Source organism: Microtetraspora sp. AC03309 (genome assembly GCF_020826795.1).
In the GTDB taxonomy this organism is placed as follows: Bacteria; Actinomycetota; Actinomycetes; order Streptosporangiales; family Streptosporangiaceae; genus Microtetraspora; species Microtetraspora glauca.
The window spans coordinates 113,496-171,166 of sequence record NZ_JADDIL010000002.1; the positions used below are offsets into that span (position 1 = coordinate 113,496).

At 70.6% G+C, this 57,671-nt stretch carries 45 protein-coding genes and 2 pseudogenes (2 of these 47 cut by a window edge); 27 read left to right on the forward strand and 20 right to left on the reverse strand.

Annotation, left to right across the window (positions count from 1 at the left end; genetic code table 11):
* Both IMZ11_RS01495 and IMZ11_RS01500 read right to left on the reverse strand, forming a co-directional pair.
* Window positions 1-1,229 carry the 5' portion of a fumarate hydratase gene (locus tag IMZ11_RS01495; protein ID WP_228636930.1) on the reverse strand. Its footprint begins 427 nt before the window's first position, so the window shows 1,229 of its 1,656 coding nt (coding positions 1-1,229); it begins with the start codon at window positions 1,227-1,229; its stop codon lies off the left edge, out of view.
* Window positions 1,114-2,208 (reverse strand): DMT family transporter, encoded by a 1,095-nt coding sequence (locus tag IMZ11_RS01500; protein WP_228636933.1) that lies wholly within the window; start codon window positions 2,206-2,208, stop codon window positions 1,114-1,116. Before IMZ11_RS01500 ends, IMZ11_RS01495 begins: the two co-directional genes overlap by 116 nt.
* Before the next feature lie 68 nt (window positions 2,209-2,276).
* On the opposite strand from IMZ11_RS01500, the gene IMZ11_RS01505 reads away from it, so the two are divergent.
* Both IMZ11_RS01505 and iolB read left to right on the forward strand, forming a co-directional pair.
* The gene (locus IMZ11_RS01505; protein ID WP_228636936.1) at window positions 2,277-3,635 is read left to right on the forward strand and encodes a PLP-dependent aminotransferase family protein; all 1,359 of its coding nucleotides are present in this window, start codon (window positions 2,277-2,279) and stop codon (window positions 3,633-3,635) included.
* A gap of 108 nt (window positions 3,636-3,743) precedes the next feature.
* The gene (gene iolB, locus IMZ11_RS01510) at window positions 3,744-4,538 is read left to right on the forward strand and encodes a 5-deoxy-glucuronate isomerase (RefSeq protein ID WP_228636938.1); all 795 of its coding nucleotides are present in this window, start codon (window positions 3,744-3,746) and stop codon (window positions 4,536-4,538) included.
* A 67-nt stretch (window positions 4,539-4,605) separates the two neighbouring features.
* On the opposite strand, the gene IMZ11_RS01515 is transcribed toward iolB, so the two are convergent.
* Window positions 4,606-5,808, reverse strand: coding sequence for an MFS transporter (locus IMZ11_RS01515; protein WP_228636941.1), 1,203 nt, complete (start codon window positions 5,806-5,808; stop codon window positions 4,606-4,608).
* A gap of 271 nt (window positions 5,809-6,079) precedes the next feature.
* Between IMZ11_RS01515 and IMZ11_RS01520 the strand changes: the two genes are divergently transcribed.
* A complete protein-coding gene (locus IMZ11_RS01520) occupies window positions 6,080-6,742 on the forward strand; it encodes a DUF1707 domain-containing protein (protein WP_228636944.1) in 663 nt (220 codons plus the stop codon).
* A gap of 43 nt (window positions 6,743-6,785) precedes the next feature.
* Here the strand turns inward: IMZ11_RS01520 and glpX are convergent, their stop codons facing one another.
* A complete protein-coding gene (gene glpX, locus IMZ11_RS01525) occupies window positions 6,786-7,814 on the reverse strand; it encodes a class II fructose-bisphosphatase (RefSeq protein WP_228636947.1) in 1,029 nt (342 codons plus the stop codon).
* 146 nt (window positions 7,815-7,960) lie between these two features.
* Between glpX and IMZ11_RS01530 the strand changes: the two genes are divergently transcribed.
* The 7 genes from IMZ11_RS01530 (at window position 7,961) to fxsT (ending at window position 17,907) form a co-directional block, all read left to right on the forward strand.
* Window positions 7,961-8,548, forward strand: a complete 588-nt coding sequence (locus tag IMZ11_RS01530) for a TetR/AcrR family transcriptional regulator (protein ID WP_228636950.1) — start codon at window positions 7,961-7,963, stop codon at window positions 8,546-8,548.
* Between the two features lie 2 nt (window positions 8,549-8,550).
* On the forward strand, window positions 8,551-9,015 hold the full coding sequence (locus IMZ11_RS01535; RefSeq protein ID WP_228636952.1) for a hypothetical protein: 465 nt from the start codon (window positions 8,551-8,553) through the stop codon (window positions 9,013-9,015).
* Window positions 9,016-9,036: 21 nt separating this feature from the next.
* Window positions 9,037-9,915 carry a DUF4231 domain-containing protein gene (locus IMZ11_RS01540; RefSeq protein ID WP_228636955.1) on the forward strand — a complete coding sequence of 293 codons (879 nt, stop codon included), beginning with the start codon at window positions 9,037-9,039 and terminating at the stop codon, window positions 9,913-9,915.
* A 228-nt stretch (window positions 9,916-10,143) separates the two neighbouring features.
* Window positions 10,144-10,356, forward strand: a complete 213-nt coding sequence (locus tag IMZ11_RS01545; RefSeq protein WP_228636958.1) for a hypothetical protein — start codon at window positions 10,144-10,146, stop codon at window positions 10,354-10,356.
* A 16-nt stretch (window positions 10,357-10,372) separates the two neighbouring features.
* Window positions 10,373-12,676, forward strand: a complete 2,304-nt coding sequence (locus IMZ11_RS01550; RefSeq protein WP_228636961.1) for an FxsB family cyclophane-forming radical SAM/SPASM peptide maturase — start codon at window positions 10,373-10,375, stop codon at window positions 12,674-12,676.
* A 106-nt stretch (window positions 12,677-12,782) separates the two neighbouring features.
* Window positions 12,783-14,012 carry a TIR-like protein FxsC gene (locus IMZ11_RS01555; RefSeq protein WP_228636964.1) on the forward strand — a complete coding sequence of 410 codons (1,230 nt, stop codon included), beginning with the start codon at window positions 12,783-12,785 and terminating at the stop codon, window positions 14,010-14,012.
* Window positions 14,013-14,016: 4 nt separating this feature from the next.
* Complete coding sequence (gene fxsT / locus IMZ11_RS01560; RefSeq protein WP_228636967.1) at window positions 14,017-17,907, forward strand: FxSxx-COOH system tetratricopeptide repeat protein; 3,891 nt, start codon at window positions 14,017-14,019, stop codon at window positions 17,905-17,907.
* On the opposite strand, the gene IMZ11_RS01565 is transcribed toward fxsT, so the two are convergent.
* The gene (locus IMZ11_RS01565; RefSeq protein ID WP_228636969.1) at window positions 17,876-18,790 is read right to left on the reverse strand and encodes an alpha/beta fold hydrolase; all 915 of its coding nucleotides are present in this window, start codon (window positions 18,788-18,790) and stop codon (window positions 17,876-17,878) included. The genes fxsT and IMZ11_RS01565 overlap by 32 nt on opposite strands.
* A 130-nt stretch (window positions 18,791-18,920) precedes the next feature.
* Between IMZ11_RS01565 and IMZ11_RS01570 the strand changes: the two genes are divergently transcribed.
* On the forward strand, window positions 18,921-19,454 hold the full coding sequence (locus IMZ11_RS01570) for a DUF4245 domain-containing protein (protein ID WP_228636972.1): 534 nt from the start codon (window positions 18,921-18,923) through the stop codon (window positions 19,452-19,454).
* A 161-nt stretch (window positions 19,455-19,615) separates the two neighbouring features.
* On the opposite strand, the gene IMZ11_RS01575 is transcribed toward IMZ11_RS01570, so the two are convergent.
* The 3 genes from IMZ11_RS01575 to IMZ11_RS01585 all read right to left on the reverse strand — a co-directional run bounded on the left by IMZ11_RS01575 (window position 19,616) and on the right by IMZ11_RS01585 (window position 22,369).
* Complete coding sequence (locus IMZ11_RS01575) at window positions 19,616-19,873, reverse strand: exodeoxyribonuclease VII small subunit (protein WP_061258320.1); 258 nt, start codon at window positions 19,871-19,873, stop codon at window positions 19,616-19,618.
* Window positions 19,874-20,208: 335 nt separating this feature from the next.
* Window positions 20,209-21,414: an exodeoxyribonuclease VII large subunit gene (xseA, locus tag IMZ11_RS01580; protein WP_228636975.1), complete on the reverse strand. Its 1,206-nt coding sequence runs from the start codon at window positions 21,412-21,414 to the stop codon at window positions 20,209-20,211.
* A 1-nt stretch (window position 21,415) separates the two neighbouring features.
* On the reverse strand, window positions 21,416-22,369 hold the full coding sequence (locus IMZ11_RS01585) for a hypothetical protein (RefSeq protein WP_228636978.1): 954 nt from the start codon (window positions 22,367-22,369) through the stop codon (window positions 21,416-21,418).
* A 77-nt stretch (window positions 22,370-22,446) separates the two neighbouring features.
* On the opposite strand from IMZ11_RS01585, the gene IMZ11_RS01590 reads away from it, so the two are divergent.
* On the forward strand, window positions 22,447-23,415 hold the full coding sequence (locus IMZ11_RS01590) for a 4-hydroxy-3-methylbut-2-enyl diphosphate reductase (RefSeq protein ID WP_228636981.1): 969 nt from the start codon (window positions 22,447-22,449) through the stop codon (window positions 23,413-23,415).
* A gap of 452 nt (window positions 23,416-23,867) precedes the next feature.
* On the opposite strand, the gene tatA is transcribed toward IMZ11_RS01590, so the two are convergent.
* Window positions 23,868-24,293, reverse strand: a complete 426-nt coding sequence (tatA, locus tag IMZ11_RS01595; RefSeq protein ID WP_228636984.1) for a Sec-independent protein translocase subunit TatA — start codon at window positions 24,291-24,293, stop codon at window positions 23,868-23,870.
* Window positions 24,294-24,427: 134 nt separating this feature from the next.
* Between tatA and IMZ11_RS01600 the strand changes: the two genes are divergently transcribed.
* Window positions 24,428-25,933, forward strand: coding sequence for an LCP family protein (locus IMZ11_RS01600; protein ID WP_228636987.1), 1,506 nt, complete (start codon window positions 24,428-24,430; stop codon window positions 25,931-25,933).
* Window positions 25,934-25,990: 57 nt separating this feature from the next.
* Here IMZ11_RS01600 and mgtA read toward each other — a convergent pair whose 3' ends face one another.
* From mgtA to IMZ11_RS01620, 4 genes are all read right to left on the reverse strand, one after another.
* Window positions 25,991-28,654, reverse strand: coding sequence for a magnesium-translocating P-type ATPase (gene mgtA, locus IMZ11_RS01605; protein WP_228636990.1), 2,664 nt, complete (start codon window positions 28,652-28,654; stop codon window positions 25,991-25,993).
* A complete protein-coding gene (locus tag IMZ11_RS01610; RefSeq protein ID WP_061258332.1) occupies window positions 28,638-28,988 on the reverse strand; it encodes a metalloregulator ArsR/SmtB family transcription factor in 351 nt (116 codons plus the stop codon). Before IMZ11_RS01610 ends, mgtA begins: the two co-directional genes overlap by 17 nt.
* Before the next feature lie 192 nt (window positions 28,989-29,180).
* Window positions 29,181-29,666: a DUF6542 domain-containing protein gene (locus IMZ11_RS01615; RefSeq protein WP_228636993.1), complete on the reverse strand. Its 486-nt coding sequence runs from the start codon at window positions 29,664-29,666 to the stop codon at window positions 29,181-29,183.
* Between the two features lie 11 nt (window positions 29,667-29,677).
* A complete protein-coding gene (locus IMZ11_RS01620) occupies window positions 29,678-30,958 on the reverse strand; it encodes a DNA recombination protein RmuC (protein WP_228636995.1) in 1,281 nt (426 codons plus the stop codon).
* 172 nt (window positions 30,959-31,130) lie between these two features.
* Between IMZ11_RS01620 and IMZ11_RS01625 the strand changes: the two genes are divergently transcribed.
* From IMZ11_RS01625 to IMZ11_RS01675, 11 genes are all read left to right on the forward strand, one after another.
* Window positions 31,131-31,871 (forward strand): hypothetical protein, encoded by a 741-nt coding sequence (locus IMZ11_RS01625; RefSeq protein ID WP_228636998.1) that lies wholly within the window; start codon window positions 31,131-31,133, stop codon window positions 31,869-31,871.
* Between the two features lie 11 nt (window positions 31,872-31,882).
* Window positions 31,883-32,971: a redox-regulated ATPase YchF gene (gene ychF, locus IMZ11_RS01630; protein ID WP_061258336.1), complete on the forward strand. Its 1,089-nt coding sequence runs from the start codon at window positions 31,883-31,885 to the stop codon at window positions 32,969-32,971.
* Window positions 32,972-33,438: 467 nt separating this feature from the next.
* Window positions 33,439-34,269 (forward strand): conjugal transfer protein, encoded by an 831-nt coding sequence (locus tag IMZ11_RS01635; RefSeq protein WP_228637001.1) that lies wholly within the window; start codon window positions 33,439-33,441, stop codon window positions 34,267-34,269.
* A 55-nt stretch (window positions 34,270-34,324) separates the two neighbouring features.
* Window positions 34,325-34,597 (forward strand): hypothetical protein, encoded by a 273-nt coding sequence (locus tag IMZ11_RS01640; protein WP_228637104.1) that lies wholly within the window; start codon window positions 34,325-34,327, stop codon window positions 34,595-34,597.
* Window positions 34,598-34,618: 21 nt separating this feature from the next.
* Window positions 34,619-37,360 carry a TcpE family conjugal transfer membrane protein gene (locus tag IMZ11_RS01645; RefSeq protein ID WP_228637004.1) on the forward strand — a complete coding sequence of 914 codons (2,742 nt, stop codon included), beginning with the start codon at window positions 34,619-34,621 and terminating at the stop codon, window positions 37,358-37,360.
* A gap of 169 nt (window positions 37,361-37,529) precedes the next feature.
* Entirely contained in the window at window positions 37,530-40,007 is a 2,478-nt protein-coding gene (locus IMZ11_RS01650; protein ID WP_228637007.1) for an ATP-binding protein, read from the forward strand.
* A gap of 2 nt (window positions 40,008-40,009) precedes the next feature.
* Complete coding sequence (locus IMZ11_RS01655; protein WP_228637106.1) at window positions 40,010-42,289, forward strand: type IV secretion system protein; 2,280 nt, start codon at window positions 40,010-40,012, stop codon at window positions 42,287-42,289.
* A 2-nt stretch (window positions 42,290-42,291) separates the two neighbouring features.
* Complete coding sequence (locus tag IMZ11_RS01660; RefSeq protein ID WP_228637009.1) at window positions 42,292-42,948, forward strand: hypothetical protein; 657 nt, start codon at window positions 42,292-42,294, stop codon at window positions 42,946-42,948.
* Window positions 42,948-44,033, forward strand: a complete 1,086-nt coding sequence (locus tag IMZ11_RS01665; protein ID WP_228637108.1) for a bifunctional lytic transglycosylase/C40 family peptidase — start codon at window positions 42,948-42,950, stop codon at window positions 44,031-44,033. The genes IMZ11_RS01660 and IMZ11_RS01665 overlap by 1 nt, the downstream gene beginning before the upstream one ends.
* A gap of 5 nt (window positions 44,034-44,038) precedes the next feature.
* Complete coding sequence (locus IMZ11_RS01670) at window positions 44,039-44,431, forward strand: (deoxy)nucleoside triphosphate pyrophosphohydrolase (RefSeq protein WP_228637012.1); 393 nt, start codon at window positions 44,039-44,041, stop codon at window positions 44,429-44,431.
* A gap of 71 nt (window positions 44,432-44,502) precedes the next feature.
* Window positions 44,503-45,666, forward strand: coding sequence for a hypothetical protein (locus IMZ11_RS01675; protein ID WP_228637015.1), 1,164 nt, complete (start codon window positions 44,503-44,505; stop codon window positions 45,664-45,666).
* A 103-nt stretch (window positions 45,667-45,769) separates the two neighbouring features.
* On the opposite strand, the gene IMZ11_RS01680 is transcribed toward IMZ11_RS01675, so the two are convergent.
* From IMZ11_RS01680 to IMZ11_RS01695, 4 genes are all read right to left on the reverse strand, one after another.
* Window positions 45,770-46,384 carry a TetR/AcrR family transcriptional regulator gene (locus IMZ11_RS01680; protein ID WP_061259389.1) on the reverse strand — a complete coding sequence of 205 codons (615 nt, stop codon included), beginning with the start codon at window positions 46,382-46,384 and terminating at the stop codon, window positions 45,770-45,772.
* Window positions 46,385-46,647: 263 nt separating this feature from the next.
* On the reverse strand, window positions 46,648-47,400 hold the full coding sequence (locus IMZ11_RS01685; protein ID WP_228637018.1) for a succinate dehydrogenase/fumarate reductase iron-sulfur subunit: 753 nt from the start codon (window positions 47,398-47,400) through the stop codon (window positions 46,648-46,650).
* Window positions 47,400-49,295, reverse strand: coding sequence for a fumarate reductase/succinate dehydrogenase flavoprotein subunit (locus IMZ11_RS01690; RefSeq protein ID WP_228637021.1), 1,896 nt, complete (start codon window positions 49,293-49,295; stop codon window positions 47,400-47,402). Before IMZ11_RS01690 ends, IMZ11_RS01685 begins: the two co-directional genes overlap by 1 nt.
* Window positions 49,296-49,307: 12 nt before the next feature.
* On the reverse strand, window positions 49,308-50,108 hold the full coding sequence (locus IMZ11_RS01695) for a hypothetical protein (RefSeq protein ID WP_228637024.1): 801 nt from the start codon (window positions 50,106-50,108) through the stop codon (window positions 49,308-49,310).
* Window positions 50,109-51,884: 1,776 nt separating this feature from the next.
* Between IMZ11_RS01695 and IMZ11_RS01700 the strand changes: the two are divergent.
* A pseudogene (locus IMZ11_RS01700) lies at window positions 51,885-52,199 on the forward strand (histidine kinase); the annotation flags it as partial.
* 387 nt (window positions 52,200-52,586) lie between these two features.
* Here IMZ11_RS01700 and IMZ11_RS01705 read toward each other — a convergent pair.
* Window positions 52,587-53,192, reverse strand: coding sequence for a DNA-binding response regulator (locus tag IMZ11_RS01705; RefSeq protein WP_228637027.1), 606 nt, complete (start codon window positions 53,190-53,192; stop codon window positions 52,587-52,589).
* Between the two features lie 98 nt (window positions 53,193-53,290).
* Here IMZ11_RS01705 and IMZ11_RS01710 point away from each other — a divergent pair, with 98 nt between their 5' ends.
* Window positions 53,291-54,022, forward strand: coding sequence for an ABC transporter ATP-binding protein (locus IMZ11_RS01710; RefSeq protein ID WP_228637030.1), 732 nt, complete (start codon window positions 53,291-53,293; stop codon window positions 54,020-54,022).
* Window positions 54,022-56,499, forward strand: coding sequence for an FtsX-like permease family protein (locus IMZ11_RS01715; RefSeq protein ID WP_228637033.1), 2,478 nt, complete (start codon window positions 54,022-54,024; stop codon window positions 56,497-56,499). The genes IMZ11_RS01710 and IMZ11_RS01715 overlap by 1 nt, the downstream gene beginning before the upstream one ends.
* 100 nt (window positions 56,500-56,599) lie before the next feature.
* Here IMZ11_RS01715 and IMZ11_RS01720 read toward each other — a convergent pair.
* Together IMZ11_RS01720 and IMZ11_RS01725 are read right to left on the reverse strand one after the other, a co-directional pair.
* Window positions 56,600-56,713 (reverse strand): annotated as a pseudogene (locus tag IMZ11_RS01720) (response regulator); the annotation flags it as partial.
* A 48-nt stretch (window positions 56,714-56,761) separates the two neighbouring features.
* A protein-coding gene (locus tag IMZ11_RS01725; protein WP_061259382.1) for a LysR family transcriptional regulator crosses the window boundary here: on the reverse strand, window positions 56,762-57,671 show its 3' portion. Its footprint extends 17 nt past the window's final position; only the last 910 of its 927 coding nucleotides appear in the window; its start codon lies off the right edge, out of view; it ends in the stop codon at window positions 56,762-56,764.

A 57,671-nucleotide genomic window follows, 5' to 3' on the forward strand; every position in this document is an offset into this window, starting at 1 on the left:
TCGCCCGCGTCCAGCCGTTCGGCGATCTTCGCGTGCGCGATGTCGCGGGCGACGACGAGGGGGCCGGTGAGGGAGAGCCGCGTCTTGACCGGATACTTCGTGAGCTCGGCGAGGATCTCGGTCATGGGGCGGTTGAGATCCACGCTGACGACGTCGTCCGAGAGGTGTTCGTCGGTGGTCTCGGGGAGGAACCGCGCCGGATCGGTCTCCAGCCGCTCCAGGAAGACGCCCTCGGGCGTGATCTTCGCCAGTGCCTGCCGGTCGGCGCTGCAGCTCACCGCGATGGCCACCGGGCAGGACGCGCCGTGGCGCGGAAGCCGGATCACCCGTACGTCGTGGCAGAAGTACTTGCCGCCGAACTGGGCGCCGATGCCGAGCTTCTGGGTGAGCTCGAAGACCTTCTTCTCGAGTTCGAGATCGCGGAAGCCGTGCCCGCTGGTCGACCCCTCGGTGGGGATGCCGTCCAGGTAGCGGGCCGAGGCGTACTTGGCGGTCTTGAGCGCGAACTCGGCGCTGGTGCCGCCCACGACGACCGCCAGGTGGTACGGCGGGCAGGCCGCGGTGCCGAGCGAGCGGATCTTCTCCTCCAGGAACTGGAGCATCCGCTTCTCGTTCAGGACGGCCTTGGTCTCCTGGTAGAGGAACGACTTGTTCGCCGAGCCGCCGCCCTTGGCCATGAACAGCAGCTTGTACTCGTCGGCGTGGCCGTAGGGGTCCTCGGCGTACAGCTCGATCTGGGCGGGCAGGTTGTTGCCGGTGTTCTTCTCGTCCCACATGGTGAGCGGGGCCATCTGCGAGTAGCGCAGGTTCAGCTTGGTGTAGGCGTCGTACACGCCCCGGCTGATGTGCTCGGCGTCCCGGCCGTCGGTGAGGACGTGCCGGCCCCGCTTGCCCATGACGATCGCGGTGCCGGTGTCCTGACACATCGGCAGCACGCCGCCCGCGGAGATGCTCGCGTTCTTCAGCAGGTCGAGTGCGACGAACCGGTCGTTGCCGCTGGACTCGGGGTCCTCGATGATCTTCCGGAGCTGGGCGAGGTGGGACGCCCGGAGATAGTGCGAAATATCGTGGATTGCGGCTTCGGTGAGCAGGCGCAGCGCCTCCGGCTCGACCTCAAGGAACCTGCGGCCTGCCGCTTCGGTGATCCGTACCCCCTCTGTGGTGATCAGACGGTAATCCGTCTCGTCCGTGCCAAGCGGTAGCAGGTCGGTGTAGTCGAACTCGGGCATCGTCTTCGATCCTCTGGTGTCTCGCCTGTTCCTCCGAGCGGAGGATATGCCCGCCCGCGCGTGGGCGGCGCCGAGGGGGCCGCCCGCCGGTACGCGGTGCGAGCCCGAGAAGGATGCCTACCACGACGACCGCGGCGCCGCCCACGTCCGCGAACGAGGGGACGCCCAGGCCGAGGACCACGGAGGTGACGAGGGCACCGACCGGGATCATCCCGGCGAACAGCCCCGCCCGGTCCGGGCCGAGATGGGGGAGCGCGCTGTACCAGAGGAAGAACGCCACCGCCGTCACGACCACGGCCTGGTAGCCGAGCCCGAGCACCTCGGTCGCCGTCGGCGTCCGCAACATCGCCGTCCCGTCCACGGCCAGCCCGATGACCAGCAGGAACGGCACCGCGAGCGCCGCTGAGTAGGCGGAGACCCGGATCGCCCCCAGCTTCGGCAACAGGGGCAGGGCGAGCAGGGAGAAGCACACCTCGCAGGCGAGCGCTCCCAGCGACCAGAGCAGGCCGGGAACGTTCCCGCTGCCCAGCCCGGTGGCCAGCGTCGCGCCCGCCACGACGACGAACGCCGACGCGAGGATCCTCGGCGAGGGCGCCGAGCGGGCCGCTCCCGCGAACAGCGGGCCGAGCAGGGCCATGGCCACGGGCGCCGCGCCCAGGACGGTGCCGGCGAGGGTCGGGCCCGCCGCGGTCGCGGCCTCGATCAGGCACACGTTGAACATCACCAGCCCCGTCAGGGACAGCGTGGAGAGCAGGACGAGCTCCCGCGGCGTGAGCCGTACGAACCCGAGGCCGCGAAGACGGGCGGCGGCGAGCAGGACGGCGGCTCCGAGGGCGTAGCGCAGCGCCTGCCCGCCGTACACGGGGTAGGTCGCGATGAGGCCGGACACCGCGGTCAGGGTGCCCACCACGAACATCCCGGCCGCCGCGCTCGCCGCCGCCCGCCCGGTCGCGGTGGTGGTACTGGTTTCTGTGGTCACGGTTGGCGATGCTAGGAAGACAATGGCTCTCTCAACGGGTCCAATCGGACATAGAAATCGAGGACCAATTGGCTGACCTGCATCTCGCGGTCGACCGGAGCGCGGGTGGGCTGGCCGGCCAGATCGCCAGGGAGCTCAGGGAATCGATCCGTTCCGGCCGGCTCGTCAGGGGCGCCAGGCTGCCCGCCAGCCGTGATCTCGCCAGGGATCTCGGCCTGTCCCGGGGCGTCGTGGTCGAGGCGTACGAGCAGCTCGTCGCGGAGGGCTTCCTGGAGGCCAGGGTGGGCGCGGGCACCCGTGTCGCCGCCGGGCCCGTCGGCCGCCCGAAGGAGGGACGTTCCGGGGACCCTGGGGCGACGTACTACGGCTACCGCCCGACTTCGCCGGATCTGACGGCGTTTCCGAGGCAGGCGTGGCTGGCGGCGATCCGGCACGTGCTGGCGACCCTGCCGGGCGACTTCCTGGATTACGGCGATCCCGGGGGTGTGCCCGAGTTGCGCGAGGAGCTGGCCGGTTACCTGCGCCGGGTGCGTGCGGCCGACGCGGACGCCGGCCAGGTGGTGATCGTCACCGGCGTCGCCCAGGGGCTGAGCCTGGTCGTGCGGGCGCTGGCGGAGGCGGGCGGCCGGGTCGCGCTCGCGGTGGAGGAGCCGACGAGCCCGCGACAGCTCCCGCTGCTCAGGCGGGCCGGTGCCGACCTGGCCGGGGTGCCGGTCGACGCCGAGGGGATCGACGTCGCCGCGCTCGCCCGGACGGGGGCGCGGGCGGTGCTGCTCACGCCCGCCCACCACTATCCGACCGGGGTGGTGTTGTCCCCGCGCCGCCGCGCGGATCTGATCGCGTGGGCCGCGGAGACGGGCGCGATCCTGCTGGAGGACGACTACGACGCCGAGTTCAGGTTCGACCGGGATCCCGTCGGCTGCCTGCAGGGGCTTGCCCCCGACCGTGTCGTGCTCGCCGGGAGTGTGAGCAAGTCCCTCGCTCCCGGTCTGCGCCTCGGCTGGCTCGTGGCGCCCCCGGACATCGCCCAGTCCGTACGGCGGGCCAGGGGGGAGCTCGATCTCGGCTCTCCGGTGATCGACCAGTACGCCCTGGTCCGGTTCATCCGGACCGGCGGATATGACCGGCACCTGCGGCGGATGCGCAGGGAGTACCGGCGCAGGAGGGACGCGCTGGTCCGGGCGCTCGCCGAGCACCTGCCCGCGCTGAAAGTGCATGGCATCTCGGCCGGTCTGCACCTGTACGCGGAGCTGCCCGGAGGGTGGGACGAGCCGCGGGTCGCCGAGGCGGCGCGTGCGTGCGGCCTGGCCGTCGATCCGGTGCCCTCCGCCCTCGTGATCGGCTTCGCCCGCCTTCCCGAGCACCGGATCGCCGAGGCCGTACGGGATCTCGGGGTGATGATAGATCGTCAGAATGTCTGGACATAGCCTTGACCCGAGGGCGCGCAGTCCGGAATGTTGGACGGGCGACGCGTGCGGCCTCTCAACGAGGCGTGTGGGCCTCTCGACGAGGTGTTCTCTCAACGAGGAGACGAGATGACGTACATACCCGCGGGTTCCGCGCCCTCCGGCCAGTGGAACCTGGAGATCACCCCCGACCTGGCGGGATGGGTGTACTGCGGCCTGAGGGTCGTCGATCTCGCGGGTGAGCCGGTTCAGTTCGAGACCGGCTCGGAGGAGATGCTGGTCGTGCCCCTGTCCGGATCCTGCGAGGTCGTCGCGGACGGCGTACGGCTGGAGCTCCAGGGGCGGCGGTCGGTCTTCGACGGGGTCACCGACTTCGCGTACCTGCCGATCGGGGCGTCGGTGCGCGTCGCCGGCGAGGGCCGGATCGCGTTGCCGTCGGCCCAGGCGACCCGGCGGCTGCCCGTGCGGTACGGCCCGGCGGACGCGGTGCCGGTCGAGGCCAGGGGCGGCGGGGTGGCCACCCGGCGGATCAACAACTTCTGCGCGCCGGAGGTGTTCGAGTGCGACCGGCTCATGGCCGTGGAGGTGATCACCCCGGGCGGCAACTGGTCGTCGTACCCACCGCACAAGCACGACGCGCCGGGCGAGCACGAGGCCGTGCTGGAGGAGATCTACTACTACGAGGGCGGTCCCGGCTACCAGCGGGTGTACAGCTCGCCGGGCAACCCCATCGACGTGCTGGCCGAGGTGAACTCCGGTGACGTCGTCCTCGTGCCGTACGGCTACCACGGGCCCTCGATGGCGTCCCCGGGGTACGACCTGTACTACCTCAACGTCCTCGCGGGGCCGGGCGAGCAGCGGTCCATGGCCTTCTCCGACGACCCCAGGCACGCGTGGATCCGCGAGACGTGGGCGACGTCATGAGGATGCCGTGAGGACGTCATGAGACAGGCGGCGGCGTTCTGGAGACGCCCGGGAGAACGCCGGGGCGTCATGAGGCCGTCAGCGACGACGCGCGCGGCTGGAAGCCGCGGGCGAGGACGATGATCACCGCGGCCAGCGCGAGCGGCGCGGCGAACGCGACCCGATAGTCGGCGGCCTCGGCGATGCCGCCGACCAGGGCCGCCCCCACGATGAAGCCGACGTAGTTGAACATGTTGACCCGGGCGATGGCCACGCCGGTCCCGGCCGGGTCGAGGCGCCCGGCCGCCGAGAACGACTGCGGGGCGACCACCGACAACCCGACCCCGGTGAGGGCGAAGCCCGCGATGGCGAGTGGCTCGGTGGGCGCGGCGACGATCGCCACGAAGCCGAGCGTGGCGACCGCGCCGCCGATCCTGACGATCACCGCCGGGCCGTACCTCCGGACGGCGAGGTCTCCGCCCACCCTGACCAGGAACGTCGTGGCCTGGTAGGCGCCCAGCGCCAGGGGCACCACGGACGCTGACGCGTGCATGATCTTGTCCATGAAGACCGAGCCGAAGTTGGAGATCGACGCGTCGCCCACGTAGAGGAAGGCCATGGCCAGGCACAGCGGGATGATCGGCTTCCAGGGGAACCGCGCCTTGGTCAGGGCGACCTCCTGGGCCACGTGCTCCTCCTCGGGAAGGCAGAGCCAGTGCGCGGCGACGACCGCGACCGCGGCGCCCGGCGCCATGACGATCGCGAAGGTGACCGCGAGGTCCAGGTCGAGTTCGGCGGCCGCCGACGCCCACAACGCCCCGACGACCGCCGCCGCGCTCCACAGCGCGTGGAACCCGGTCAGTACGGCACGGCCGTACCGGCGCTCGACCGCGACGCCCTGCATGTTCATGCCCGCGTCCACGCCGCCGAGGCCGACGCCGAACAGCACGAGGGCCACCACGAAGAGGGGGACCGTGGGGGCGAGACCGGCCAGCACCACGGCGGCGCACGTCAGCGGCTGGAAGGCGCGCAGGATCCGCCGGCTGCCGAAACGCGCGGCGAGCGTGCCGGCCAGCACGCTGCCCGCGCCCGCGATCACCGGGACGATGAGCAGCAGGATCGTCAGCTCGCCGTCGCTCAGGCCGTGCTTGCGCTGGAGCGCGGCGACCTGCGTGAGCAGCGTCGCGAACGTGAGGCCCTGGACGAAGAAGACGGCGAACGTGGCGAGCCGCGCCTGCCGGTCACGCTCGGTGGGCCGCGATGGAAACGATGGCGGCGTGGGCGTCGGCAACGCGGCCTCCGAGAGGGGGGAAACGTGAGGGGCGTTCAGGTTATGCCGCGCTGATCACGTGGTCAATGGTCCCGGCACGTGCCGATGGCCCCCGCCTCCGGGCCCTCTGCCCCGACGGCCGTCACGTGTGTCCCACGGCCGTCGTACGGTCGCCCGTACGCCGGTGGGCGACGGCGGCCGGCCGAACCTCGTGGATACGGCGGCATGGCCCGGGCACAATCGTGCCGCCGACCGGGGTTCCTTCGCCCGCGACACCACTTAGGCTCGACATGTGAGCTTCGAGTCCCGCGCGAACAACTGGATCTCCGCTTTCCTGAGCTCCGGATTGCCCGGAGCCAAAGACCCGGCCGGGCCCTCCCCGGCCGAGCTGCGCGCGTCCGACGCCGACAGGGAGCAGGTGATCGGCCTGCTCAGGGACGCTGTCACCGACGGGCGGCTCACCATGGCCGAGCACGAGGAGCGGGTCGAGCGGGCGTACGCCGCCCGCACGCTCGGCGACCTCGTCGGCCTCACCGCCGATCTCGTCCCGCCGGAGAGCCAGCCGTTCCTCATGGACGGCCGCCCGGTGGTCGCCCTCTTCCGTACTGAGAACCGGGCGGGCCGCTGGGTGGTGCCGTCGGAGGTGCCCGTCACCTCGCTCGGCGGGCGGGTCACGATGGACCTGTGCGAGGCGTTGCTGCAGACCCGCCGGGTGGTGGTGCGACTCGCCGTGATGGCCGGGACCGTGACCCTGATCGTGCCGGAGGGCGTCCGCGTCGTGAGCGCCCCGGACGCTCGGATCAAGGCGTTCCACGACGAGGTACGGCTCCCGCCGGGCGCGACCGGACACGCGCCGGACGCGCCCGTCATCGAGCTGGCGGGTTTCGTCTACGGAGGCAAGGTCATCGCCAAGTCGCCGAAACGCCCCAAGAAGGGCTTGTTCCGCCGGTCCTGATCGGGCTGATGCCTCAGACGGTGATGTCTCAGACGGTGATGTCTCAGACGGCGGTGTCGAAGTTGATCGCGCTGTAGGCGCTCAGCTTCCAGAGCTGGTGCTCGCTCTCGATCTTGCGGATCGTGCCGGAACGGCCCCGCATGACCAGCGAGTTCGTCACGGCTGCGCCGCCCTGGTAGCGCACGCCGGGCATCAGCTCGCCGTCCGTGATGCCGGTCGCCGCGAAGAAGACGTCGTCGGAGCGGACCAGGTCGTCGGTGGTCAGGACCTGGTCGAGGTCCAGCCCGGCGTCGAGCGCCTTCGTGCGCTCCTCGTCGTCGCGCGGCCAGAGTTTGCCCTGGATGACGCCGCCCATGCACTTCAGCGCGCAGGCCGCGACGATGCCCTCCGGCGTGCCGCCGATGCCGAGCATCAGGTCGACGCCGGTGCCGGTGCGGGCCGCCATGATGGCGCCCGCCACGTCGCCGTCGGTGATGAACCTGATCCGCGCGCCCGTCTCCCGGATCTCCTTGACGATCCGCTCGTGCCGGGGCCGGTCCAGGATCACGACCGTCACGTCGGACGGCTTCGCGCCCTTGGCCCTGGCCACCGCGCTGATGTTGTCCGCGACCGGCGCGTTGATGTCCACGGCCGACGCCGCGGCCGGGCCCGTCACGAGCTTCTCCATGTAGAAGACGGCGGACGGGTCGTACATCGAGCCGCGCTCGCTCACCGCGATGACCGAGATCGCGTTGTTCATGCCGAGCGCGCACAGTCGGGTGCCGTCGATCGGGTCCACCGCGACGTCACATCCGGGGCCGGTGCCGTCCCCCACCTCCTCGCCGTTGTAGAGCATGGGGGCGTTGTCCTTCTCGCCTTCGCCGATCACGACGACGCCCTTCATGGACACCGTGTTGATCAGCTGTCGCATGCCGTTGACCGCGGCTCCGTCCGCACCGTTCTTGTCGCCGCGGCCCACCCACCGTGCCGCCGCCATCGCGGCCGCCTCAGTGACGCGAACCAACTCCAGGGCGAGGTTGCGGTCGGGAGCACGCTCCCCAGTGGCCAGCGCTGCCGGTACGTGATCAGCCATCGTTCCCCTTAAGTCAGGCGTCGTAAGAGCTGATGGTAGTTGCGTATGTCGTTCTTGTCCGATTGGTCTGGACCGGTCGCCGCAGGCCGGAGGCCATTTCCCCTGCCGCTGCCCCGTGACGGGCAGGCCGGGATATCGTCGCGGTCATGAGCAGCGACACCGGGCCAACCGTCACAGTCCGCACGTCGGAGCGTGGTGCCGCGACGAGGATCGCGCTCCTCGAAGCGGCCAGAGAGATCTTCATCACGTGCGGTTACGCGGAGACCGGCGTGACCGACGTGGTGGCGCGGGCCGGGGCCAGTGTGGGCAGCCTTTACCACCATTTTTCGGGAAAGGCCGATCTTTACCTGACGCTGTTCGACGACTTCCAGATCCGGCAGACCCAGCGGACGAGGCAGGCCATCCAGGAGGCCAGATCGCGGGGTGAGTCCGAGCCGATGACGCTGCTCCTCGCCGGCGCCCGGGCGTACCTCGACGGATGCCTCGCCGAGCGCGAGCTCGCGGCGCTGTTCCTGCGCGGCGACGGGCCGACCGGGTTCGAGGTCGTCATGCGGGAACGGCTGCGCCAGTGGACCAGGCGCAGCGCCGCTCTCTTCGAGCGTGAGGACGCCCTCGTCCTGGTCGTCACCGGCGCGCTCGCGGCCGTCGTCCAGGAGGTGACCCTCTCCGAGGACGACGAGCGCGCCCGCAGGATCGCGGAGGAGGCGCTCGCCTACATCGGCCGGATCCACTGACCTTGACCCGGATCGCCGTCACCGGGCACCGAAACCTCTCTCCCCGCACCACCGTGCTGATCGACATCGCGGTCCGCGAGGCGCTCCGGCCGTACGCCCCGGACATCGTCGGCATCTCCTGCCTGGCCTCCGGCGCCGACCAGATCTTCGCCTCCGCCGTCATCGACCTCGGCGGAGTGCTGGAGGCCGTCGTCCCCGCCCGCCAGTACGGCGAGGCATCCTTCCGCGAACTCCTCGCCAGGGCCGTGACCGTCCGGCGCCTTCCTTACGACCTCCCGTCACCGGCGGCATACGCCGCCGCCAACGAGGTGATGCTCGCGTCCGCCGACGTGCTCGTCGCGATCTGGGACGGCCTCCCGGCGCAGGGGATCGGTGGCACGGCTGAGGCGGTGGCCGACGCGGTGCGCCGGGAGATGCCCGTGCACATCGTCTGGCCACCGGGAGCGGCCAGGCTTGACACGACTTGACTCGCCGGTTCCCCTCAAAACGTGGATGTGCTCCCCGAAACGGAATTCCCCGCGCTCTACAAGGCGGCCGATCGGGCGGCGATGGCCGGCCAGCGCCGCCTGCTCGCCGCCACGGCGGTCCGGCTGATCTCCCTGGTCATCGCCGCCATCTTCGGCTCGCTGAGCGTCATCGTGGGCAGCCTGGACGCCGCGGGAACGGTCGCAGCGAGCGCGATGGGGGCGGCGCTCGTGACCGAGGTCTACCTGCTCACGACCCGGCCGGAGCGCCAGTGGTACGAAGCGCGAGCGGCCGCGGAATCGGCCAAGACTCTGGCCTGGAGATACCTGGTCGGAGGCCAGCCCTTCGACGTCGACGGGGACGACCACGGCGCCGACCAGCTCCTGCTGCGCAGGTACAGCAGGATCACGGCCGCTCTGCACGGCTTCGCGCCGGTCCCCGTGTCCGACGCGGACGCACAGGTGACCGAGAGGATGCGCCAGGTCCGCGCGCTCTCGCTCGACGAGCGGAAGCGGCACTACATGGTCGGGCGGCTCGACGACCAGCGGGCCTGGTACGCCGCGAAGGCGGCCAGGCACGAACAGCAGGCGGGCAGGTGGCTCATCATGCTCGCCCTGCTGGAGGGTTTCGGCCTGGTCGCGGCGGCGTTGAAGTCGGCCCAGGCGCTCGACCTCGACCTGCCGGGCATTCTCGGCGCGGTCGCCGCCGCCGGAGTGGCGTGGTTGCAGACGCGCCAGCACCAGCAGCTCGGGAACGCGTACTCCATCGCGGCGCTGGAGGTGGGCGACATCGTGTCACGGGCCGACTGGCCCACCACGGAGAGTGAGTGGGCGCACTTCGTCGACGAGGCCGAGGAGGCGATCTCCCGGGAGCACATGCTGTGGAGCGCCTCCCATAGTTGACGATAAACATCGGCAATAGGCGCTTAAATACTACCTTGCGCCTTATGTCGGGAAATATTAGACCATTTCGTGACCGGTTGCGTAGGCCGGTTCGGCGAGTCGAGTGGACAGGCGCGGACCCGTTAAAGTAACGCCATAGAGTTGTAGTTTCGGCTGGACCCGATGCCCTGGTCGGCGATAGCGTGACCGCGTTAGCGCCCGTGGTGACGAGACCGGTTATGGAACGTCGTGTCCGCCACGGGCTACCTGCGTATTGAACGGTACGAGCCGATGAAAATCACCGATCAGCAGACGGACATTGCCTCGGACGTCAGGGACCTCAGGGATGTTCCGTTGTCCCTCGTCCATGAGGCCGAAATCGACCGTGTCATGCGCAGGATAGTCCCCGACTCCCCGGATATTCAGCGCGTTTCCGTCGCCGCCTTCAACTCCTCCATCTGACCTGAGGAGGGCCGCCGTGAGCGGGCCCTTCGTGCCGTTCCGGCAGTTTGTGCTCAAAGTCCACAGTCGTTGTGACCTGGCCTGCGATCACTGCTATGTCTACGAGCACGCGGATCAGAGCTGGCGTGGCCGTCCGCGCGCGATGTCGCCCGAGACCGTCTCGTGGTCGGCGCTGCGCATCGCCGAACACGTCAAGGAGCACGGCCTCGAGCGGGTGCACGTCGTGTTGCACGGCGGCGAGCCCCTGCTCGTGGGCGCCAAGCGGCTCGGGGAGATCGCCGCGGAACTACGGCACCACCTCGACGGCGTCTGCGACCTCGATCTGCGGATCCACACCAACGGAGTACGGCTCGACGAGCGGTTCTGCGACGTGTTCGCGGAGCACCGCGTCAAGGTCGGGATCTCCCTCGACGGCGACAGGGCGGCCAACGATCGGCACCGTCGCTATGCCGACGGGCGGAGCAGCTACGACCAGGTCGTCAGAGCCGTCGGCCTGCTCCGGCAACGCCCCGCGCTGTACGCCGGACTGCTGTGCACGATCGACGTCGCCAACGATCCGATCGCCGTCTACCGCGGCCTGGCCGAGCTGGAGCCGCCGCGCGTCGACTTCCTGCTCCCGCACGCGACCTGGGACAGCCCGCCGCCGCGCCCCTCGGCCACGGCGTACGCCGACTGGCTGATCGCGATCTTCGATCTCTGGTACGAGGAAGGCCGGAAGATCGATGTCAGGATCTTCGAGTCGATCATCAGAACGTCGCGGGGCGAACCGAGCCTGACCGAGTCGCTCGGCCTCCAGCCCTCCGATCTGGTCGTCATCGAGACCGACGGCGCCTACGAGCAGGCGGACTCGCTCAAGACGGCGTTCGCGGGAGCGCCCGAGACCGGGCTGCACGTCCTGTCCGACACCCTCGACGACGTGGCCCGCCACACCGGGATCCTCGCCCGCCAGCTCGGGCTGGACGGGTTGTGCGACACCTGCCGGGCCTGCCCGGTGGTGGAGAGCTGCGGAGGCGGCCTGTACGCCCACCGTTATCGCACAGGGTCGGGGTACGCCAACCCGAGCGTGTTCACCGCCGACCTCCTCAAGCTGATCACTCATGTTCGGGGCAGGACCACCATGCCGACGCACGCACTGCCGTACTCGACCATCGACGCGCTCGCCGCGGGATACGGCGGCGAGGCCGACGTGACCCGGCTGGCGGAGTCGCAGCGCAGCGTGCGCCGCGCGCTGCTCGCCGCGGTGAACGCGGCGGGCAGGAGCGTGCCCGAGGCATGGGACGTCCTCGTCGGGCTCGACAACGACCATCCGGAGGCGGTCGAGGCCGTGCTGGCCCACCCGTACGTCCGGGTCTGGGCGGCGGAGTGCCTGCGCGACGGCGGTGACGCCGAGTACCTGCGCAACATCGCCGCGGCCGCCGCCGTCCGGGCGGGCGTCGACGTCTCGCTCGACATCGCTATCACCGACAGATCGGCGTACCTCCCCTCGCTCGGCACGCTCGACGCCCTTCCCGGCGCTGCGGCACGGCTCAGGATCGAGGGGGGCTCGTTCGCCGTCGAGGGGCGCGCGCGGGGCGAGTGGCGTCCCACGCGGCGGATCATGGCAGGGGACCTCTCCGTCGCGCTGGAGGACGCCGACCCGTTCCGCGACCGCCACCAGTGGCCCGCCGCGCCGCGTCTCGGCGAGCGGGACGCGGCGGCCTGGCAGGAGATGGTCGAGCGGGCCTGGCGGATGATCGAGATCGATCACGCCCGGTACGCGCCGGGGTTGCGGGCGGGGCTCACCACGCTGACGCCGCTCGCGCCGGGACCGGCGGGACGCGACGTGAGCTCCACCGCGCGGCACGCCTTCGGCGCGGTCGCCGCCGCGCTCCCGGCTGATCCCGCGACGCTCGCGCTCCTTGTGATCCACGAGTTCCAGCACGTCAAGCTGGGCGCCGTGCTGGACATCCTCGATCTCTACGACGAGACCGACAGGCGGCTCTACTACGCGCCCTGGCGGGACGATCCCCGGCCCCTGGAGGGACTGCTCCAGGGCACCTACGCGCACGTCGCGGTCACCGACTTCTGGCGGGTGCGGCGCCTGGACGCCCCGGACCAGGGGGAGACGCACTTCGCCCGCTGGCGGGCGCACACCGCGGAAGCGATCGAAACGCTCGCGGCCTGTGGTGCGATGACGCAGGTGGGAGATCTGTTCGTGGCCGGAATGCGGCGGTCGGTCACGCCCTGGCTGAGCGAGCCCGTCCCACCGGACGCGGAAGAGGCCGCAGCCAGGTCGGCGCGGGATCACCAGGCGAAATGGATTGTTCGCGCCGAGAACTGACGCCCGGCCGGCGCGCGTAATGTAACGTCCTTGCAGCTTTCCTTTCGAGACTTTTCTCACGTAGGTCGAGGTTCCTATAGTGAGGATCTCGGAAGGAAGGAGGCGAATGACCGCGTCACGACCCGACGGGGACCCCCAGGAGCCGTATTTCTTCCTGAGTTACGCGCACGTCCCGCCGTATGACGTCACCGACGGCAGTGATTCCAACCGGTGGGTGGAAAAGCTCTTCAGAGAGCTCTGCCAGCACATCATGCACCTGACGGAGGTTCCGTCGGGGGCGGCCGGATACATGGATCGCGAATTACGGACAGGCGACAACTGGAAAGAGAAGATCTCGGAGCGCCTTTCCACCTGCCGGGTCTTCGTGCCGCTCTATTCCCCACGCTACTTCGAGAGCGATCAGTGCGGCAGAGAATGGGCGGCCTTTCTGGAACGCGGCCGCGGCCGCTCCGATCTGGGACTGCCGATTCCGGACGCCATCGTCCCCGCGATATGGACTCCCATACGGCCGACCAGGATGCCCGCGGCGGCGCAGACGATCCAGTTCAACCACGCCGACCTCGGCGCGCGGTACGTCGAGGAGGGCTTCTACGGGATCATGAAGCTGAACAGGTACCGGACCCATTACCAGGCCGCCACCATGGAGCTGGCGAAACGGATCGTCGAGGTCGCACGGAACTCGCCCATGCCCCGGGGCCACATCCGTGACTACACCACGGTGCCGAGCGCGTTCGAGGACAACACCGCGGAGCGGCCGATCACGGTCACGGTCCTGGCGCCCGACGAGGATCACCTGCCCCCGGGGCGGAGGGCGTACCACTACGGGCGGAAACCGCAGGAGTGGGATCCCTTCCGCACATCCAACGGGGCCCGCCCGCTGGCCGACCACGCGATGGAGCTGGCTCGCGCGCGTGGATACCTGCCGGAGGTGGGAGCGCTCGACCAGCACGCCGAGGCGCTCTCCGCGGACGAGCCGCGCTCGCCCGCGGTGATGCTCGTCGATCCGTGGGCCACCACCATGGACGACTGCCGCGACTCCCTCCGGGGCATCGACCGTCCCGGGCGTCGGTGGATCACCGTGATGGTGCCCTGGAACAGGGAAGACGCGCAGACCATGGCGAACGAGGCGCGACTGAAGGTGTGCCTGCGAGAGACGCTCGGCAACAAGCTCACCGAGCCGGACGCGGTGTCCGACGTGCCCACGCTCGACTCCTTCAGAAACACGCTGCCGGAGGTCCTGAACAGGGCGTCGCAGCACTACCTGAAACGGGCTCCCGCCTATCCGCCGGCGGGTCCGTCGACCGACAGACCGAGGCTGATCGGGCCGGAGGAGTGATCACATGAGCGAGGGCCGGATCGTCACCTTCTACTCCTACAAGGGCGGTACCGGGCGGACGATGGCGCTGGCCAACACGGCCTGGATCCTGGCGAGCAGCGGACTGCGCGTACTGATCGTCGACTGGGACCTCGAGTCGCCAGGACTGCACAAATTCTTCCGGCCTTTTCTCGAGCCCGGGATCATGGGCGCGACCACCGGTGTGATCGACCTCATCACCAACTACCAGTGGGCCGCCATCAGGAACGAGGAACGCCCGGGCGACTGGCACAAGGCGTACGCGCGGGTGGAGCCGCACGCGGTCTCCCTGGACTGGGCGCATTTTCCCGAGGGGGGCACCCTCGACCTCATTTCCGCCGGGCGGCAGAACCGTGACTATTCCTCCCTGGTGTCCAATTTCGACTGGGACAACTTCTACGACAGGCAGGGCGGGGGTCAGTTCTTCGACGCGCTGCGCGCCGACATGAAGGCGTGTTACGACTACACCCTCATCGACAGCCGTACCGGCCTGAGCGACATCGCGGAGATCTGCACCGTGCAGATGCCGGACGTGCTCGTCACCTGCTTCACCCTGTCCGACCAGGGCATAGACGGAGCCTCGGCGGTCGCCAGGCACATCGACGAGCGCTATCGCGACCGGGCCATCCGGATCCTGCCCGTACCGATGCGGGTGGACATCGGCGAGAAGGAGAAATGCGACGCGGGGCGCAGCCTCGCCCGCCGGAAGTTCGACCGGTTCCCCAACGGGATGGCCGTCGAGGACCGCAACCACTACTGGGGCGCGGTCGAGGTGCCGTACATGCCCTTCTACGCCTTCGAGGAGACGCTCGCCACGTTCGGTGACGAGCCGAACCGGCCGGGGTCGATGCTCGCAGCCTTCGAACGGCTCACCTCCGCGATCACCGAGGGAGCGGTCGCGTCCTTCCCGTCGATGGACGAATCCATCCGGATGCGGCATCTCGACCTGTTCGTACGGCGGCACGCCGGGCTGCACTCCGACGTGCACGTCTACTACGCGTCCGAGGACCGGATGTGGGCCGACTGGATCGCCGCGGTGCTGGAACGCCATGGCTATCGGGCCGTGCTCACCGGCATCGACATGGAGGGGCCGGCCGAGACGACCACGGAGGCGGCGCGGGTGGTCACCGTGTTGTCGGGCGCCTTCCTGCGGGTGCCCGGCGCGGCGACGATCTGGTCCCGGCTGACGGCCGCCGAGTCGGCGGGCCGGGGTGAGCTGGTCCCGATCCGCGTCTCGGAGGCACGCTTTCCTTCGCCGTTCGGCGACCGGGCGCTGGCCGATCTCACCCGCATCGGGGAGCGGTCGGCGGCGAGCACGCTGCTGAAAGCGCTCAACGGTTCCGAGGAGTCCGTGGCGGTCGACGTGGCGGCCATCGGCGCGCGATTCCCGGGGAGCGAGCCGCAGGTGTGGAACGTCTCCGCGCGGAACGCCGCCTTCACCGGGCGCGGCGCCGTACTGGAGACCCTGCGCGACCAGCTCGTCGGCGGCAAGGCCGCGGTGGTGCTGCCCCAGGCCCTGTACGGCCTCGGAGGCGTGGGCAAGACACAGGTCGCCCTGGAGTACGCGCACCGGTTCAAAGCGGACTACGACGTCGTGTGGTGGGTGTCGACCGAGCAGACCGACTCGATCAACTCCGCGTTCGAGGAGCTGGCCCGGCAACTCGGCATTCCGGTGGGGGAGAACGTCGCCGAGGTCGTCACCGGGGTCCGTGAGGCGCTGCGGCGTGGCACCCCGTACGCCCGCTGGTTGTTGATCTTCGACAACGCGGGTGATCCCGAGGAGCTGACCGGATATTTCCCCGGCGGGACCGGCCACGTCCTGGTCACCTCGCGTAACCAGTCCTGGTCGAGGGTCGCCGCGCCTCTCGAAGTGGACGTGTTCAGCCAGGAAGAGAGCCTTGAGCACCTGAGCCGGCGGGTGCCGGGGCTGGCCGAGTCCGACGCTCTCGACGTGGCGGACGCGCTGGGTTACCTGCCGCTCGCGGTCGAGCAGGCGGCGGCCTGGCTGGCCGAGACGGGCATGCCGGCCGCGACGTTCCTCGAACAGCTCAGGACGGAGAGCGCGCGGGTGCTGTCGCTCGGACAGCCCGCCGACTATCCACATCCGGTGGCGGCGACCTGGAACCTCTCGCTGGCGAAGCTGCGTGAGACCTCGCCCGCGTCGGTCCGGCTGCTCGAACTCTGCGCGTTCTTCGCCGCCGAGCCGATCTCGATGCAGCTGCTCTACAGCGACGAGATGATGCGCTCGCTCCTGCCGTACGACGACGCGCTGCAGGAGAAGCTCGTGCTCGGGCGGGTCATCCGGGAGATCGGCAGGTTCGCGCTGGCGAAGGTGGACCAGGCCAACAACACCATCCAGGTGCACCGGCTGGTCCAGGCCGTGATCCGCGGCCAGATGACCCAGGATGAGCAGGACGAGGCGTGCCACGTGGTCCACCGCGTCCTGGAGAAGGCGCGGCCGAATCAGGGCGAGGTGGACGACCCGGAGAACTGGATCCGGTTCGACCTCATCTGGCAGCACCTGCAGCCGTCGCGGGCCACCGAGTGCCAGGAGGAGCCGGTCCGGCGGCTGCTCACCGACCGGGTGCGCTACCTGTGGAAGCGCGGCGATCTGGATGCCGCGCTGACCCTCGGCGACTACCTGGCCAACTACTGGGAGGTGACGTTCGGCAGGGACGAGCGGCAGCGGCTCCACCTGCTGTTCAACATCGCCAACGTCAAGCGTTCCCAGGGTCTCTATGAGGAGGCCAGAGAGCTGGACGAGTGGACGCTCGAACGCCAGCGCGAGGTGGTGGGGGAGCAACATCCGCACACGCTGATGACCGCGGGCGGGCTCGCGGCCGACCTGCGCGCGCTCGGCGAGTACGAACGCTCGTTGGAGATGGACCTGGCGACCTACGAGATGTGGAAGCGGCTGTACGGCGAGGAGTACCACAAGACCCTTTCCGCGGCCCACAATCTCGCGCTGTCCTACCGGCTCGTCGGCGACGGCGTCAACGCGCGCGAGCGCGACGAGAAGACCCTGCAGCTGCGTAGGGAGGTGCTCGGCCCGACCCATCCGTACACGCTGTTCTCCGCCACCCACCTCGCCCGTGACCTGCGCGAGATCGGCCGCTACCGGGAGTCGATCGAGTTGCTGCGCACGACGCTGCAGCACTATCGCGAGTCGCTGGGCGAGGGCTTCATGGACACGCTGCGTGCCGCCAAGAGCCTCGCGGTGTCGCTGCGCCGGAGCGGCGCGCATCAGGAGGCGTGGCAGGTGGCGCTGGAGACGGAGGAGAGGTACCGGGAGCGTTACCCGGGAACGCCCGACGCGCTGGCGGCGACCCTGGAGCTCGCCTGCTGCCTGTCGGCACTCGGCGACAAGGCCGGGGCGCTGGAGATGGCGGGCGGCATCATGACCATCTACCGCGAGGACCTCGGCGACTCGCACCCCGGCACTCTGATCGCGCTCAACAACGTGGCGATCTACCAGCGTGGCACGGGTGAGGTGCCTCGGGCGACCGAGGGGGCCACGCGGGCGTACGAGGGTCTGCGCGGGCAACTCGGTGACAGCCACCCGTTCACGCTCGCCGCCGCCATCAACCTGGCCAACTGCCTGGGAGCCGGTGGCCGTGCCGACGAGGCGGAGGCGCTGGAGCTGGCCACGCTTGACAGGCTGCGCCGGAAGCTGGGGGAGGAACACCCGGACACGCTGGTCTGCGCGGCGAACCTGTCGATCACCATGCGGTCGGCCGGCCGCATGGAGGAGGCGGACCTCGCCCAGCGGCGGATATCGGCGATCATGGCCAGGGTTCTGGGGGAGAACCATCCGGCGCTGGCGGACCTCAGGCAGGGACGGCGTATCAACCGAGACCTGGAACCCCAGCCGTTCTGACGCCGCCTTCCGGCAGCCGGGACGTGGTCAGCCACGTCAGGATGTCCGGCAGGACGTGCAGCGCGGCGAAATGGGCGGCGCCGGCCTCGATGATCACGTTCGCGCCGGGGATGCGCTCGCCGAGCCAGCGCGCGTGCCCGGCCGGGGAGAACACGTCCTCGTCTCCGTGCCACAACATGGTGGGCACGGTGATGTTCGCCGGGTCGAAGCCCCACGGGGCGTTGAAGGCGAGGTCGTCGTCCACCCAGCCCGCGTCGGAGTGTTTGAGCGCCTCGGCGAAGTTCCTGGCCAGCATCCGCCGGATCCCGTAGTCGGCGACGACGTGGCGGTCCGGCTCCGGCAGGTCGGCGGTGAGCGCGGGGACCAGGCGGGTCGGGTCCTCCCGTACCTGGGCGACGGCCGCCGACAGGAGTTCGGCGACCGCCTGGTGCCCGTTCGCGGCCGCGGTGAACTCGATGATGTTCGACCGGGCCATGCCCTCGAACCAGTCGAGCCCTTCCGCCGCGCGCGGCGCCAGCGGGACCAGGGCCGCCACCCGGGTCGTGCGCTCGGGCAGGAGCGCGGCGCAGGCCAGCGCGTGCGGTGCGCCGCCCGAGCGCCCGGCGACCGCGAACCGGTCGATGCCGAGGGCGTCGGCGATCGTGGACACGTCCTTGGCCACGTCGGCCACGGACCGGCCGAACTTCCGGTCCGACCCGCCGTATCCCGGCCGGTCGTAGCTGATCAGCCGGATCCCCAGGCGGTAGAGGACGGACGCCCGTGGAACCGGCCCGAGCCTGCTGCCGGGGGTGCCGTGCAGCAGGAAGACCGGGTTGCCGCCCGGCCGGCCCTTCTCGTCGACCGCGAGATTCCTTCCGTCCGGCGTCCGTACCGTAGCCGTCAACGCGTGCCTCCCCGTGAGCGTTCGCCTCGGAAAGTGATTCCCCGTTAGGTAGCGTTCTTCTCATAACGGGATGTTGCGGAAGTATCGCGCTTGTCCGCATGGTGGTCCGATGCCGGTAGGCTCCCCTGACGTGCGCCGATTCACTGAGGGTTTCTACGGCTACGCGTTCGCGCTGATCGTCTGCCTGGCCGCCGGCTCGTTGATCCTCTTTTTCATGCCGAACGGCAAGAGCGAGCACATTCCCCGCATCGACTTCTCGATCGACAAGGTCAACGCCGCGCGCGCCGCGTCGTACACGATCGAGGTGCCGGGTCAGGTGCTTCCGAACTGGGTCCCGACCAGCTCCCAGCTCACCGACAAGGCCGGTGTCGTCACGTGGCGGCTGGGCTTCGCCACCGACAAGCGGATGCACGCCATGGTGGCGCAGAGCAACGAGACGCCGCTCGCCGACTTCGCCAACCGGATGGCCAACTCCGACAAGGCCACGGGCACCCGCCAGATCAACGGCACGGCCTGGGAGGAACGCTTCCGCCAGGACAAGAACCAGCGCTCGCTGATCCGGATCCTCCCGGATCGCACGATCGTGGTGACCGGGTCCGCCGACTGGGACGAACTGACCGCGCTCGCCGCCTCTCTGGTGGTCCAGCCCAAGCCCGCCACCTGATCCGCGCCGCCTGACACGGCGTCGCCAGCCGCAGTGCCGCCGGACGCCTGATCCGGAGCTGCCGGGATTCCAAGCTGCCGGGATTTCGAACTGCCGGATCGAGTGCCGTCCGACTCAGAGCGGCTGATCCTGAGCCGCGTGAGAGCACGGCCGCTCCCGGCTCAGAACGGCGTCTCCTCCTGGGGCTCCTGGCGCTCCGCCATGGCCGCCGCGAGCTTGACCCGAGCGCCCTGAAGCCACTCCTCGCAGATCGCGGCCAGCTTCTCGCCCCGCTCCCACAGCTCGATGGACTGCTCAAGGGTGAGCCCGCCGGTCTCCAGCCGCCGAACCACCTCGGTCAGCTCCTCGCGGGCCCGCTCGTAGGAGGGGGGCTTCTCCTCGGGGGACGCCTTCTCTGGGGATGTCTTCTCGTCGGCCACGCACCAACCTTAGAGTCCGAGTACGACAGGTGGAGATAATCCGCGCCATGACCGTTCGCGCCGCCGTCGCCGGGGGAGCGCTCGACGCCGGCATCACCCGCGTGGACCCGTACGCCGCCTCGGACGGCGTTCGGTGCGGTGAGCCGGTCAGGTACCGCCGGGTGGGCGGGAACGGAGCCCGTGGGCTCAGAAGCCTGTGGAGACCCGGTAAGACCACCGCTTGCGGGTGGCACAGGCCGGTGAAGCGAAGCCGCAGAGATGCCGCATGACACGGCACGGGCTGAATCCCCAGCCTTCAGGCAGTCCTTCAGGCTGGGGAGCGCGTCAACCCTGTCTCACGTGGACGTCGCCGTCACCGTGACCCGGTCGTCGGGGAAACGGACGGTCAGTTCGTCGCCCGGCTTGACCTCGCCCGCGAGCCGTACGACCTCGCCTGTGGGGCGCTGGACGATCGCGTAGCCGCGCTCCAGCGTCGCCGCCGGGGACAGCGCGACGAGGCGGGCGCGCAGGTGTTCCAGCGAGTCCGCGGAGCGATCCAGCGAGGAACCCAGGCAGCGACGGGCCCGCTCGCGCAGCGCGTCCACCTGCTCGGCACGGCGGTCGAGCTCGCGTACCGGATCGGCGAGTGAGGGCCGCGACTGGACCGACCTGAGCCAGGAGAGCTCCCGATCGAGCCAGCCGCCCAGCACGCGGCGACCGCGATCCCTGAGCTGGCGCACCAGCGTGAGCTGCTCGCCGACGTCGGGCACGACCTTCTTGGCCGCGTCCGTCGGGGTCGAGGCGCGCACGTCCGCCACGAGGTCGATCAGCGGGCTGTCCTGCTCGTGCCCGATCGCGCTGACCACGGGCGTACGGCACGCCGCCACCGCGCGCACCAGTGACTCGTCCGAGAACGGCAGCAGGTCCTCCAGCGAGCCCCCGCCCCGCGTGACGATGATCACATCGACCTCGCGGTCCGCGTCCAGCCTGCGCAGCGCCTCGGTGACCTCGCCCACGGCGTACGGCCCCTGCACGGCGACCGCCTCCACCTTGAACCTCACGGCGGGCCAGCGGCGGCGAGCGTTCTCGATCACGTCACGCTCGGCGGCCGAGTCCCTGCCGCAGACGAGGCCGATAGTGGAGGGGAGGAAGGGCAGCCTCCGCTTGCGGTCGGCGTTCGTCAGGCCCTCGGAGATGATGAGCCGACGCAGCCGTTCCAGCCGGGCCAGCAGCTCTCCGACGCCGACCGGCCGGATCTCGGTCGCGGTGAAGGCGAAGGACCCCTTGTTCACCCAGAAGTCGGGCTTGACGTGCATGACGACCCGGGCACCGTCGACCGGCCTGGGCAGGCTCGCCTCGTACACGCCCCGGGAGCAGGTGACCCGGGCCGAGACGTTGGCCACCGGGTCGCGCAGGGTAAGGAAGATCGTTCCGCCCCGGGCGGTCAGCTCGGTGATCTGCCCCTCGACCCAGACGGTGCCCAGCCTCCCGATCCACTGGGCGACCATCTGGAGCACCGAACGGATCGGAAGTGGCGCCTCAGGAGAGGTCTTCGCGCTCAAATCAGGACTCGGCTTCGATCTTGGCCAGGCGGGTCTCGTACATGCGGACCACGTCTTCCCGGTCCTCCGTCGCCTTCTCGTAGGCGATCAGGTCGCGAATCTGGTCGGCCGACTTGCCGCGCATGCGGGCACGCAGCGAAGCCAGAGTCAGCCCCGCGTAGCCGGGGTACGGCTCGGCGAGGGCGGCCTCCTCGACCTCGGGCGCCGCCTTCTTCTTGGCGCGCGCCTTCGGGGCCACGGTGGGCTCGGCCTCCGCCGCGGCCTCGGCGGCCTTCTTCGTGCGCGGCTTCGCGGTCTTGGGCTTCTCCGCGGCCGGCTTCTCCGCGGCCGGCTTCTTGGGAGCGGGCTTCTGCGCGGCCGGCTTCGCAGGGGCGGGCTTCTCGGCTTCGGGCTTGGCGGCGGGCTGCTCCACGGCGGCCTTCTCGGCCTCCGGCTTGACCTCCTCCTGCGCGGCGGGCTTCTTGGGAGCGGGCTTCTCCGCGGCCGGCTTCTCCGCGGCCGGCTTCTCCGGGGCGGCGACCTGGGGCTCCGGCTGTTCCGCGGCGGAGGGCGCGGGCTTCTCGACGGGCTTCTCGACCGCGGGGGCCTCCCACTCGGCCTTCTTGTCCGGGGAGAGGATCACCGGCTCCTCGGCGGCCTTGGAACCGTTGGGCTCGTGCTCCTCCTTGGCCGACGGGCGCGGGGCGAAGATGACGGGCTGGCGACGGGCCGGCCGCTCCTCCTCCGCCGCCGGTTCCGCCACGGTCGGCGCCGGCGCGGGGGCCTCCTCGCTCTCCGGCGTGGTGATGCGCTTGATCGTGGAACGGACCTGGTCGCCGATCAGCAGAGCCTGTCCCACCCCGCTGAGGGTGGTCTGCAGCGCGTTCACCGGCAGGTCCTTGGCCTTGTCCTTCAGCTCGTCGCCTCTCTTGAAGAGGCTACGGAGAGGCTTGGTGAGTGCTCGGAAGAGGGACATCGCTGCTCCAGAGGAGTCGTGTTCGGATGTTGCGAGAGAGGTCAAGAGGCGGCTGACGCTCCACATAGCATAGGAACATGGAGCCATATACCCCCGCGACCCGTCGTGTCCTGGTTGCCAAGCCGCGCGGCTATTGCGCGGGAGTGGACCGAGCTGTCGAGGCCGTGGAGAAGGCGCTCGACCAGTACGGCGCACCCATCTACGTCCGCAAACAGATCGTCCACAACACCCACGTGGTCCGGACGCTGGAGGCGCGTGGCGCGATCTTCGTCGACGAGACGGAGGAGGTGCCCGAGGGGGCGATCGTAGTGTTCTCCGCCCACGGCGTGGCGCCCAGCGTGCACGACGAGGCCGCCGAGCGGAGGCTCCGTACCATCGACGCCACCTGCCCGCTGGTCACCAAGGTGCACAACGAGGCCAAGCGCTTCGCGGCGAAGGACTACGACATCCTGCTCATCGGCCATGAGGGCCACGAGGAGGTCGAGGGCACGGCGGGCGAGGCTCCCGAGCACATCCAGCTGGTCGACGGCCTCGACGGCGTCGGCGGGGTCGCGGTGCGTGATCCCGACCGTGTCGTCTGGCTCTCCCAGACGACGCTCTCGGTCGACGAGACCAACGAGACCGTCGCCCGGCTGCGCGAGCGCTTCCCGAACCTGATCGACCCGCCGAGCGACGACATCTGCTACGCCACGTCGAACCGGCAGACGGCGGTCAAGCAGATCGCGGCCGAGTCCCAGCTCGTCATCGTGGTGGGCTCCGAGAACTCCTCCAACTCCAAGCGCCTGGTCGAGGTGGCAAAGGACTACGGCGCCGCCGCGTCCTACCTCGTGGACGACGCCTCCTTCATCCAGGACGAATGGCTCGACGGCGTGACCACGGTCGGCGTCACGAGCGGCGCGTCTGTCCCCGAGGAACTGGTCGACGGTGTCCTGCGAAGGCTCGCCGAGCATGGCTTCACCGATGTCGAGGAGGTCGAGTCCGTGAAGGAGAGCATGCGGTTCGCCCTTCCCCACGAGCTCCGCCGGGACCTGCGCGCCTCGTCCTAGGTCCGTTCCAGGTACCCGGGCACGTCCCGGGTACGTCCGCGCTCACCGCGCGAGTGATCCACCGGCGGCCTCCCGGTTCCCGTCAGGCCGCCGGGAGGAAGAGCCGCGCCGGCGTGTTCCGCAGCTCCGCACGCCGGTGACCGGCCTGGACGCCACGACGCCAAGCCCGCAAACGGCCGAGCCACACGTCGGCCGAGCTCATGACGTCGAGCTCATGACGTCGAGCTCATGACGTCGAGCTCATGACGTCGAGCTCATGACGGCCGAGCGGAGGGCAGGGTTCTGGTCAGCCGGTCACCAGGAGACCGTAAACCTCGAGAAGCCACACCAGCGCCCACAGGAGAACGGCGGCTGAGCGGTGCGCTCCTCGACACGTTCCCTCGGTCTGAAAGTCCGTCAGCACCACGTCGTCCTCCCGGAAGACGGCCCGGAAGCCATCGTCCCTCCCGGCACTAGCGAACGTCATCGGCCCGCGACGACCCACCCTCGGTACGCGTACGGCCCGGCTCACCGGCCGCGGGTGCCGTCGGGGTTCCGGGAGGCGCCTGCCGCTGTGCGGAGGGCATCGGCGCCGCGCCGACCGGAGCATCGGCCACCGTGCCGACCGGAGAATCGGCCACCGCGGCGGCCGTCACAGCCATCGGAGCATCGGTCGGAACGCCGGTCGTCGCGTCAGGCGCCTCGGAGGGCGTCTCGGAGGGCGTCTCGGAGGGCGCCGTGGCGTCGTTCCGCATCGCCGCGGTCTCGTTCTTGAAGATCCGCAGTGACTTGCCCAGCGCGCGGGCGGTGTCCGGCAATTTCTTGGAACCGAACAGCAGGATCACCACGAGCCCCAGGATCAGCAGATGCCCGGGCTCCAGGCCATTGCGCAGAAACATCGCGCCCCCATCCGTTCTGTCTTCGCCGGGACACGAGATCCGGTGATCCGTACCCGCGCGCCAAGTTTGCTAGATTGCGCAACTATACAATCGACGACTGCTCTGTGGTCGTTCTCCCCGCAGGAGCGATAGGTATGAGGGCACCCACCACGGACAGTCGGCGATCACCGGCCGAACGGCGGCGTGGGGGTGCCCGGAAGCCGTCGCGCGGCCGGCGCATCCTGCTGATCACCCTCGTCACGGTGGCGTCGCTCCTCGCCGTGCTCGTCGTGGGAGCCGGATGGATCTACTCGCGGCTCGACGCGGGCATCAACACCTTCGACGAGAAGGGGATCGACCGTCAGCGGCCCGCCGCGACCTTCGCCGGCCAGAACATCCTGGTCATCGGGTCGGACTCGCGGTCAGGAAAGAACAGCAGGCTGGGCGGCGGCAAAGGTGACGTGGGCCGTTCCGACACCGCGTTCCTGCTGCACGTCTACGCCGACAGGAAGCACGCGGTCGCCGTGTCGATCCCACGCGACACCCTGGTGGACATTCCGCGGTGCCGCCTGCCCGACGGCACGTGGACCAGGCCGCAGAGCAACGTCATGTTCAACACGGCGTTCACCCTCGGGCTCACCGCGAAGGGCAATCCGGCCTGTACGCAGAACACGGTGGAGAAACTGACCGGCCTGCGCGTCGATCACACCGTCGTGGTCGACTTCCAGGGCTTCTCCGCGATGACCAGGGCGGTCGGGGGCGTGCGGGTCTGCCTGCCCAAGGACGTCTACGAGGGAGACCTCGACCCCAACCTGGGCTCGCGCGGCAGGCTGCTGTTCACCAAGGGACGCCAGACCGTGGCCGGCGTCAAGGCACTGAACTACGTGCGCATCCGGCACGGCATCGGCGACGGCTCCGACATCGGCCGCATCCAGAGGCAGCAGGCGTTCCTCTCCAGTCTGATCAGGAAGGTGAAGGCGCAGGGGCTCAACCCGGCCACCCTGCTTCCGCTCGTCGAGGCGGCCGCCGGGTCGATGACCTTCGACCCCGGTCTCGGGTCGGCCGACAAGCTGTTGTCGTTCGCGATGTCGATGAAGGACATCGACCTGCGCGACACCAAGTTCGTCACCCTGCCCTGGCGCTATCAGGGGGCACGGGTCGCGATCGTCCAATCCGAGGCCCACGCCCTGTGGGCGGCGCTCAGGGCGGACCGCACGATCGACGGTGTGGACGCCAGCGGCAAGGCGCGCCCCTCCGGCCTCCCGTCCCCCACACCCGCGGCGGCGGTCTCCGGCACGGGGATCAGCGTCACCGTCTACAACGGCACCACGGTCACCGGTCTCGCCGCCCGTGCGGCCGACAGGTTGACGACCGCCGGGTTCACGGTCACCCGCGTCGCGACCGCCGACTCCCAGAACCACGCCGCCACCCTGATCGAGTACGGCCCCGGCCAGGCGGAGCGCGCCAGGACCGTCGCGCGCATGTTCGCCGGCGCGACGTTCCGGCGGGTGACCGATCCCGGGGTCGCCGTCATCCTGGGCCGGTCGTACGTGAGGACGCCCGACCCCGGTGCCGCCACGCCCGTCGCGCTGCCGACGAGCGTCGCGGGCAGGGCCCGCTCCGCCGCGGACGATGCCTGCTCCAACCTCTCGTACGGCTGAGCGAACGCGGGGCCACCCGATTACGGCGGGAATCGTGGCGAGACGTGGGCCGGAGCACTACGGCCGATCCGCGTGGCGACGCTCGAAGAACGCCGTGGCGGCACGGAGTACGACGCCGTAGAGCAGCACGACGATCGCGACCAGCAGGTAGTACGCGAACGGGAGGGTCGTCATGCCCAGAAGCGGCGCGAGCGGCGAGAGCGGCAGCAGTACGCCCACGATCGCGAGGAAGCAGACGGCGATCCCGAGCGGGAGGGGAACGTGGCGCCGCCCGCGCAGCACCAGTATCGCCACCCCCTGCGTGAGCAGGTTCTCGACGAACCACCCGGAGTGGAAGGCACTCTGGCCGGTCACCTGGGCGGACCAGGGCACGGCCGACGCCAGCACCGCGAAGGTGGCCAGGTCGGCGAGCGCGTTGAGCGGGCCGAAGGCGGCGATGAAACGCGTGAGGTCGCGTGGCCGCAGCCGTGAGGGACGCCGCAGCACGGCGGGATCCGGCCGATCGAAGGCGAACGCGAGCTGGGCGGCGTCGAAGCACAGGTTCTGCACCAGGACCTGGGCCGGCAGCATCGGCAGGAACGGCAGGAGCAGTCCGGCCCCGAGCATCGCGATGACGTTGCCGAGGTTGGAGGAGAGCACGATCCGCAGATAGGTGACGATGTTGCCGGTGCTGCGGCGACCGGCCATGATCGCGTGATCGATGGCGGTGAGGTCCTTCGACGCCAGAACCACGTCGGCCGTCTGCCGCGTCACGTCCACGGCGTCACTCGGGCAGATCCCGACATCGGCGGCCCGCAGCGCGGGAAGGTCGTTGACGCCGTCGCCGAGAAATCCGGTCGTGTGCCCGGCCGCGCGCAGCGCCCGGACGATGCGCGCCTTGTGCTCGGAGGTGCATCGTGCGACGACCGTGCTCCGCATGGCGAGCTCGGCCACGGCCGCGTCGGTGAGGCCGTCGATCTGGTCGGCGACGACGACCGTGCCCGGATCGAGGCCGAGATCGCGGCAGGCGCGGGCGGCGGTGCCCGGATGATCGCCGGTGAGGACCTTCACCGCGACACCGCGGCCGGCGAGGACGGCCAGCGCGTCCTCGGCATGCGGTGTGAGCGTGTCGCGGAGCCCGACGAAGCCGAGAAAGGTGAGATCGTGCTCGTCGCCGGGGCCGTACGAACCGGGGCGCGCGGGGCGATCCGCGAGCCCGACGGCGAGCAGCCGAAGGCCCTCCGCGGCCTTCTCCTCGGCGAAACGGCGCATGCGGCCCCGGGCGGCGGCGTCGAGTTCCACCTCCGTGGCGCCGGCCCGCACCAGGGTGCAGCGATCCAGCACGTCCTCGGCGGCGCCCTTGACCACCAGAGTGTGCACCGCCGTGCGGTCCGGGCTCTGGACGACCGCGCAGGAACTGCGGCGCACGGGGTCGAAGGGCAGCGCGGCAACGCCGTCGGACGCGGGCAGGGTGCCCCCGAGCCGCTCGGCGGCGTCGAGGATGGCCTCGTCGAGGGCGTCCGGGTTGGGGAGATCGGCGAGCTGGAGCGTCCACAGGCTGTTGACGGCCGCCCAGCGGAGGACATCCGGATCGTGCCGGCCGTCCGGGCCGAGGGAGCAGTCGAGGACGGGCAGATCCTGGGTGAGAGTGCCGGTCTTGTCGGTGAAGAGCACGTCCACCGCGCCGAGATCGTGCAGTGCGGGCAGCCGCTTCACGATCACCCCGTGGCTTCGCGCGAGGACGGCCGAGCCCCGGGCCAGCGCCGTGGTGACGATCACGGGCAGCATCTCGGGTGTCAGCCCGACGGCCACCGCGATGGCGAACGGCAGCGCCTCCAGCCCGCGCCCCCGCAACGCGGCGTTCGTCAGGAGCACGACCGGCGGGATCAGCAGCATGAACCGGATGAGCAACCAGGAGATCCCGTTCACCGAGCGGTCGAACGAGGACGGCCCGCGATCTCGCATGCCTCCCCGATGCGCACCGGCGAACCGGGTACCCGTGCCGGTCGCCACGACGACCGCGAAGCCGCTGCCGGACGCCACGCTGCTGCCGTGGAAGCACAGATAGGGCCGGTCGAACAGGTCCGTCTCCGCGTCGGCGGGCACGTCGACCGCGTGCTTGGCGACGGGATGGGACTCACCGGTGAGCGCCGCCTGATGAACGGTGAGACCGCTCGATCGCAGCAGCCGCACGTCCGCGGGGACCAGATCACCCGGACCCAGACCGATCACGTCGCCGGGTACGAGATGGTCGACGGGGATCTCCCGCGACACCGGCGCCGCGGTCTCGTCCGCCCGGCGCCGCACCGTCGCGGTGGTGGCGACCAGCTCACGGAGCGCGGCCATGGACCGGTCGGCGCGGTACTCCCCGCCGGAGCGCAGCACGCAGCTGACGACCACGAGTACCAGCACCACGCAGGCGGTACCCCACGACGCGATGGCCGCGGACACCAGCCCGAGGCACAGCAGCACCATGGCGAACGGATCGCGCAGGCTGCGCGCGAGACGCCGCAGCCAGGAGGCCGGGCTCCGCGGCGCCACCGCGTTCTCGCCGTACCGCAGCAGGCGGTCCTCGGCGTGCGCCTCCAGCAGACCGCGCGGTCCGCTTCGCATCAGCCGCAGCACCTCCAGCGAGGTGAGCCCGGCCACGTCGGCGATGGAGACGTGGTCCGGCGGCCCGCCGTCAGCCTCGGGACCGCCGCGCCGGCCGGCGTCGGGCAGGGACTCAGGCGCCCAGACCACGGACGTGCCTCGACGCCTCCCCGCGGTCGGCCAGCCGCCCGACCAGCCACCGGACCATGGTCACAACGTCCTGATCGTGGATCAGGTAGACGACCCGGCGCCCCTCGCGCCGCGACCGCACCAGCCCCGCCAGCTTCAACTTGGTCAGATGCTGGCTCACCGCGGGCAGCGCGCCGCCCACACGCTCGGCGAGCCCGCTCACATCGCTTTCGCCCTGGGACAAGGCCCAGACGATCTGCAGGCGCGCGGGCGAGGCCAGCAGCCCGAAGGCCGCGGCGGCCTCGGTCAGCAGGTCAACGGACGGGCCTTCGAAGTCGCCGCCGCTCGTCGCCACTGTCGCTCTCCCGTTCACCGAGCACCGCCTGGAACCTGTGCGGAATGGGGCCCTTCCGTATCCGCTGAGGCTCTCACGCTCCGGCGTCGCGGTGCCGTCGGAAAGGCGCATTCCGCGTGCTCACCGTAGCCTCGCGCCCGACCACTGACGACCACGTACGACAGCTGACGGCCCGCGTGCGGCCTCTGAGGGTCAGTCGCGGGCCTCGCCGTACACGCGGGGCTCGAAATAGCCCTCGGGCTCAGGATCGAAAGTGGTGTCGCCGCGCCGGGGGCGGGGCACCTCCGCGCGGGTGGCCAGGTTCTCCCGCAGGTCGCGCATGTTCTGCGGGAGGCCGCGCCACCAGGCGATCCCGAGCACGACCGCCGATCCGCCGAACAGCCACGGCGCGGCGGACGACAGCGAGGTGAACAGCCCCAGCCCCAGCGCCTGGAGCATCGAGGCGGCCTTCAGCGACCGGACGAACTCGACGAACACCGCCGTCGCGAAGAAGACCAGCGGCGGCGTGACGACGAGGGGGAGCAGGTCACGCGGCTGGACCAGCAGGACGGCCGCGACACAGCCCACGACGAACGCCGGTCCGGGCTTGACGATCTGGCCGAGCAACGTGACGACGAGGAGCAGGGTGATGGCTCCCCGGGCCGTCAACCTGAGCTTTGTCTGATCGGTGCCTCTCATCGTGTCCCCCTTTACGACGAGTCTCGCGCCAACTTACCGTTCTGGCCAGGAACAGGAGAGGCGCTTACGCGCTCTTCGTCCCCCAATTCCGGAACGGCGGGCAGGCGGGGCGGTTCCTCGACCATGGCCGGGCTCTCCAGCGCGGTGTCCGTGAGGCCGAGGTCGCTCATCTTCCTTGCGCTCACCAGCACGCGGCTCTCCAGCGAGCCGACCGTCCTGTTGTACGCGGTGACGGTCCGGGACAGCGCCCGTCCGAGGCCGTCGATGTGCCGGCTCAGCCCGCCGAGCCGGTCGTGGAGCTCCTTGCCCAGGTCGAAGACGGCCCGCGCGTTCTCGCTGAGCGCCGCCTGCTGCCAGGCGTACTGGGCGGTGCGCAACATCGTGATCAGCGTGGTCGGCGTGGCGATGTGCACCCGCCTGTTCATGGCGTACTCCAGCAGGCCGGGGTCCCGTTCGAGTGCCGGGGCGAGGAACGCCTCCCCGGGGATGAACAGGACCATGAACTCCGGCGCGGGGCTGAACGCCTGCCAGTAGGCCTTGGCGGCCAGCCGGTCCACGTGGTCGCGCAGGTGACGCGCGTGCGCGTCGAGCCGCGCCGAGGCCAGATCCGGGTCGCCCGCCTCCGCCGCCTCCAGGTACGCGGCCAGCGACACCTTCGAGTCCACGATGATGTTCTTGCCTCCGCTGAGCCGTACGACCATGTCGGGGCGGACGAGACCGTCGGGGGTGGCCGCGCTGACCTGCTCGTCGAAGTCGCAGAAGCGTGCCATGCCGGCGATCTCGGCGACCCTGCGGAGCTGCAGCTCGCCCCAGCGGCCCCGTGCCTCGGGCCGCTGGAGTGCCCGGACCAGTGCGGTCGTCTGGCTCCTGAGCTGCTCGGAGCTCTGCCGTACGAACTCCATCTGCTTGCCCAGCTCGGCGCGGGCGGCGCGGGCGCCGAGCTCGCTCTCGCGCAGCTGGTTCTCGACCTTCGCGAGCGTGTCCCTGAGCGGCCCGACCAGGTTCTCGACGGCCTGTCTGCGCTGGTCGAGGTCGCCCGTGGCCTCGGCCCTGGTGGTGTTCAGCCGGTTCTCCGCGAGTTCGAGGAAGCGCAGGTTGTTGAGATCGAGGGCGCGGGCGCTGATGGCCTGGAACCGTTCCGCGAGCTGCCCCTCGACGTAGGCGATCTTGTCCTCGGCCGCCCTTCTTCTCGCCTCCGCTTCGGAGATTCTGGCCCGTGCCAGCAGGAACCCGATCAGGAGCCCTACGGCGATACCTACGGCAAGCTGCAGGAGGAGAGCCACGACATCCACGGTTCGGGATGATCCCAGGCAATCCGGCTCGGGAGGGGGAGGCGCGCGGGTGTCCTCCCGCCTGCCATGCCGGTCCGGCGGTGCGGGATCCCCGTGACCCGGCCCTCGGCGTAGGGAGCCCCGGCATCGCGTTCGGCTTGTGCGAACAGCGCTCATCACCCAGAGTCGTGTTGTGACTACGTACGGCTTGCGCCCCCAGATAGCCGGGATAACGGCCGGGGTTGTGATCGCGCTCGTCGTGGGGCTGGGCGCCGTCGTCGCTTCCGGCCGGGAGGCCGCATCGCCCGCCCCGGCGCCGCTGGCCTGGGCCGACGGCGCGTGCGTGCGGCGGACCGGCACCGCGGTCGGGCTCGTGCTCTGCGACCAGGCCACAGGCCGGGTGAGCCGGATCACCGCACGTCCGCCTCACTGCCCGTCCGACACCGACGAGTTCGTCTCCCTCGGCTCCGGCCGTACCGCCTGCGTCCGCAATGTGGGAGGCCGTCACCCCGGGGACGCGGGGAACGGCGGCGGCGTGCTGCGCGCGGGTGACTGCGTCGCGATGCGCGGCGGGGAGCGGCCGTGCGCCGAAGGCGACTGGTACGGCCGGGTCACAGGAGTCACCGAGACGGCCAGGCAGTGCCCGCTGGGGACGATCGAGGCCCTTCCTCTCAAGGGAGGGCAGATGGCCTGCCTCGGCAAGGACGGCCGGGTCGTCGCGGCGGGGGACTGCGTCGAGCGTCCGGCCCTCCCGACCTCGGTCCGACTGCTGGTGAAGGTCGCGTGCGGGTCCGATCGGGCGTGGGCGAGGGTCACCGGCCGGGTCGAGTCCCCGACCCGGTGCGCGGAGGGCTCCGACCACTACCTCCGGTCCCTGCGCGGAACCGAGGTGATCTGCCTGTCTGGTGTCGGAGCAACCCGTGGCGGCCCGTAAACTCGGCCTACGTGAGCCTGAGCATCGGCATCGTCGGCCTGCCCAACGTCGGCAAGTCCACCCTCTTCAACGCGCTGACCAAGAGCGGCAACGCACTGGCGGCGAACTACCCCTTCGCCACGATCGAGCCCAACGTGGGCATCGTCGGCGTGCCCGACCCGCGTCTCGCCAAGCTGGCCGAGATCTACGGCTCGGCGCGCATCCTGCCGGCGAAGGTCGAGTTCGTCGACATCGCCGGACTCGTCAAGGGGGCGTCCGAGGGTCAGGGCCGGGGTAACCAGTTCCTCGCCAACATCCGCGAGACCGACGCGATCTGCCAGGTGATCCGGGTGTTCTCCGACCCCGACGTCACGCACGTCGACGGCGACGTCGCGCCCGAGCGCGACATCGAGACGATCAACACCGAGCTGATCCTCGCCGACCTGCAGACCATCGAGAAGGCGCTGCCCCGCCTCCAGAAGGAGGCCAGGACCAACAAGGACCGCAAGGCCCAGCTGGACGCCGCCGAGGCCGCGGCCAAGCTGCTCGACTCAGGGACCACCCTGTACGCCGGGGCCAAGGCGGCGGGCATCGACCCCGCCGACCTGCGTGAGCTGCACCTCCTCACCGCCAAGCCGTTCCTTTACGTCTTCAACCTCGACGCGGACGAGCTGGTGGACGAGGACCTGCGGGCGCGGCTGTCCGCGATCGTCGCGCCCGCCGAGGCCGTGTTCCTGGACGCCAAGATCGAGTCCGAGCTGGTCGAGCTGCCGGACGAGGAGGCCCTGGAGCTGCTGCAGTCCGTGGGCCAGGAGGAGTCCGGCCTGTCCCAGCTCGCCCGGGTCGGTTTCGAGACGCTCGGGCTGCAGACGTACCTCACGGCCGGGCCCAAGGAGACCCGCGCCTGGACGATCCGCAAGGGCGCCACCGCCCCCGAGGCCGCCGGTGTGATCCACACCGACTTCCAGCGCGGCTTCATCAAGGCCGAGGTCATCTCGTTCGACGAGCTGGTCGAGGCCGGGTCGATGACCGCGGCGCGCGCCGCCGGCAAGGCCAGGATCGAGGGCAAGGAGTACGTCATGCGTGACGGCGACGTCGTGGAGTTCCGCTTCAACGTCTGATCGCCGCCCCGTTACGTCTCTGAGCTGCGAGGACAGCAATACCTGGCGGTTAGGTAATCGATGGTGCCGCTGGCCAGGCGTAACGTGCCTTTCCGGCAGAACGGATAGGCATGGGGCGTGGGGCCGGGATGAGACCCGGTTTGCTCGGTCGCGGCGATGCTTGCACCATGGGCGTGGCTTTCCTGGAACAATTGGCCCGACCGCTAGGGTGAAAACTTCAATGCGGATAACCGGATCGAGAGTAAGACGACACCGCGCCAGCCGGGGGGATCGGCGCGAGCGGAGGCGTGATGGCTCGCAGGTCAACCGTCCAGCCGGATCCTCGGATCGCTGGCGACCCCGAGTCGTACCCTCCGCAGGGCCCTGAACGGGTGTCGGTCTCGAGCGGGAGTGCCCGCAGACGCGGGGGTTGGAGCGGTGGCGGGGGCCGCTGGCTCGTCTGGACCGGCCGCGCGATCCTGTGGGCGTTGATCATCGTCATCGTCGTCAACGGGGTGCGGGCGCCGTTCGAACGGTTCACCCAGGAGAGCACCTCGACCGGGGCGACACCCGAGCCGAGCGATTCCGGTTTTCCGGTGACACAGGCCGCGGCATTTGCCAATCAGTTCGCGGCGGTCTATCTGAATTTCGACGCGTCTAATCCGCAACAAAGAGCGGAACGATTGAAGGCGTTTCTGCCCGAGGGCGCCCAGGAGCAGTTCGGCTGGAATGGATACGGCCGGATGTCCGCCGGTGCCTTCCAGTTCGCGGGCATCAACGTGCGCGACGCGGGCAACGCCGTCGTCACCGTGACATACCAGGCGGGCAGCAAGCGCGGCCTGCTTTCCGTGCCGGTCTATTTCGACGGGTCCAGGTTCGTCGTGTCCGCGCAGCCGGGACTGCTGCCCGCACCCGACCCGGCGGGGCTGCCGCAGCTGGCCGAGCCCGACCGCGACTCCGCGACCGAGGCGGAGCTGCGCCCCCAGCTGGAGGGCTTCTTCAAGGCGTACGCGGCGGGGGACCAGGTCGACCTGCAGCGGTACGTCGCGAACGGCGTGACCATCGAGGGCTTCGACGGAGCGCTGACGCTCGCCCAGCTCAAGGACGTCGTGGTCCCGGCGGGCGCGGAGAGCACCAGGGAGGTCACCGCGGTCGTCGTGTGGGCCGTGTCGTCGGGCGGGGCCGCCGCCACCCCGCGTACGGACGATCCGGCGTCGCAGCCGGCCGGGCTGGAGCAGGCCTACCGGCTCACCGTGGAGAAGCAGGGCGGCAAATGGTTCGTCGAGGCAGTCCAGGGCGCGAGCCGCCCCGTGGGGTAGCGCATGACCGGACACGACGCCGCTGATCCATACCCCGGGAGGGCGTGAATTGATTCTGAAAACCATTGTGGAGATCGCGTTCGATCCATCGACTCCACCTGCCACGGGGATCAACACCGAGGGGCTGGCGGACTTCCTGCGCAAGTTCTTCGCCCCGCTCTTCTTGGTCGTGGTCTCCGTGGTCGCGCTCTTCTTCCTCTTCACTCGAGAGATCACCAGATTCATGCAGTTCATCATTCTGGCGATCGCGATCGGCGTGATCTTCTACGTGCCCAACATCATCGAGGTGACGGCGAAGGCGATCGCGGGGGCGCTCGGCATCAAGTGATCAGGCAGAGAGGAGGATCGGGTGGATCTGCCCACATATACCAATATTTGGCGAATTGAGAAGCGGCTCTACAAGCTGTACGACCTGAAGCTGCCGACACCGCTTCCCATCGTCTGGATCGGTGTGTTCGTGGGCGTCCTCGTCCCGTGGTGGACGTTCCTCTTCTTCGTCGGGCTTCCGTTCGACGCGCCCTGGCACGTGGTCTATCTGGTCCCTCCCGGGATCGTGACCTGGCTCTCGACCCGGCCCGTGATCGAGGGCAAGCGGCTCACCGAACTGCTCCAGTCGCAGGTGCGCTATCTGGCCGAGCCCCGTACCTGGTGCCGCATGGCGCCGGTCAGCGAGCCGGACGAGATCACCCTCACCGTGCGGGTCTGGCGATCCGCTCCCGCGGTGAAGGGCAAGGCCAGGAGCCGGCAGCGGCGTGCCGCCGCCTCCACCGTGCGGCCGGCGGTCGCCGCCGCGGCGAAGGGGGCCGTCGCGGTCCCCGCCGTCGCGGAACCCGTTGCCGTGCCCCCGCCCATGCCCCTGCCCGCCCCGGGTGCAACCTCCGCGACCGCCCAGGGCGCCGGGTCCGCGCCCGTGCTGGGGGTCGGGTCCGTGCCCGCCGCGGCCCGGGGGGGCACGACGGGCGCCGCCGCGCGGCCCGCCGCCGACCGCGCGCTTCCCAGAGGCGATCGGACGGTCGCCGGAGCCGCCGGAGCCGCCGGATACGGCGAGCCCGCCGTGCCGCCCATCGGCCCCGACGCGCTGCGCAAGCTGCGCAGGCTGGCCGCATCCGCCCAGGACGGTACGGGGGAGCGGGAGCGGGAGCGCCGCGTACGGGAGCAGCCCGTGCGGGAGCTGGGCCTGCCGGCCGCCGAGCCACGGACGCACGGCGCCGAGCGTGGCGCCGTTCCGGAGAGGGAGGCCTCCGAGGGCGCCTCACCCCGTCTCCCACAGAAGGTCTGGTCCTCGACGGCGACGCCCACCACGGACGGCCACACCACCGACGGTTCTGCTTCCGGTGCTCGGGCGAGTGACGGTCCCGCTTCCGGCGGTCCGGTGTCTGGCGGTTCGGCGTCCGCGCTCTCCGCGTCTGGCGGTTCCGCTCCTGACAACCCCGTCAGCGGTGGATCCGAGGCGGAACGGCCCGCGCATGAGGCCCCGCGGCACGCTCGCGCGGAGCCCGTTTGGGAAGAGCCGTGGGATGCCGCGCACGAGCCACCGAGACACGCCCGCCTGGAGGCCGTGGCCGGAGAAGCATGGGAGTCCGAGCACGAGCCGCGGACGCAGGCCGACGAGGAACCGGCGGTGCGGCCCGCGCCGGAACCGGTGACGCGGCTCGCCGAGCGGCGAGCGGAGCCCGCGCGGGAGCCGGTGCGGGAGCCGGTGGGGCAGGCGGCCGAGGAGACCGCGACAGCGCCTGCCGTCGAGCCGACGACGCGGGCGCGGGTGGAGATCGCGAGCAAGAGGGCGGCGCGGCCGGTGGGCGGCTCCGAGGCCCTTCGTGAGCCGGTCAGCGAGCCCGCCAGAGAATCCGCCAGCGAGCTCGTCAGCGAGACCGCCAGCGAGACCGCCAGCGAATCCGTCAGCGGACCCGTCAGGGAGCTCGCCAGCGAAGAATCCGCCGGCGAGCTCATCAGCGGGCCCGCCAGCGAACCCGTCAGGGAGCCTGCTCGCGAGCCGGTCCGCGAGTCTGTTCGTGCGCGGGTCGGCGAATCTCCCAAGGAGCACGTCAGGGAGCCGGCCCGCGAACCTGTTCGTGAGCAGGTCGGTGAGTCTGCCAAGGGGCACGTCAGGGAACCTGTCCGCGAGCCGGTCAGGGCACCGGCGGACGCCCCGCCGGTGCCTGTCTCGATCAGGGCGGTGGCGCCGGGCGACGAGCCCAAGGTACGCCGGGTCGAGTCGGTGGTCGGCAGGGACACCTCGGGCGGGTGGCGCAGGATCGCGCAGGTCGTCGTGGGCGGCGGCGGAGGCCGTACCGACGGGATGGAGATCGACGAGGCGCGGGCCCGCAGTGTGCTCACAGGAAGCAGGCGGATCCTGGTCCTCGGTTGCACCGGCGGCGCGGGACAGACGACGACGACGCTCATGCTGGGCCACACCTTCGCCAAATACCGCGACGACCGGGTGCTCGCCCTGGACGCGAGCACGGGAGCCCAGACGCTCACCACGAGGATCACGGCGGACTCGCCAGAGACGCTGAGCTCGTTGCTCGCGGGCTCCGGAGGGGTGAGCGGCTACCTCGGCATGCGGTCGTACACGACACGCTGCGACTCGGGGCTGGAAGTGGTCGGCGCGGACTCCGACGCCGGAGCGGCGCAGCGCCTCGAAGCCGGATGGCCGCGGATGCTCTCGGCGCTGGACCGCCACTACCGGCTGATCGTCGTGGACCCGGCGGCCGCGCTGGCCGCGCGGCTCCTGCCGTACGCCGACCAGCTCGTGCTGGTGGCCCCGGCCAGCGAGGACGCGCCGGACGCGGTGGCCATGACGTACGAGTGGCTGGACGGCCACGGCTGCTCCGAGCTGCGACGCAGGGCGGTCATGGTCGTGAACGGCGTGAGCAGGCGCAGCGCGTCCGACGTGGAGCAGGCCGAGGCGGTGGCCAGGGGACGCTGCCGGGCCATCGTTCGCATCCCCTGGGAGGACGAGCTGTCCCGTCAGGGACCGGTCGATCCGGCTCGCCTCCGGCCCGGGGGGCGTAGGGCGTACGTGGCGCTGGCGGGTGTGATCGCGAGCGGGCTGGCGGCGAACCAGCACAAGCAGGAGGTGGCCAGGTGAGGGAGCAGTGAGCGCCGAGCGAACCCGACGAGCGAGCGGAGTGGCCCGAGTGGGACGGGCCGCCCGCATGGTGATCGAGGAGTGGTGAGCGACCTATGAGCGCGGCGCGAACCCGACGAGCGAGCGGAGTGGCCCGAGTGGGACGGGCTGTCCGCATGGTGAGCGACCTGTGAGCAGAACGCGCAGCCGTCTCGCGGTGCGGTACTTCGACGATCGTGTCCTCCTCACCGACTCCTCGGCGTGGGCGTACTTCCGGCTTCCGACGGTGAGCTACGAGTTCGTCACGCCCGAAGAGCGCGAGGCGCTGGCGACGAACATCACGATCGCGCTCGCCGCGATCAGGATGCCCGACGCCGAGGTGCACCTGCGGGTCGCCCACCGGACCTACCCGGCGGCGGAGTGGGCCATGGCCCTGAACGCCACGTCCGACGAGGGGTCGGGCTGGCGCGACTACCTGGAGGAGATGTACCGGCACGTCTGGGCGAAGGACTTCTGGAGCAAGGAGATCTACCTCGGCGTACGGCTCGGCCGGCGCGGGGCCCAGCTCGGGACGGGGGCGCTGGCCCAGCTGTTCGGCTTCTATCTGCGCAGCGAGAAGGCGCTCGGGATGGAAGACGACCACGTGCCCGATCGGGAGATCGAGCGGTGGACCGAGCAGGCCGAGCGGCTCGGGCGCGCGCTCGCCTCCAGCTCGCTCTACGCCCGGCACGCCACCTCGACCGAGATCGCCTGGTTGTTCCAGCACGCGGTGTCCGGCGCGCTGGGCGACCCGCCTCCCTCGGCCACGCCGCGGCGCAGGTGGGGCAAGGGCGAGATCGAGTCCCTGGTCGAGGGCCAGATCCACAACGGCCGTTCCCTGCTGCGGATCGAGCAGCCGACGGGCGACTCGTTCACGGCGCATCTGTCGTTCGCCAGGTTCCCCGACCTGATGCCGTTCCCGGACGGCGAGCCGTGGCTGCACTTCGCCGACCAGATGCCGTTCCCGGTGGAGATCTCCAGCAGGATGCGGCTGATCCCTCCGGTGATGGCGAGCAAGGACGTGGCCAGGAAGCTGGCGCACGCCCGTGACATGGACATCCACATCCGTGAGGCGGGAGCGGAGGCGCCGCTCGCGCTGGCCGAGCAGATCGACGCGGCCCGGATGCTGGAACACGGCATCACCAAGGAACGGCTCCCCTTCGTGTACGGCTGGCACCGGCTGAGCGTGAGCGCCCCCACCGAGGAGATCTGCGTCCAGCGGGTCGAGGCGATCGTGGAGCACTACCGCGATCTCGGCATCGACGTGGTGAACTCCACCGGCGACCAGTTCTCGCTGTTCTGCGAGGCGCTGCCCGGCGAGAAGGTGCGGGTCAACGCGTACGCCCAGCGGCAGCCGCTCCGCACGATCGCGGGCGGGATGGCGACCGCCACCGTCGACCTGGGCGACCGGGTGGACGAGTCGGGCGCGGGCTGGCTCGGGCCGTACGTCGGGGAGACCTTGGGGCGGGCGCGCAGCATCGTCCACTTCGACCCGCTGGTCGCGGCGACGAGGAACCGCCCCACGGCCATCGCGATCACGGGGGAGCCGGGCGGTGGCAAGACCACCCTCGCGCTGCTGCTGATCTATCAGATGGCGCTGCGCGGCGTGACCGTCGCCGTCATCGACCCGAAGGGCGATGCCGAGTCGCTGGTGCGGCTGCTGGAGGACCGCGGCCGCCGGGCGCGGATCATCCCGCTCGGGTCGGCGGCGCCCGGTCTGCTCGACCCGTTCTCGTTCGGCGACGACATCGCGGCCAAGAAGACCATGGCGACGGAGACCCTCCGGCTGCTGCTGCCGCGGATGTCGGAGGAGCGGGAGTCGGCCATGATCCAGGCGGTGGCGGCGGTCTCCAACCAGCCGGACCCCTCGCTGGGCAAGGTCGTCGACCATCTGGAGCGGTCCGAGGACCCCGCCTCCAAGAACCTCGGGGCGGTGCTCCGCTCGATGTCCGAGATGCATCTGGCGCAGCTCTGCTTCGACCCCTCGGGCGGCGACCAGATCGACACCGAGGGATGGACGACGGTGTTCACCCTGGGCGGGCTGACCCTGCCCGACGTCGCGACCGCCCGTGACGACTACTCGTACGAACAGCGGCTCTCCGTGGCCCTGCTGTACCTGGTGTCCCAGTTCGCCCGGCGGCTGATGAACGGCCTGGACCGCCGTACACCCAAGGCGATCTTCCTGGACGAGGCGTGGGCGATCACCTCCACGCCCGAGGGGGCCAAGCTGGTGCCCGAGGTGTCGCGGATGGGCCGATCCCGCAACACGGCACTGGTCCTGGTCTCACAGAACGCCGGTGACCTGCTCAGCGAGCAGGTGACCAACTGTCTCTCTTCGGTGTTCGCGTTCCGCTCCACGGAGCGGGTGGAGGTCGAGCACGTGATGGAACTCCTCGGGGTCGACGCGTCGGAGGAGCACAAGGCGGTGCTGCGGTCCCTGGGCAACGGGGAGTGCGTCTTCCGGGATCTGGACGGGCGGGCCGGCCGGATAGGGGTGGACCTCATCTCGGAGGAGCTGCTCCGCTGGCTCGACACGAATCCCACCCACGACAAACCGAACGAGAAAAGGCATGATCTTCTTGGCGGGGGCGCCGACAAGTCAGGGGTCGCGCAGGAGGTGCGGTCTTGAGAATGCGCGTGAACGGTCGCGCTCGCTCTGGTACTCGGCGCAGGCTCGCCCTGCTTCTCGTGGTGTTCGCGGCGTTCCTGACGCTGCCCCTGGTGCTCTCCGGCACGGCCAGTGCCGCGGGCCCGTGTGATCTCTCCCCGGCCCTCGCTCCGGAGATCGTCGACGGCGGCGTGGACGGTCTCGTCAAGGCCCCGCCGCCGGACACCGGCGACACCGGCGCCGCGACCGGCGCCAGTGCCGGGGCGGGCGCGGAGCCGGCCGCCGCGGCCGAGCAGGCTCCGGCCACCAACTACGCCAGGTACGGCATGGCCGGCCAGTTCTGGCACACCTACGACCTGGGCTGCTCCGACGTGACCGCCGTGCTCGGAAACTCCTGGGCGAACGCGATCTTCTCCTGGGCCAAGGCGATCGACCGCCTGACGATCACGACCTACCAGGCGGCGGCGTCCGAGGGGCCGATCCAGCCCATCAAGGACGTGGTCGACGACATCGTCACCAATCTCGCCAATGCGATGTACTGGCCGTACCTGCGGCCGATCGTCATCCTCGGCGCGATCTGGCTCGCGTGGTACGGACTCATCCGCAAGCGGGCGACGACGACCACCGAGGGCGTCATCTGGATGGTCCTCGCGGTGACCGTGGCGATCTGGTTCTTCAGCCGTCCCGGGGACTTCACCGGACTCGGCAAGGTGGTGACCGACAAGACTGGGGAGATCGTCAACTCGGCGTTCTCCGGGTTGCCCGGCGCCGGGGGCGCGTCCTGCCTGCCCGCCAAGAACGCCGGTGACGCGGAGCCCAAGGCCGGAGGGTACGCCCAGCCGGGTACGCCGGGGGTGGACCAGAACGCCGACGCGCTCTGGTCCACGCTGGTGTGCAAGCCCTGGCTGATGGGCGAGTTCGGCACGGCGGACGCGAACGCGCCGATCGTGCAGACCATGGCACCCAAGCTGCTCGACTTCCAGGCGATCGACCGCGAGGAGCAGGCGGCCAGGCAGATGCCCGGCACCGACGCCCACCAGAAGCGCTTCGAGGAGGAGATCGCCAAGCCCCTGGAGAACACCTCGGTGTTCTTCCTCTTCCAGGGGAAGGACTGGACCAGCCGGCTGGGCATCGCGATCGGCGCGTTCATCGCGGCCATGGTCGCGGGCCTGCTCATCTTCCTGGTGGCGGTGTCCCTGCTGGCGCTCAAGGTGGGCTTCCTGCTGCTGTTGATCCTCGGGCCGGTCTTCCTGCTGATCGGCGTCCATCCCGGGTCGGGGCGGATCATCGCGATGCGGTGGGTGGAGATGGTCGTCGGCACGCTGCTCCGCCAGGCCGTACTGGCGCTGGTGCTCGGCGTGCTCGTGTACGGCTACTCGTTGATCATTTCGACGAACCTGCCGTGGAGCATGCAGATCCTGTTCATGGCGTTGCTGACGATCGCGGTGTTCTTCTACCGGCGGCCGTTCCAGCACCTGTTCGCCTCGATGGACGGTCACACCCTCACGACCCGGATGCTCGGCGACGCGGCCAGCGCGCCCACCCTCTCGCGTGCCGCGAACGCGCTGCCTCCGGTGGCGGCGAGCCGGGTGGGACGGTGGGGCCTGCGCAAGGCCGAGCCGGTCATCGGCGCCGCCGCGATGGCGGGCACCGCGGGCACCGCGGCGGCGGTCGCCGCCTCCTCGGTGGCGCAGGGCAAGGTACGCGGCGAGGAAGGGGCGGCCACGGCGGTTCCCTCCGGGGTCAGGGCCGGGGGGCAGCCGGTGCCGCTGGAGACCGACGCGCAGGGGCCGGGGCGGCGCAAGGCGACCACGGTCCCGCGCCAGGGATCGGCACCGCCGCTCAACCTTTCCGGTGTCCGACCGGCGACGCCTGTGCGCATGTCGTCGGGTTCGAGCTCCGGCTCGGGTTCCGGCTCGGGGTCGGGGTCGGGCGGCGGCTGGTTCAGCGGCCGTTCCGGCGGCTGGGCCTCGCGGCCGTCGAGCGGCTCTGGCGGGTCGGGCGGGTCCGGTGGGTCGGGTGGCCGCAGGTCGGCCAGGACGGGCTCGTCCGGCGGGTCGGCCCCCAGAGGCGGTTCCGGCGGGTCGCGCGGCTCCGGCGGTTCGGGCGGTTCGAGTGGGTCGAGTTCCCGAGGCGGCTCCGGCGGCCGGTCGTCGGGAGGGGGCCTGTTCGGCGGGTCGAGCGGATCACGGTCCTCCGACGCGCCCCCGCTGTGGTTGTCGAGCCGAGGCGACAGCGGGCGCAGCCCCGATGACGCGCCCGGTCCCTTCTGGGCGAAACCCTCCAACCCCGACAAGGAATGACCATGAAGGGTAGGGACGGCCGGCGGGGGCTCGCCTTCGCCGGGATCGTGGTCGTCCTCGCCGTCGTCGGCGTCTATCTCACGTCCGCGGGCCCGTCGGGCGGCGACGCGTCCGGCCAGGATCCGGGCGGGCCGACCAGGGCCGCGGGCCAGATGCCCGGCCGGGGTCCGACCACCATCCCGAGCCAGGTCCCGAGCCAGGTCGCCACCACGCCCGCCACCTTCGACGTCTACTCCTATCTCCCGCTGTCCAAGGCCGAGCTCGGGGCGGCGGCCGATCTCGCCCGCCGCTTCACCGAGTCGTACGGGACCTTCAAGCACGACGACGACCCGGAGGCGTTCGCGAAGCGGCTCGCGGGGTTCTCGACCGTGGAGTTCGGCGCGGACCTGACCCGCACGCTGACGTCGCCCGCGCTGGTGAACCACAACCGGTCCGACGAGATCGTGTCGCGCTGCTCGGCGACGGTGAGGTCCATCCGGGACATGACCGCCAACATGGTCACACTCGTGGTCGGCTCCGTCCGGCAGATCACCGCCAAGAGCGGCGACAAGGAGCAGCGTGACGAGTTCGCGGTGACCGTGATCAAAGTCGGCTCCGACTGGCGGGTGTACGACCTGCAACCCGCGGACGCCGGCCAGGACGGGGACACGTCGCCGTGATGCCGCCCAAGGCTCTGGCGGGGAGGCTCTCCTGGCGAGGGCTGGCCATCGCGCTCGCGGTCCTGGTCCCGTTCACGCTCTTCGGCTCGATCATGCTGATGACGCCCTCGCCGTCCATCCTGCTGGGCGGGGGCCTGGGCGGCGCGGACTGCGCCGAGGCCGCCACGGCCACGGACCTGTCCGACGTCGCCCGCGAGGACATCCCCTCCGACTATCTGGAGCTGTACAAGAAGTACGGCGAGCAGATCGGCGTCCAGTGGAACGTGCTCGCGGCGGTGGGCAAGCGAGAGACCGACCACGGAAGGTCCAAGCTCCCCGGGGTGCGGGACGGCACCAACTACGCGGGCGCCGCCGGGCCCATGCAGTTCCTGATCAGCACCTGGGGAGGCAAGCCCAGGATCAAGATGGGGACCGAGTTCAACGGCTACGCCTCGGACGGCGACGGCGACGGGTACGGCGACGTCTACGACCCCGCCGACGCGATCCTGGCCGCGGCGAAGATGCTCAAGCGCAACGGTGCTCCCGACGACCTCAGACGGGCGATCTTCGTCTACAACCGCGCGGACTGGTACGTCGACCAGGTCCTGGCGATCGCCAGGCGCTACGCCGTCACGGGCGGCATCGACACCCCCAACCCCGCCTGCGACACGGCCGACGCCCCGAGTGACGTCGTACGGAAGATCCTGGAGTACGCCCTCGCCCAGCGCGGCAAGCCGTACCTGTGGGGAGGGACCGGGCCGGACGCGTTCGACTGCTCCGGGATCATCTACATGGCCTACCGCAACGCGGGCCTGACGATCCCCCGCACGACCTTCGGCCAGTGGCCCTTCGGCGAACGCGTCGAGCCGGGCAGCGAGCAGCCGGGAGACCTCGTGTTCTTCAACGCCGGGCCGGGCACCGGGCCGGACCGGCCGGGACACGTCGGCATGATCGTGTCGGCCGGGAAGATGATCGAGGCCCGCTGCACCCGATGCGGGCCCATCAAAGTCACCACATATGCCGATCGTGGGAATCTGGTCGGGTTCACCCGTCCCCTCCAGAACGCGGATGTGCTGGAGCAATTGAAAAGAGCCGCTCTAACGTAAGGACCATGGACAACATCGTCGTCGGGGCAGCGATCATCGAGAATGGCAGACTCCTGGCCGCGCAGCGGGCCGATCCGCCCGAGCTGAAGGGCGGCTGGGAGTTTCCCGGCGGGAAGGTCGACCCGGGCGAGAGCGACCACGACGCCCTCGTACGCGAATGCGTCGAGGAACTCGGCGTCAAAATCGCCGTCGGCCGCAGGGTCGGCGGCGAATGGCCCCTCTCGAACGGCTACGTCCTGCGGGTTTGGCTCGCCACCATCGCGTCGGGCGTTCCGGAGCCCCTGGAGCACCTCGCCCTGCGCTGGCTGAGCCCCGGGGAGTTTTACGACGTCGCCTGGCTCCCCGCCGACCTGCCGATTGTCGGCGCCGTCGAGGGTTTGCTCAATGGTTCCTCGTAAGATGTCTTTACTGTTCCTTTTGCCTAAGTAGAATTCCGCTTTAGTCAAAGGCGGATGTGACGGAGGCGGCAGTGAGCGGAAGCGCACGACTGAGGGCCGCCCTCTCCGCTGTGGTCATCACGCTTTCCGTGCTGGTCGCCGTGCCCGTCATCGCCGCGCGCGCGGACGACAAGATCGAGCCGTGCGACGTCGGCCAGACGTGCCAGCCGGAGGTCACGGTGACGATCACCGAGACCCCGGGAGGATCGACCCCGAGCCCGACCGGCAGCCCGGTGGTGACGGCGACGGTCACCGTCACACCGACGCCCAGCCCGTCGCCCACCCCCTCGCCGTCCCCCTCGCCCGTGCCGAACACGATCGAGACCACCTCGGCTCCACCGATCACCGACCCCGTCGAGACGACGCCGGAGCCGACGCCGGAGGACGACGAGCCCCAGGTCTCCCTGCCGGAGGCGAGCAGCAGCCCGACCGAGTTGTCCGTCCCGCAGACGGACTTCGGGGACCCGACTCCTGATGGCGCGGCGTACGAGCTGCGCAACGCGGCCCCCGAGTTCGACCAGGTCACGCTGAGTCACAAGCTCGCCGTACCGGCCGCGCTGCTGGTGCTTCTCGCCCTGTTCGGCTGGCTCGTCTTCGAGGGCAGGCTGCGGCGGATGGCGCACGCGGCGGCTGTGAAGAAGGCAGGCCCGGTGAGCGCGCCCCAGCCGGGCTTCGCCGCCGCGGGCCCGGCGTACGCGCCGATGGTCGGCTTCGTGCCCGTCCCGGTGGCATACCCGCCGACCTACGGCTACTCCTACATGGGCGAGCAGCCGTACGGCTACCCGCAGGGCTACCCGATGGCCGCACAGCAGCAGGGCTACGGCGTGCAGCAGGCGTACCCCGCTCAGCAGGCGTACCCCGGCCAGCAGGGGTACCCGGCTCAGCAGCCGTACGGCGTGCAGCAGGGCTATGGTCAACAGCAGGGCTACGGAGCGCCCCAGGGTTACCCGCAGCAGGGTTATGGCGCCCAGCAGGCGTACGGGGCGCCACAGGGCCAGCAGGTGGACGCCTGGAGCTTCGCGGTGAACGAGCCGGACCCGGCGGCGGCCCCTCGCCCGGACGTCCCCGGCGGTGCGGCCCCTCTCCCGGATGTTCCTGGTGGCGCGGTCCCCGGTGCGGCCGGTCCTGACGGGACCGCGGTGTATCCGATGCCCTGGCCGGAGCAGGGCACCCAGCCGCCCGGCCAGGGCGCCTGAACCCAAGCGGCCGTACCCTCCAGGCGATGACCGGTACCGGAGCGTGAAGATGACCGGTACCGGGGCGTGAAGGATGAGGTGCTGCCGGGCCCGCGTGTGCTGGTCACTGGTCCTGCGGGTCTTCGGGGGACGTGGCGGGAACGACGCAGGACAGGGCGCGGCGCAGGATGGCGGCGAAGGATTCGGTGTTGCCGGGCGCGAGCCAGTGCCGCCCCGCCACGCGGATGGCGCCGGCGACCGCGGCGGCCGTGACGGCGGGGAACAGGTCGCGTCCGGCGTCGGTGCCGGTGCGTGCCGCGATCGCCTCGGCGAGTGGTCCCTCCGCCATGGTGAACGCCTTCAGCGCCTCGCCCTCCAGTTCGGGCGTCGACATGATCATGCGTAGGCCCGCCTTGTCAGGCTCAGGATCGGTGTAGAGCTCGATCACGGCCGCGATGACGGCCTGATCCAGCGGCTCGTCGGCGGGTCGGGAGCGCAGTGCCTTCCCCGCGCGCCTGGACTGATCGGCCTGGAAGGAGCAGATCGCCTCCTCCCTGCTGGAGAAGTAGTTGTTGTAGGTGCGGGGGGAGACTCCCGCGGCCGTGGCGATGTCGTGGACGCGCACCAGGGCCAGCCCGTGGGGGCCCTGCTCGATGGCCAGGCGCAGCGCGGCGTGGCTGATCGCCTCCCGGGTGGCCTGCTTGTTGCGCGCCCGGAGGTCCATGGCGTCGTCACTCATGAGGAGACTCTATCCGACATTGCGCGTTGCGCACTATATGCGTGGTACGCATATTGTGAGCAGGGTGCGACGAGACGCCTGGCGATCACGCCTGGAGAGTGCCGACCATCCGGCGTGCGCCGGGGCGGCGATTCCCTCGCATCTCCGAGCCCGGACGAGACTTCGACACCGCCGGCTTCGGCATCGTCAAGCTCCCCCCACATGGCGACGGCCGTCCGCGCGGGACGCGCGGACGGCCGTGTACGGCTCCGGAGAGCCCCTGCTCAGCTGGAACGCTTGAAGATCTTGTTGCCCAGCCAGACCAGGGGGTCGTACTTCCGGTCGACGACGCGCTCCTTCATCGGGATCAGCGCGTTGTCCGTGATCTTGATGTGTTCCGGGCAGACCTCGGTGCAACACTTGGTGATGTTGCAGTAGCCGAGGCCGTGCTCGTCCTGCGCGGACTCCTTGCGGTCGGCCACGTCGTACGGGTGCATGTCGAGCTCCGCGATCCGCATGAGGAAGCGCGGGCCGGCGAAGGCCGGCTTGTTCTCATCGTGGTCACGGATGACGTGGCAGACGTTGTTGCACATGAAGCACTCGATGCACTTGCGGAACTCCTGGGACCGCTCGACATCGACCTGCTGCATGCGGTACTCGCCCGGCTTGACGTCCCTGGGCGGGGTGAACGACGGGATCTCGCGCGCCTTCTGGTAGTTGAACGAGACGTCGGTCACCAGGTCCTTGATGACGGGGAATGTCCGCATCGGGGTGACCGTGATCGTCTCGGACTCCTCGAACGTGGACATCCGCGTCATGCAGCCCAGCCGCGGCTTGCCGTTGATCTCCATCGAACACGAGCCGCACTTGCCCGCCTTGCAGTTCCAGCGGACCGCGAGGTCGGGAGCCTGTGTGGCCTGCAGCCGGTGGATGACGTCGAGGACGACCTCGCCCTCGTTCACCTCGACGGTGAAGTCCTCAAGGCGGCCGTCTCCGCCCTCTCCGCGCCAGACGCGGAACTTGGCCTTGTATCCCATCACGACTCCTTGACCGCGTCGTACTCCGCCAGCTCGTCCTCGGTGAGGTACTTGCTGAGCTCCGTCCGGTCGAACAGGGCCAGCAGGTCACCGCGCATCGACGGCTGGATCCGCTCCTCGACGCTCACGGCCGCGCCGTCCGGCGTCGCCGAGCAGACCAGGAGCCTGCGCCGCCACTCGGGCGACATCTTCGGGTAGTCGTCCCGGGTGTGCCCGCCCCGGCTCTCCTCACGCAGGAGAGCGGCGCGCGCGACGCACTCGCTGACGAGCAGCATGTTGCGGAGGTCGAGGGCGAGGTGCCAGCCGGGGTTGTAGATCCGGCCGCCCGGAGAGGCGGTGTGCGTCGCCCGCTCCTTGAGCTTCTCGACCGCCTCCAGGGCCTCGGAGACCTCCTCGGCCTTGCGGATGATGCCGACGAGCTCGTTCATCGTCCGCTGCAGCTCGTGGTGGACCTCGTAGGGGTTCTCGCCGCCCGACCGCTCCAGGGGCGCGAGCGCCTCGGCCCGCGCGTCCTCGACCGCCGTCTCCGCCACGACCGGCCGCTTCGCCAGGCCGTTGATGTACGAGGCGGCGCCCTCTCCGGCCCGGCGGCCGAAGACCAGCAGGTCGGACAGGGAGTTGCCGCCGAGGCGGTTGGAACCGTGCATGCCGCCGGAGACCTCGCCGGCCGCGAACAGGCCGGGCACGGACGCGGCGCCGGTGTCGGCGTCGACCTCCACGCCGCCCATGATGTAGTGGCACGTCGGGCCGACCTGCATGGGCTCCTTGGTGATGTCGACGTCGGCCAGCTCCTTGAACTGGTGGTGCATCGACGGCAGCCGCTTGATGATCTCGGCGGCGGGCAGCCGGCTGGAGACGTCCAGGAAGACGCCGCCCTGCGGTGAGCCGCGGCCCGCCTTCACCTCGGAGTTGATGGCCCTGGCCACTTCGTCACGCGGCAGCAGCTCCGGAGGCCGGCGGTTGTTCGCCTGGTCGGTGTACCAGCGGTCGCCCTCCTCCTCCGTCGTGGCGTACTTGTCCTTGAACACGTCCGGCACGTAGTCGAACATGAAGCGCCGGCCCTCGGAGTTGCGCAGCACACCGCCGTCGCCGCGTACGGACTCCGTGACGAGGATGCCGCGCACCGACGGCGGCCAGACCATGCCCGTCGGGTGGAACTGGATGAACTCCATGTTGATCAGCTTCGCGCCCGCGAGCAGGGCGAGCGCGTGGCCGTCACCGGTGTACTCCCAGGAGTTGGACGTGACGACGTAGGACTTGCCGATGCCGCCGGTGGCCAGCACCACGGCGGGGGCGTCGAAGAGGATGAACTTCCCGGTCTCCCGCCAGTAGCCGAAGGCCCCGGCGATCGCGTCGCCGTCCTTGATCAGGCGGGTGACCGTGCACTCGGCGAAGACCTTGATGTACGCCTCGGGATCGCCGTGCAGCTTCTCGTCCTCCTGCTGGAGCGCGACGACGCGCTGCTGCAGGGTGCGGATGAGTTCGAGGCCGGTGCGGTCGCCGACGTGCGCCAGCCGGGGGTACTCGTGCCCGCCGAAGTTACGCTGGCTGATCTTGCCGTCCTTGGTGCGGTCGAACAGCGCGCCCCACGCCTCCAGCTCCCAGACCCGGTCCGGGGCCTCCTTGGCGTGCAGCTCGGCCATCCGCCAGTTGTTCAGGAACTTGCCTCCGCGCATGGTGTCGCGGAAGTGCACCATCCAGTTGTCGTCGGGGTTGACGTTCCCCATCGCGGCCGCGGCGCCGCCCTCGGCCATGACAGTGTGCGCCTTGCCGAAGAGCGACTTGCAGACGATGGCCGTGCGCTTGCCCTGCTGCCGCGCCTCGATCGCCGCGCGGAGTCCGGCGCCTCCCGCGCCGATGACGACGACGTCGTATTCGTGACGCTCGATTTCCACTGTGATCCCTCGTTAGGCGAACGGGAAGTTGATGATGCCCTTGGCGACCAGCCGCACGTAGAGGTCGGCGATCATGACCGAGAACATCGACGCCCAGGCCAATTGCTGGTGCTTGGCGTTGAGTTTCGACACGAACGTCCACGCCTTGTACCTGAGCGGGTGCTTGGAGAAGTTGTTCAGGCGGCCCGCTGTGATGTGCCGGCAGGAATGGCAGCCGAAGGTGTAGCCAAGAATCAGGATCGCGTTGACCAAGAGGATGATCGAGCCGAGACCCACATGTCCCCAGTTGCCCTCTTTATCCCTGAACGCGAGAACCGCGTCATAGGTGAGGATAAGTCCGATGATCACCGCGAAGTAGAAGAAGTAGCGGTGGATGTTCTGGATGATCAGCGGCAGGCGCGTCTCACCGGTGTACTTCCCGTGCGGCTCGGCCACCGAGCAGGCGGGCGGCGACAGCCAGAACGAGCGGTAGTAGGACTTGCGGTAGTAGTAGCAGGTGAGCCGGAAGCCCCCGGGCAGGCCCAGGATCAGTAGCCCGGGGGGCCACGTGTACCAGTCGCCGATGGGGGCCAGGCCGAACAGGCGTGCCCCTTCGGGACACGCCGTCGCCAGGCAGGGCGAGGCGAAGGGCGCGATGTACGGCTCCGCCAGGTAGCTCTGGTCGAAAATCGCCCAGAACCCGTAAATAAGGAATGTCAGTAGCCCGGTGAATGTCAGCGCGGGGGCGAGCCACCATCTGTCGGTGCGCAGGGTGCGTACCTTGAGCTGGGCGCGCTGCTTTCTGGCCGGGTTTTCGGCCGTTGTCTGGGTCATCAGAGACCTCTCCACCTTCCGCGGACCCTGTTGTACGCCGAGGGGGCCCGGGTGTTCATTCGTGTCGCGCCGGCCGATGCGCCACAGGTGTAACAGCGAGGTGTGTAACAACGCCGACGCGTGTTGGTGGGGGATACGTTACGACGCTGACAGGGCAAAATGTGAGAAGGGTCACCCCCTATTTCGGCAAGAGAGTGTGATTGTCGTCACGTCTCGGGGGTGCTCCGGCAGTATTCCCCCACTTGTCCGGATTTATCGGGCGTTCTGGAAGACTGGCCCCTGACCAAAGGGGAGGTCGAGGCTGGAGTGACCCGAGAGAAACCGTCGCTCGCGGGGGCCGAACCGGTTCCGCGGCTCGCCCGGCTGACCGTCGCCGTCACGCTCACCGGTTTCGCCGCCGTGTACGTGCTGGCCGCCGACGGCGTGGCGGAGGCACTGCTGGCGGTGGCGATCCTCGTGCTCCAGCTCGCGTACGTCGTTCCCCGGTGGCGGCGCTTCCGCGGCCCGGCGTTGCTCGCCGTACAGGCGGTCCTCGCGGCGGTGGCGGTGCTCGGTCTCGACGTGTCCGTCGGCGTGCTGGGGTTCCTGGCCGGTTCGTTCCTGCTGGTCTCGGCGTGGCCCGCGGCGGTCCTCGTCGTGGCCGGTGCGGCCCTCGTCCAGGCCGTGCGCTCTGCGGACACGCTCATCATGATCGACTCTACGATCAGCACGCTCCTCACCGCCCTGGTGATCTACGGCCTGACCCGGATGGCGGACCGGGTGGACGATGTCGCCGCCGCCCGGCTCGGGCTCGCGATGGCCGCCGTCGCCGAGGAGCGCCTCCGGATCGCCACCGAACTGAACGAGGGGATCGGCCGGGGGCTCGACGCCATCGAACGCGGCGCGCGCCGGGCCATGGGCCGTACGGAATCGGGCGGCCAGGAGACCGGCAGCGCGGCGGCGGACGGCTCCGAGGAGATGAAGGAGACGATCGGGGAGGTCGCCGCGACGGCCCGGCGCTGCCTCGCCGACGCGCGGTCGGCCGCGGCGGGATACCGCGCGCTGTCGCTCGCCCCGGAGGTGGCGACCGCGCGGGCGCTGCTGTCGGCGGCGGGGATCGAGGCGGTGGTGCGGATCAGCCACACCGAGCCGCTCGGGCCCGCCGGTGCCCTGCTCGCGACCGTGCTCCGCGACGCCGTCACCGACGTCGTACGGCACGGCACGGCCGGGCACTGCGTGATCGAGACCGCCCACCGCGACGGCATGGTCCGGCTGCGCGTGACCAACGACGGCGTGCGCACCGCGGGCGCGGGCGTCGAGGGACTCGACGATGTCATCGACCAGATGGCGGCGGCCGGGGAGGTGCGCGCCGGGCTCGATCCGGACGGCCGGTTCACGGTCGAGGCCGCCATCCCGGCCACGCCGCCCGCCCCGCCACCGCCGGACACCGCCTACGGGCTGTCGATCGGCCTGCTCGCGACGGTAATCGCCGGATTCTGCGTGAAGGCCCTGCTGCTCGTCCCGGAAGAGCTGGTGCTTCCGGCGGCGGCGTGCCAGGCGGTGATCGCGTTCCTCCAGTTCCGGTCCGTACGCGGGCGACGTCCGTACGCGCTCGTGGCCATGGCCCTGCTCACCTATCCGCCCCTGTTCGTGTTCGACCGGGTCTGGCTGGGGGTGGCCGGTTTCCTGGCGGGGCCGCTGCTGCTCGCGTTCCGCCCGGCGGTGGCGTGGCCGCTCGTCATGGCCGTCATGGGGAGCGTGGCGGCGATCGGGGCCGCGTGGGGGTTGCCCGCGGGGATGGTGGTCAACTACACCGTCAGCACGCTGGTCACCGGGCTGGTGATCCATGGTCTGGTGCGGCTGGCCCGGTTCGTTAAGGAACTACAGGACTCGCGGGAGGAGCCGGCCCGCGCCGCGGTCGTCCAGGAGCGGCTGCGCGCGGCCCGTGACCTGCACGATCTCCTCGGCCACAACCTGGCGGCGATCCTGCTCAAGTGCGAGCTGGCCCGCCGCCTGGCGGACGCCGATCCGGAGCGGGCCCGGCGGGAGATCGCCGATGTCATGGCGATGGCCGAGCGGGCGGAGGCCGACCTGCGGAGCGCGTCGGGCGACCATCGCGAGATGTCATTGGAGGAGGAGGCGGACTTCGCCCGCTCCGTGCTGACCGCCGCCGGAATGGAGGTCCGGCTCTCGCTCGGCCACGGACCGCTGCCCGGCCCCGCGGAGACCGTACTCGGCACGGTCCTGCGCGAGGCGGTGACCAACGTGCTCAGGCACAGCTCCGCGCGGCGATGCCACATCGAGTCCGGAGTCTCCGAGGGCGTCGTACGGCTCGGCGTGGCGAACGACGGAGTGGGCCCGAACGCCGGGCGGACCCGACCGGGCGCGGGCATCGGCAACCTCACCACCCGGATGGCCGCGCTCGGCGGCGAGCTGACGGCCAGGGCGGACGGGGACGGCTGGTTCCGGCTGCTGGCCGTCCTCGATGTGGGTGCCCTCCTAGATCCAGCCGGACTCCTGGGCGACGCGGACGGCGTCCGTGCGGTTGCGGGCGCCGAGCTTCGCCACGATCGCGGTGAGATAGTTGCGGACGGTCCCGGCGGTGAGGAACAGCTCCGCGGCGATCTCGGTCGCCCCGGCGCCACCGGCGGCCAGCCGTAGCACGTCCGCCTCGCGTGGCGTGAGGGGGTTGTCGGCGAGGTCCCAGGCGGCGACGGCCAATGAGGGGTCGAGGACGCGGCCCCCCGCGGCGATCGCGCGGATCGCCGCGATCAGGTCGTCCGGCGGCGCGGTCTTCAGCAGGAACCCGTTGACCTGGGCGCTCAGCGCCCGGCGCAGCTGGCCCGGCCTGCCGTGCCCGGTGAGCATGAGCGTGCGGCACTCGGGCAGCTTCGCGCGTAGCTCGGCCGCGGCGGAGAGGCCGTCCAGGCCGGGCATGTCGATGTCGAGCACGGCGACGTCCGGCCGGTGCCGGAGCGCGGCGGGCAGCACGGCGTCGCCGGAGCCGACGGCGTCCACCACCGTCAGGTCGTCCTCCAGTTCCAGCAACGCGACGAGCGCTCCGCGTACGACGTGCTGATCTTCGGCCAGCAGAACCCTGATCACGGCGACATGTCTATCAGTGTCCGACTCATGACGTCGTCATGGTCGACTGGTGATCGGCTCTCTGGTTCACGTTCTCCCGCTTCAGCAGGCTGAACACCATGGACGACGCGGTACGGCTGGACGCCGTGAGCAAGGTGTACGGCAAGGGGCAGGGCGCGGTGGCCGCCCTGCGCGAGGTGACGATCGGCATCCCCCGCGGCGGCTTCACCGCGGTGATGGGGCCGTCCGGCTCGGGCAAGAGCACGTTCCTCCACTGCGCGGCCGGGCTGGACCGGCCGACCTCCGGTTCGGTACGGCTCGGCGGCACCGAACTGGCGGGGATGGACGAGACGCGGCTGACCGAGCTGCGCAGGGAGCGGGTCGGCTTCGTGTTCCAGGCGTTCAACCTGGTGTCGTCGCTCACGGTGCTGCAGAACATCACGCTGCCGCTGCGCCTCGCCGGGACCCGGGTCGACCGGGACTGGCTGGACGAGGTGGTCCGCCGGGTCCGGCTCGACGGCCGTACCGGGCACCGGCCCGCCGAGCTCTCCGGCGGGCAGCAGCAGCGGGTGGCGATCGCCAGGGCGCTGGTGACGCGGCCCGAGGTGGTGTTCGGCGACGAGCCGACGGGCGCCCTCGACATGATGACGGCGCGAGACGTGCTCACCCTGCTCCGGGAGGTGGTGGACGGTCTCGGCCAGACGGTGGTGATGGTGACCCACGACCCGCACGCCGCGTCGTACGCCGACACCGTGCTGTTCCTCGCCGACGGGCGCGTCGTCGACACGATGAGCGCCCCGACGGTCGACGGCGTCGCCGACCGCATGACCCGGCTGGGAGCGTGGGTGTGATGATCGGGTTCGCGCTGCACACCATGCGGAACCGCACGGCCGGCTTCGCCGGAGCGTTCTTCGCGCTGCTGTGCGCCGCCGCGCTCGTCTGCGCCTGCGGCGCCCTGCTGGAGACCGGACTGCGCGGCCAGGTTCGGCCCGAGCGGTACGCCGGCGCTCCCGTACTGGTCGCCGGGGACCAGAACGTGCGCGAGACGATCCTCAAGCAGAAGGGGGAGGGCGAGGTCAAGGCGAAGGTCAAGGCCAAGCCGCTGTCCGAGCGGGCCTGGGTGCCCGCCTCGCTCGCCGGTCGGCTGGCGGGCGTCCCCGGAGTTCGTTCGGTGGTCGCCGAGGTGACCTTCCCCGTCCACGCGGGTGGTGCCCGGTACGCCGGCCACGGCTGGGAATCGGCCGCGCTGACCCCCTTCACCCTGCGTGAGGGACGTGCCCCGGCGGCGCCCGGCGAGGTGGTCGCCGACGCCGCGTCGGGACTGTCCGTCGGCGGGCGGCTCACCGTCGAGACCGTGGGCGCGTACCGCGTGGTCGGCGTGACGGCGGAGGCGCTGGACAGCCAGGCCACCCTGTTCTTCGGTACGGCCGAGGCCCGCAGGCTGGCCGGGCTGCTGGGCGGGCGCGCGGACGACATGGTCAGCGCGATCGGCGTGTTCCCCGAGGGCGCCCCCACGGTTGTCCTGAAGGGCGTGAACGCGGTGCTGGAGGGCACGAACGCGCTCGCCTACACCGGGGACGACCGCGGCACGGTCGAGTTCCTCGACGCCGAGAAGGCCAGGGTCAAACTGATCAGCCTCGGCGGCGCGCTGGGCGGCACCTCGCTGCTGGTCGCGGTCCTCGTGGTGGTGGGCACGTTCGCGCTGTCGATCCAGCAGCGCCAGCGAGAGATCGCGCTGCTGCGCGCGGTGGCCGCCACGCCCCGGCAGATCAGGACGATGCTCGGTGGCGAGGCCCTGCTCATCGGCCTGGTCGCGGGTCTTCCCGGCACGGTGCTGGGGGTGGGGCTGGCGTTCTGGCTGCGGTCGCGGTTCGTGGACCTCGGCGCCATGCCGCCGAACCTCGACCTGGTGCTGAGCCCGTTCCCCGCCTTCGCCGCGTTGGGGGCGACCGTGCTGGCGGCGTGGGCCGCGGCCAGGATCTCCGCCCGCCGTACCGTCAGGATCCGCCCGGTCGAGGCGCTGGGCGAGGCCGCGCTGCGCCGGTCCGGGCTGCCGTGGGGCCGCCTGGTCGCCGGGCTGCTCTGCCTCGGCGGCGCCGTCACGCTCACGCTGGTGCTGTCCACGCTGTCCAGCGAGGCCGCCTCCAGTCCGGTGACCATGCTGACCGCGCTGGTGTGGACGATCGCGGTCGCGCTGCTCGGCCCCGTCATCGCCCGGGTCGCCGTCACCGTGCTCGGGGCGCCGATGCGCGCCTTCCGGGTGGGCGGCCACCTCGCCGCGGCCAATCTGCGCGCGGGCACCGGCCGGCTCGCCGCCGTCGTCACCCCGCTCAGCCTGATGGTGGCGATGACCTGCACGATCCTGTTCGTCCAGACCACCATGGGGCACGCCGCCGAGACGCAGGCCCGAGTGGGGACCCGGGCCGACCACGTCCTCGGGCCGCGTGTCCCAGAGGCGGCGGCCGACGCCGTACGGAAGGTGCCCGGCGTGGTGGCGGTGACCGAGGTCCTGCGTACCTCGGTGCGGGTCGGCCTGGCGAAATATGGCGCGCAGGGCGTGACCCCCGCCGGTCTCGCGTCCACCATGGACCTCGGCGTGCTGAAGGGTTCCCTGGATCGCATGAGCGACGGCACGCTCGCGGTCAGCGAGACCGCGGCGGACGGCCTGGGCGTGTCCGTGGGCGACCGGGTGGCGCTGACGCTCGGCGACGGCACACCGGCGACGCTCACCGTCGCCGCCGTCTACACCCGCGGCCTCGGCTTCGCCGATCTCACGCTGCCGCACGACCTGGTCGCCGCGCACGTGGACGACCCCCTGGCCCGGACCGTGCTCGTGGCCGCCCCGTCCGTGGACCGGGCCGTGCTGGCCGCCGCGCTGCGCGACCATCCGGGCGTGGGCGTGCTGGACCGGGTCGAGGCGATCGTCACGCCGGCCAACGCCGAGGTCAACTACGTCGCGATGGGCCTGATCATCGCCTTCACCGCCATCGCGGTCGTCAACACGCTCGTGATGGCGACCACCGACCGGGCTCGCGAGTTCGCGCTGCTCCGCCTCGTCGGCACCACCCGGCGGCAGATCATGCGCATGCTCCGCTGGGAGACCTTCGCCGCGGTGCTCGTCGCGGTCGCACTCGGTACGGGCGTCGCCCTGGTGACGCTCGCCGCGTTCGGCGCGGGGATGACCGGATCGGCCACGCCGTACGTGCCGCCGGTGACCTACCTGGCGGTCGTCGCGGCGGCGGCGGCGCTGGCCCTGGCCGCGACCGTCGTCCCCGCCCGGATGGTGCTTCGCGACCGGCCGGCCGACGTCATCGGGGCGAGGGAGTGACCGGGATCAGAACCGGTTCGCGGTGGAGGGTGGTTTGACCATGATTTGACCACGGTGACGAAGAAGTCATCGACCTGACGGACCGCCCGGATGAACTGGTGTTCACCACGTGCAGGTTGTTCCTGATCTTGTTGAGCTCGAACGCCTCCTGGGTCAACAGGACGTCGCCCGCGTCGTCCTCGACCAGCAGAACCTCGGATGGCGCGCATGTCAGTCACCGTCTTCTCAATGATCGCGGTCGAGTCTGCTGTCAGATGATTTGTCAGTCCGAGCTGATGAGCTCGATGCCCTGGGGGAGGCTGCCGTCGTGGGCGGCCTCCGCGAGGTAGTAGAGCAACGTCGCGCGGAACGCCTCGGCCGCGCGGGTGGGCTCGACGTCCTTGCGGTGGGCCAGCGCGATGGTGCGGCGCAGGCCGGGGGGCGCGAGCGGCGTCCCCGCGAGGCCGGGCCGCCCGTCCAGCACCATGGACGGCACCACAGCGATCCCGAGACCCGCCTCGACGAAGCGCAGCACGGCGTCCATCTCCCCGCCCTCGACGGCGAACCGCGGCTCGAACCCCGCCTGCCGGCAGGCGGTCAGCGTCGCCTCGCGCAGGTCGTAGCCGCGCCGGAACATCACCAGCGGCCGCCCGCGCAGGTCCTCGATCCGCATGTACGGCCTGCGCCGGCCCGGGGGAGAGGCGACGACGAGGTTCTCCCTGAGGATCTCCTCGGTCACCAGGGAAGGATCACTGCTCTGCAGCGGCAGGATGATGAGCGCGAGATCGAGCTGGCCCCTGGCCAGGTCGCGGACGAGGTCACGTGAGCCGCTCTCCTCCACGAGCAGTTCCACGCCGGGATAGTCGCGATGGAACCGGGCGAGGGCGTCGGCCAGCAGCCCCGCGCACAGGGACGGTGTGGCGCCGAGCCGTACCCGGCCCCGGCGCAGACCGGCCAGCTCGGCGACCTCGCGGCGCGCGGTCTCGGCGTCGGCGAGCATGCGGCGGGCGAGCGGCAGCAGTGCCTCGCCCGCGGGCGTCAGCGTCACGTTGCCGCGGGCCCGGCTGAACAGGGGCGCGCCGAGCTCGGTCTCCAGAGTCCTGATCTGCTTGCTGAGCGAAGGCTGGGCAACCCGCATCCGCTCGGCGGCATGGGTGAAGTGCCGGGTCTCGGCCACCGCCACGAAGTACGCG

What these genes read in the sequence shown, in the direction of transcription:
- IMZ11_RS01710 (WP_228637030.1), top strand. Translation starts at nt 53,291, where the DNA reads ATGGACGACGCGGTACGGCTGGACGCCGTGAGCAAGGTGTACGGCAAG.
- IMZ11_RS01555 (WP_228636964.1), top strand. Translation starts at nt 12,783, where the DNA reads ATGACCGCGTCACGACCCGACGGGGACCCCCAGGAGCCGTATTTCTTC.
- IMZ11_RS01615 (WP_228636993.1), bottom strand. Translation starts at nt 29,666, where the DNA reads ATGAGAGGCACCGATCAGACAAAGCTCAGGTTGACGGCCCGGGGAGCC.
- IMZ11_RS01680 (WP_061259389.1), bottom strand. Translation starts at nt 46,384, where the DNA reads ATGAGTGACGACGCCATGGACCTCCGGGCGCGCAACAAGCAGGCCACC.
- IMZ11_RS01655 (WP_228637106.1), top strand. Translation starts at nt 40,010, where the DNA reads ATGCGCGTGAACGGTCGCGCTCGCTCTGGTACTCGGCGCAGGCTCGCC.
- IMZ11_RS01670 (WP_228637012.1), top strand. Translation starts at nt 44,039, where the DNA reads ATGGACAACATCGTCGTCGGGGCAGCGATCATCGAGAATGGCAGACTC.
- IMZ11_RS01585 (WP_228636978.1), bottom strand. Translation starts at nt 22,369, where the DNA reads ATGTCCCTCTTCCGAGCACTCACCAAGCCTCTCCGTAGCCTCTTCAAG.
- IMZ11_RS01665 (WP_228637108.1), top strand. Translation starts at nt 42,948, where the DNA reads ATGCCGCCCAAGGCTCTGGCGGGGAGGCTCTCCTGGCGAGGGCTGGCC.
- IMZ11_RS01685 (WP_228637018.1), bottom strand. Translation starts at nt 47,400, where the DNA reads ATGGGATACAAGGCCAAGTTCCGCGTCTGGCGCGGAGAGGGCGGAGAC.
- iolB (WP_228636938.1), top strand. Translation starts at nt 3,744, where the DNA reads ATGACGTACATACCCGCGGGTTCCGCGCCCTCCGGCCAGTGGAACCTG.
- glpX (WP_228636947.1), bottom strand. Translation starts at nt 7,814, where the DNA reads ATGGCTGATCACGTACCGGCAGCGCTGGCCACTGGGGAGCGTGCTCCC.
- IMZ11_RS01530 (WP_228636950.1), top strand. Translation starts at nt 7,961, where the DNA reads ATGAGCAGCGACACCGGGCCAACCGTCACAGTCCGCACGTCGGAGCGT.
- IMZ11_RS01660 (WP_228637009.1), top strand. Translation starts at nt 42,292, where the DNA reads ATGAAGGGTAGGGACGGCCGGCGGGGGCTCGCCTTCGCCGGGATCGTG.
- IMZ11_RS01695 (WP_228637024.1), bottom strand. Translation starts at nt 50,108, where the DNA reads ATGACCCAGACAACGGCCGAAAACCCGGCCAGAAAGCAGCGCGCCCAG.
- IMZ11_RS01715 (WP_228637033.1), top strand. Translation starts at nt 54,022, where the DNA reads ATGATCGGGTTCGCGCTGCACACCATGCGGAACCGCACGGCCGGCTTC.
- IMZ11_RS01590 (WP_228636981.1), top strand. Translation starts at nt 22,447, where the DNA reads ATGGAGCCATATACCCCCGCGACCCGTCGTGTCCTGGTTGCCAAGCCG.
- IMZ11_RS01600 (WP_228636987.1), top strand. Translation starts at nt 24,428, where the DNA reads ATGAGGGCACCCACCACGGACAGTCGGCGATCACCGGCCGAACGGCGG.
- fxsT (WP_228636967.1), top strand. Translation starts at nt 14,017, where the DNA reads ATGAGCGAGGGCCGGATCGTCACCTTCTACTCCTACAAGGGCGGTACC.
- tatA (WP_228636984.1), bottom strand. Translation starts at nt 24,293, where the DNA reads ATGTTTCTGCGCAATGGCCTGGAGCCCGGGCATCTGCTGATCCTGGGG.